49 protein-coding genes (1 of these 49 only partly in view) are annotated in these 57,671 nt (G+C 58.7%); 27 read left to right on the forward strand and 22 right to left on the reverse strand.

The window, feature by feature from the left end; genetic code table 11:
* The 3 genes from AB5Y84_RS15945 to rnd all read left to right on the forward strand — a co-directional run.
* Positions 1-531, forward strand: the 3' portion of a protein-coding gene (locus AB5Y84_RS15945) for an alpha/beta fold hydrolase (protein WP_368177353.1). Its footprint begins 348 nt before the window's first position; only the last 531 of its 879 coding nucleotides appear in the window; its start codon lies off the left edge, out of view; it ends in the stop codon at positions 529-531.
* A 198-nt stretch (positions 532-729) separates the two neighbouring features.
* Positions 730-2,406: a long-chain-fatty-acid--CoA ligase FadD gene (gene fadD / locus AB5Y84_RS15950; protein ID WP_085942148.1), complete on the forward strand. Its 1,677-nt coding sequence runs from the start codon at positions 730-732 to the stop codon at positions 2,404-2,406.
* Between the two features lie 108 nt (positions 2,407-2,514).
* Complete coding sequence (gene rnd / locus AB5Y84_RS15955) at positions 2,515-3,627, forward strand: ribonuclease D (protein ID WP_019446433.1); 1,113 nt, start codon at positions 2,515-2,517, stop codon at positions 3,625-3,627.
* An 810-nt stretch (positions 3,628-4,437) separates the two neighbouring features.
* On the opposite strand, the gene AB5Y84_RS15960 is transcribed toward rnd, so the two are convergent.
* The 4 genes from AB5Y84_RS15960 to selD are packed head-to-tail and all read right to left on the reverse strand — an operon-like array spanning position 4,438 to position 7,621.
* Entirely contained in the window at positions 4,438-5,082 is a 645-nt protein-coding gene (locus AB5Y84_RS15960; protein ID WP_368177354.1) for an MBL fold metallo-hydrolase, read from the reverse strand.
* A 19-nt stretch (positions 5,083-5,101) separates the two neighbouring features.
* Complete coding sequence (locus AB5Y84_RS15965) at positions 5,102-5,428, reverse strand: hypothetical protein (protein ID WP_265775117.1); 327 nt, start codon at positions 5,426-5,428, stop codon at positions 5,102-5,104.
* Between the two features lie 52 nt (positions 5,429-5,480).
* The gene (gene mnmH / locus AB5Y84_RS15970; protein WP_368177355.1) at positions 5,481-6,587 is read right to left on the reverse strand and encodes a tRNA 2-selenouridine(34) synthase MnmH; all 1,107 of its coding nucleotides are present in this window, start codon (positions 6,585-6,587) and stop codon (positions 5,481-5,483) included.
* Positions 6,584-7,621, reverse strand: coding sequence for a selenide, water dikinase SelD (gene selD, locus AB5Y84_RS15975; protein WP_088868923.1), 1,038 nt, complete (start codon positions 7,619-7,621; stop codon positions 6,584-6,586). The genes mnmH and selD overlap by 4 nt, the downstream gene beginning before the upstream one ends.
* 404 nt (positions 7,622-8,025) lie before the next feature.
* Here selD and AB5Y84_RS15980 point away from each other — a divergent pair, with 404 nt between their 5' ends.
* Positions 8,026-8,454, forward strand: a complete 429-nt coding sequence (locus tag AB5Y84_RS15980; RefSeq protein ID WP_368177356.1) for a GNAT family N-acetyltransferase — start codon at positions 8,026-8,028, stop codon at positions 8,452-8,454.
* Positions 8,455-8,488: 34 nt separating this feature from the next.
* On the opposite strand, the gene AB5Y84_RS15985 is transcribed toward AB5Y84_RS15980, so the two are convergent.
* The 3 genes from AB5Y84_RS15985 to AB5Y84_RS15995 form a co-directional block, all read right to left on the reverse strand.
* Positions 8,489-9,673, reverse strand: a complete 1,185-nt coding sequence (locus AB5Y84_RS15985; RefSeq protein WP_368177357.1) for an acyltransferase family protein — start codon at positions 9,671-9,673, stop codon at positions 8,489-8,491.
* A gap of 344 nt (positions 9,674-10,017) precedes the next feature.
* Positions 10,018-11,211: a class I SAM-dependent methyltransferase gene (locus tag AB5Y84_RS15990; RefSeq protein WP_005336736.1), complete on the reverse strand. Its 1,194-nt coding sequence runs from the start codon at positions 11,209-11,211 to the stop codon at positions 10,018-10,020.
* Between the two features lie 113 nt (positions 11,212-11,324).
* A complete protein-coding gene (locus AB5Y84_RS15995) occupies positions 11,325-12,755 on the reverse strand; it encodes a methyl-accepting chemotaxis protein (RefSeq protein WP_368177358.1) in 1,431 nt (476 codons plus the stop codon).
* An 82-nt stretch (positions 12,756-12,837) separates the two neighbouring features.
* On the opposite strand from AB5Y84_RS15995, the gene AB5Y84_RS16000 reads away from it, so the two are divergent.
* Both AB5Y84_RS16000 and AB5Y84_RS16005 read left to right on the forward strand, forming a co-directional pair.
* The gene (locus AB5Y84_RS16000) at positions 12,838-13,110 is read left to right on the forward strand and encodes an acylphosphatase (RefSeq protein WP_005345583.1); all 273 of its coding nucleotides are present in this window, start codon (positions 12,838-12,840) and stop codon (positions 13,108-13,110) included.
* Between the two features lie 15 nt (positions 13,111-13,125).
* Positions 13,126-13,992, forward strand: a complete 867-nt coding sequence (locus tag AB5Y84_RS16005; protein WP_139742063.1) for a CHAD domain-containing protein — start codon at positions 13,126-13,128, stop codon at positions 13,990-13,992.
* 136 nt (positions 13,993-14,128) lie between these two features.
* On the opposite strand, the gene metG is transcribed toward AB5Y84_RS16005, so the two are convergent.
* A complete protein-coding gene (gene metG / locus AB5Y84_RS16010; protein ID WP_368177359.1) occupies positions 14,129-16,162 on the reverse strand; it encodes a methionine--tRNA ligase in 2,034 nt (677 codons plus the stop codon).
* Positions 16,163-16,348: 186 nt separating this feature from the next.
* On the opposite strand from metG, the gene apbC reads away from it, so the two are divergent.
* From apbC to AB5Y84_RS16030, 4 genes are all read left to right on the forward strand, one after another.
* The gene (gene apbC / locus AB5Y84_RS16015) at positions 16,349-17,431 is read left to right on the forward strand and encodes an iron-sulfur cluster carrier protein ApbC (RefSeq protein ID WP_368177360.1); all 1,083 of its coding nucleotides are present in this window, start codon (positions 16,349-16,351) and stop codon (positions 17,429-17,431) included.
* A gap of 110 nt (positions 17,432-17,541) precedes the next feature.
* A complete protein-coding gene (udk, locus tag AB5Y84_RS16020) occupies positions 17,542-18,186 on the forward strand; it encodes a uridine kinase (protein WP_005345570.1) in 645 nt (214 codons plus the stop codon).
* A 63-nt stretch (positions 18,187-18,249) separates the two neighbouring features.
* Positions 18,250-18,831 (forward strand): dCTP deaminase, encoded by a 582-nt coding sequence (dcd, locus tag AB5Y84_RS16025; protein WP_005336719.1) that lies wholly within the window; start codon positions 18,250-18,252, stop codon positions 18,829-18,831.
* 377 nt (positions 18,832-19,208) lie between these two features.
* Complete coding sequence (locus tag AB5Y84_RS16030) at positions 19,209-20,678, forward strand: inorganic phosphate transporter (RefSeq protein WP_021230067.1); 1,470 nt, start codon at positions 19,209-19,211, stop codon at positions 20,676-20,678.
* Between the two features lie 132 nt (positions 20,679-20,810).
* Here the strand turns inward: AB5Y84_RS16030 and AB5Y84_RS16035 are convergent, their stop codons facing one another.
* Positions 20,811-21,062: a DUF1289 domain-containing protein gene (locus AB5Y84_RS16035; protein WP_069554816.1), complete on the reverse strand. Its 252-nt coding sequence runs from the start codon at positions 21,060-21,062 to the stop codon at positions 20,811-20,813.
* A 150-nt stretch (positions 21,063-21,212) separates the two neighbouring features.
* On the opposite strand from AB5Y84_RS16035, the gene mltA reads away from it, so the two are divergent.
* Complete coding sequence (gene mltA, locus AB5Y84_RS16040; protein ID WP_136501726.1) at positions 21,213-22,364, forward strand: murein transglycosylase A; 1,152 nt, start codon at positions 21,213-21,215, stop codon at positions 22,362-22,364.
* A gap of 118 nt (positions 22,365-22,482) precedes the next feature.
* Here the strand turns inward: mltA and yfaE are convergent, their stop codons facing one another.
* The 5 genes from yfaE to ubiG all read right to left on the reverse strand — a co-directional run bounded on the left by yfaE (position 22,483) and on the right by ubiG (position 28,311).
* A complete protein-coding gene (gene yfaE, locus AB5Y84_RS16045; protein WP_368177361.1) occupies positions 22,483-22,806 on the reverse strand; it encodes a class I ribonucleotide reductase maintenance protein YfaE in 324 nt (107 codons plus the stop codon).
* Positions 22,803-23,936: a class Ia ribonucleoside-diphosphate reductase subunit beta gene (gene nrdB / locus AB5Y84_RS16050; RefSeq protein WP_005336708.1), complete on the reverse strand. Its 1,134-nt coding sequence runs from the start codon at positions 23,934-23,936 to the stop codon at positions 22,803-22,805. Before nrdB ends, yfaE begins: the two co-directional genes overlap by 4 nt.
* Positions 23,937-24,016: 80 nt before the next feature.
* Positions 24,017-26,284 (reverse strand): class 1a ribonucleoside-diphosphate reductase subunit alpha, encoded by a 2,268-nt coding sequence (gene nrdA, locus AB5Y84_RS16055; protein WP_368177362.1) that lies wholly within the window; start codon positions 26,282-26,284, stop codon positions 24,017-24,019.
* A gap of 615 nt (positions 26,285-26,899) precedes the next feature.
* Positions 26,900-27,595, reverse strand: a complete 696-nt coding sequence (locus tag AB5Y84_RS16060) for an HAD family hydrolase (RefSeq protein ID WP_368177363.1) — start codon at positions 27,593-27,595, stop codon at positions 26,900-26,902.
* A complete protein-coding gene (gene ubiG, locus AB5Y84_RS16065; RefSeq protein ID WP_005352120.1) occupies positions 27,595-28,311 on the reverse strand; it encodes a bifunctional 2-polyprenyl-6-hydroxyphenol methylase/3-demethylubiquinol 3-O-methyltransferase UbiG in 717 nt (238 codons plus the stop codon). Before ubiG ends, AB5Y84_RS16060 begins: the two co-directional genes overlap by 1 nt.
* 198 nt (positions 28,312-28,509) lie before the next feature.
* Between ubiG and gyrA the strand changes: the two genes are divergently transcribed.
* Positions 28,510-31,257: a DNA topoisomerase (ATP-hydrolyzing) subunit A gene (gene gyrA, locus AB5Y84_RS16070; protein WP_257691590.1), complete on the forward strand. Its 2,748-nt coding sequence runs from the start codon at positions 28,510-28,512 to the stop codon at positions 31,255-31,257.
* 107 nt (positions 31,258-31,364) lie between these two features.
* Here the strand turns inward: gyrA and AB5Y84_RS16075 are convergent, their stop codons facing one another.
* On the reverse strand, positions 31,365-32,762 hold the full coding sequence (locus AB5Y84_RS16075; RefSeq protein ID WP_368177364.1) for an alpha-amylase family protein: 1,398 nt from the start codon (positions 32,760-32,762) through the stop codon (positions 31,365-31,367).
* 262 nt (positions 32,763-33,024) lie between these two features.
* Between AB5Y84_RS16075 and AB5Y84_RS16080 the strand changes: the two genes are divergently transcribed.
* Positions 33,025-33,180 (forward strand): hypothetical protein, encoded by a 156-nt coding sequence (locus AB5Y84_RS16080; RefSeq protein ID WP_005336695.1) that lies wholly within the window; start codon positions 33,025-33,027, stop codon positions 33,178-33,180.
* Between the two features lie 158 nt (positions 33,181-33,338).
* Here AB5Y84_RS16080 and AB5Y84_RS16085 read toward each other — a convergent pair whose 3' ends face one another.
* Positions 33,339-34,394: a PA0069 family radical SAM protein gene (locus tag AB5Y84_RS16085; protein WP_368177365.1), complete on the reverse strand. Its 1,056-nt coding sequence runs from the start codon at positions 34,392-34,394 to the stop codon at positions 33,339-33,341.
* 173 nt (positions 34,395-34,567) lie between these two features.
* Between AB5Y84_RS16085 and AB5Y84_RS16090 the strand changes: the two genes are divergently transcribed.
* From AB5Y84_RS16090 to AB5Y84_RS16155, 14 genes are all read left to right on the forward strand, one after another.
* On the forward strand, positions 34,568-35,155 hold the full coding sequence (locus AB5Y84_RS16090) for a tetratricopeptide repeat protein (protein WP_368177366.1): 588 nt from the start codon (positions 34,568-34,570) through the stop codon (positions 35,153-35,155).
* Positions 35,156-35,387: 232 nt separating this feature from the next.
* Positions 35,388-37,316 (forward strand): threonine--tRNA ligase, encoded by a 1,929-nt coding sequence (thrS, locus tag AB5Y84_RS16095; RefSeq protein WP_005336690.1) that lies wholly within the window; start codon positions 35,388-35,390, stop codon positions 37,314-37,316.
* Between the two features lie 21 nt (positions 37,317-37,337).
* Positions 37,338-37,868, forward strand: coding sequence for a translation initiation factor IF-3 (gene infC, locus AB5Y84_RS16100; RefSeq protein ID WP_196783562.1), 531 nt, complete (start codon positions 37,338-37,340; stop codon positions 37,866-37,868).
* Positions 37,869-37,954: 86 nt separating this feature from the next.
* Complete coding sequence (gene rpmI, locus AB5Y84_RS16105; RefSeq protein ID WP_005336688.1) at positions 37,955-38,152, forward strand: 50S ribosomal protein L35; 198 nt, start codon at positions 37,955-37,957, stop codon at positions 38,150-38,152.
* A 15-nt stretch (positions 38,153-38,167) separates the two neighbouring features.
* Positions 38,168-38,524: a 50S ribosomal protein L20 gene (gene rplT, locus AB5Y84_RS16110; protein ID WP_005336687.1), complete on the forward strand. Its 357-nt coding sequence runs from the start codon at positions 38,168-38,170 to the stop codon at positions 38,522-38,524.
* A 379-nt stretch (positions 38,525-38,903) separates the two neighbouring features.
* Positions 38,904-39,887, forward strand: a complete 984-nt coding sequence (gene pheS / locus AB5Y84_RS16115; protein ID WP_005336686.1) for a phenylalanine--tRNA ligase subunit alpha — start codon at positions 38,904-38,906, stop codon at positions 39,885-39,887.
* Positions 39,888-39,899: 12 nt separating this feature from the next.
* Positions 39,900-42,287: a phenylalanine--tRNA ligase subunit beta gene (pheT, locus tag AB5Y84_RS16120; RefSeq protein ID WP_368177367.1), complete on the forward strand. Its 2,388-nt coding sequence runs from the start codon at positions 39,900-39,902 to the stop codon at positions 42,285-42,287.
* 3 nt (positions 42,288-42,290) lie between these two features.
* Positions 42,291-42,587 (forward strand): integration host factor subunit alpha, encoded by a 297-nt coding sequence (gene ihfA, locus AB5Y84_RS16125; protein ID WP_005300715.1) that lies wholly within the window; start codon positions 42,291-42,293, stop codon positions 42,585-42,587.
* A gap of 15 nt (positions 42,588-42,602) precedes the next feature.
* Positions 42,603-46,592 carry a transporter substrate-binding domain-containing protein gene (locus tag AB5Y84_RS16130; protein ID WP_368177368.1) on the forward strand — a complete coding sequence of 1,330 codons (3,990 nt, stop codon included), beginning with the start codon at positions 42,603-42,605 and terminating at the stop codon, positions 46,590-46,592.
* Positions 46,579-47,823, forward strand: a complete 1,245-nt coding sequence (locus AB5Y84_RS16135; RefSeq protein ID WP_368177369.1) for a response regulator — start codon at positions 46,579-46,581, stop codon at positions 47,821-47,823. The genes AB5Y84_RS16130 and AB5Y84_RS16135 overlap by 14 nt, the downstream gene beginning before the upstream one ends.
* Before the next feature lie 3 nt (positions 47,824-47,826).
* The gene (locus AB5Y84_RS16140; RefSeq protein ID WP_368177370.1) at positions 47,827-48,468 is read left to right on the forward strand and encodes a GNAT family N-acetyltransferase; all 642 of its coding nucleotides are present in this window, start codon (positions 47,827-47,829) and stop codon (positions 48,466-48,468) included.
* Between the two features lie 60 nt (positions 48,469-48,528).
* A complete protein-coding gene (gene cobB, locus AB5Y84_RS16145; RefSeq protein ID WP_005336680.1) occupies positions 48,529-49,302 on the forward strand; it encodes a Sir2 family NAD+-dependent deacetylase in 774 nt (257 codons plus the stop codon).
* A gap of 91 nt (positions 49,303-49,393) precedes the next feature.
* Positions 49,394-49,870, forward strand: a complete 477-nt coding sequence (locus AB5Y84_RS16150; protein WP_368177371.1) for a hypothetical protein — start codon at positions 49,394-49,396, stop codon at positions 49,868-49,870.
* A complete protein-coding gene (locus AB5Y84_RS16155) occupies positions 49,870-51,519 on the forward strand; it encodes a diguanylate cyclase (protein ID WP_368177372.1) in 1,650 nt (549 codons plus the stop codon). The genes AB5Y84_RS16150 and AB5Y84_RS16155 overlap by 1 nt, the downstream gene beginning before the upstream one ends.
* Positions 51,520-51,602: 83 nt before the next feature.
* Here AB5Y84_RS16155 and AB5Y84_RS16160 read toward each other — a convergent pair whose 3' ends face one another.
* The 6 genes from AB5Y84_RS16160 to rbsD form a co-directional block, all read right to left on the reverse strand.
* Positions 51,603-52,607 carry a substrate-binding domain-containing protein gene (locus tag AB5Y84_RS16160; RefSeq protein ID WP_005360590.1) on the reverse strand — a complete coding sequence of 335 codons (1,005 nt, stop codon included), beginning with the start codon at positions 52,605-52,607 and terminating at the stop codon, positions 51,603-51,605.
* A complete protein-coding gene (gene rbsK / locus AB5Y84_RS16165; protein WP_368177373.1) occupies positions 52,607-53,539 on the reverse strand; it encodes a ribokinase in 933 nt (310 codons plus the stop codon). The genes AB5Y84_RS16160 and rbsK overlap by 1 nt, the downstream gene beginning before the upstream one ends.
* Positions 53,540-53,647: 108 nt before the next feature.
* A complete protein-coding gene (gene rbsB, locus AB5Y84_RS16170) occupies positions 53,648-54,523 on the reverse strand; it encodes a ribose ABC transporter substrate-binding protein RbsB (protein WP_368177374.1) in 876 nt (291 codons plus the stop codon).
* Between the two features lie 30 nt (positions 54,524-54,553).
* Positions 54,554-55,522: a ribose ABC transporter permease gene (rbsC, locus tag AB5Y84_RS16175; RefSeq protein ID WP_005336670.1), complete on the reverse strand. Its 969-nt coding sequence runs from the start codon at positions 55,520-55,522 to the stop codon at positions 54,554-54,556.
* Entirely contained in the window at positions 55,519-57,048 is a 1,530-nt protein-coding gene (rbsA, locus tag AB5Y84_RS16180; protein WP_005336668.1) for a ribose ABC transporter ATP-binding protein RbsA, read from the reverse strand. The genes rbsC and rbsA overlap by 4 nt, the downstream gene beginning before the upstream one ends.
* 36 nt (positions 57,049-57,084) lie before the next feature.
* Complete coding sequence (gene rbsD, locus AB5Y84_RS16185) at positions 57,085-57,504, reverse strand: D-ribose pyranase (protein ID WP_338774879.1); 420 nt, start codon at positions 57,502-57,504, stop codon at positions 57,085-57,087.
* Positions 57,505-57,671 lie beyond the last annotated feature (167 nt).

A 57,671-nucleotide genomic window follows, 5' to 3' on the forward strand; every position in this document is an offset into this window, starting at 1 on the left:
TCGGCCTATGCCGGAGTATTTCCCGAGCAGGTGGAGCGGTTGATCATGCTGGAGGGGCTGGGGCCGCTGAGCCAACCCGATGAGGAGGTACCTGCCCAGCTGCGACGTGCGATTTTAAACCGCAGTCGCACCCGGGAGCGCAGTGCCAACGGCTTTGCCTCCATCGATGAGGCTGTCGCCGCCCGTTGCAAAGTGGCGGATATCACGCCGCAGTCGGCGCGTCTTATCTGTGAACGGCAGCTTGAAGAGCGGGCAGGGCGCTGGCACTGGCGCAGCGACCCCCGTTTGCGGGATCTGTCGCCCCTGAGAATGAGCGAAGGACAGGCTCGCGCATTGATGGCGGCTATCTGCTGTCCGGTGCTGTTGATTCAGGGGGAGCAGGGCTTTGCTGCGCTTGAAGCCCAATGGCAGGCCCGTCAGGATGCCTTCCAGCAGATCGAGCGGGTCATATTGGGTGGAAACCACCATTTTCATATGGAAAATTCGGTTGATACGGCCGTTTGTATCGTAAAGTTTTGTCAAGTTCGGTAGAATCGCCAGCTTTCAATAATTCCAGGTTTGTTTTCTCCCTCACATTTTTCTGTTGTTAATTTGCTGTTAATTGATGTTGCGCTGTGTAAATATGGGCGGCATTAGAGCATCAGCTTAAAACAACCGATTAAAATGGATGTGAACCGGGACGGAGGCAACACAGTGAGCGCACAGGTGCTAGTTATGCAGGAGAAGTTTGTGGAAAAAGTCTGGCTGAAACGTTATCCGGAAGGGGTCCCCGCCGAGATCAATCCAGACCAATACAGCTCCCTGGTCGAGATGTTCGAATCCTCGGTGACCCAGTTTGCCGATCAGCCCGCCTTCGTCAACATGGGCCAAACCATCACCTACCGCCGGCTGGAAGAGCAGTCCCGCGCCTTTGCTGCCTACCTGCAAAACGAGCTGAAGCTGGAGAAAGGGGATCGGGTTGCGGTGATGATGCCTAACCTGTTGCAATATCCCATCGCCGTGTTTGGCATCCTGCGCGCCGGCATGATTGTGGTCAACGTCAACCCGCTCTATACCCCGCGCGAGCTGGAGCATCAGCTCAAAGATTCCGGTGCCAAGGCCATCGTCATCGTCTCCAACTTCGCCCATACCCTGGAAAAAGTGGTCTACGACACCCCGATCAAGCACGTAATCCTGACCCGGATGGGGGATAACCTGGGGCTGGCCAAGGGCACCCTGGTCAACTTCGTGGTCAAGTACGTCAAGAAGCTGGTGCCGAAATACAATCTGCCCCACGCCACCACCATGCGTCAGGCCCTCTCCAAGGGGCGTTTCCTGCAGTACATCAAGCCGGAGATCACCAACGACGATCTCGCCTTCCTGCAGTACACCGGTGGCACCACCGGCCTCTCCAAAGGGGCCATGCTGACTCATCGCAACATGATTGCCAACGTCGAGCAGTGCCTCGGCGTCTATGGCCCCATGCTGGAGCGTGGCAAGGAGTTCGTGGTCACCGCATTGCCGCTCTATCACGTCTTCGCCCTGACCGTGAACTGCCTGCTGTTTATGCGTATCGGCGGTTACAACCTGCTGATCAGTAACCCGCGCGACATCCCGGGGTTTGTCAAAGAGATCAAGAAGTACCCCTTCACCTGCATTACCGGGGTCAACACCCTGTTCAATGCGCTGGTCAACAACGAAGAGTTTCAGGGGATCGCCTTTGACAAGCTCAAGCTGACCATCGGTGGCGGCATGGCGGTGCAGCGCGCGGTCGCGGAGAAGTGGAAGACGCTGACCGATACCCCGCTGCTGGAAGGCTATGGCCTGACTGAGTGTTCGCCACTGGTGAGCGTCTGCCCCTACGATCTGACTGATTACAACGGTTCCATCGGTCTGCCGGTCTGCTCTACCGAGATCCGGCTGGTGGATGACAACGGTCAGGTGATCCACGCCCTCGGCACCCCGGGCGAGATGCAGGTGCGCGGCCCGCAGGTGATGGTGGGCTACTGGCAGCGCCCCGAGGCGACTGCTGAAGTGATGCAGGATGGCTGGCTCTGTACCGGTGATATCGCGGTGTGCGACGAGCAGGGCTTCTTCAAGATCGTTGACCGCAAGAAGGACATGATCCTGGTCTCCGGTTTCAACGTCTATCCGAACGAGATCGAAGATGTCGTTGCCCTGCACCCGAAAGTGTTGGAAGTGGCCGCCGTGGGTGTGCCGCACAAGGTCTCCGGCGAGTTGGTGAAGATCTTTGTGGTCAAGAAAGATGCAAAATTGCAGGAGGACGAGATTATTGCCCACTGCCGCAAACATCTGACTGCCTATAAGGTGCCGAAACTGGTAGAATTTCGTGACGAACTTCCCAAGACCAATGTGGGCAAGATCCTGCGCCGCGTACTGCGCGACGAGGAGATTGCCAAGCAATAACCGGACTGCGGCTGCAGAATCTTCTGCAAACCAGCACCGTCGTTATGCAAAACCGTGGGTCATCCCACGGTTTTTTCTTTTTGGCCCTGATCAACCGCGCAGGCACAGATGCACTATCAACTTATCACTCAGCAAGACGAACTTGAGCAGTATCTCGCTTCTCTGGCCGACGTTCCCCTGGCTATCGATACTGAATTCGTTCGCACCCGTACCTACTACCCCCAGCTTGGCCTGTTCCAGATCTATGACGGCGAGCATCTGGCGCTGCTGGATCCGCTGACCCTGGATCTCTCCGCCCTCTGGCAGCGACTGGGCCGGGAAGGGCAGATCGCCATCCTGCACGCCTCTGGCGAAGATCTGGAGCTTATCCAGCATCAGGCGGGCCACCTGCCCAACCAGATGCATGATACCCAGCTGGCTACCGCCTTTCTCGGTTACGGCGTCTCGGTCGGCTTTGGTGCGCTGGTGAATGAATTCCTCGGGGTCGAGCTGGAAAAAGATCAGGCGCGCACCGACTGGCTGGCCCGCCCGCTTACGCCACGTCAGCTCGAATACGCGGCGGCGGATGTCTTCTACCTGATGCCGCTCTACGAGAAGGTGATGGCCAAACTGCGGGAAAGCGGCAAGTTTGCCTGGTTCGAGCAGGAGTGTCAGAACCACTCCGCCCGCAAGACCCAGGGTAGCGATCCCCGTCAGGCATATCTTGAAATCGTCAACGCCTGGCAACTGGGTCGCCGCGAGCTCGCCATCCTGCGTGAACTGGCAGCCTGGCGCCAGCAAGAGGCGGTGCGCCGCGATTTGGCTCTGAACTTCGTGGTCAAAGAGCTGCACCTGTTCAAGGTGGCAGAGCGTCGTCCTGCCTCCCTGCGGGATCTCAACGAGCTCGGCCTCTCGCCCATCGAGATCAAGATCCACGGCAAGCGGATGCTCGATATCGTCGCCAAGGCGCAGCAGAGCGATCCTGACAGCTGGCCCGAGCCCATTCGCCGGCTGGTGGACTTCCCCCAGTACAAGGCCGAGCTCAAGCGCATCAAGGCCATGGTGGAAGAGAAGGCCAAGGCGAGCAATATTCCGCCCGAGCTGATTGCCAGCAAGAAGATCATTCACCAGTACTTCACCTGGAGCTGGCGGATGAACGACGAAGAGCGGGCTCGCAGCGACAAACCGATGTTGCTGCAAGGGTGGCGTCATGAGCTGGTCGGTCACCTGCTGGCACAATAAGCCACCAGACGGTTGCACCTATAAATAAATCCTCACCCCAGGGTGGGGATTTATTATTTTCAGGGGAAATTTATGATTTAAAATGTCAGAATATCTTGCGGTCGCTTATCAAATAATTGTGGCTCAAGAACAAGAGTTCGAAATAAACGAGCTTATTTTTCGTGACTGTGTTGGCAATAAAAGTTATATATCATTAATTGTCTTGTTAAACTTGATAGTGAAAATTCTTACAAGATAAATAGAGGTAAGTCCGCTACCAATAAGACAGCAAACATGTAGATAGGGTGATGCTTCAATAATTCCATTTCGTATGGCAGATGGGCATACTATAAAAATAGTCAACAAGAAGCACATGGGGATATTGATTGTATGCTGTCTATTTATTGCATTTCTATCATCTGGCCATATGAAGAAACCATATCTATATGCCATAACTAAAAAAATGGTGATCAACAATAGGTAGTATATAACTTGAGGCAGTACATAGGTTAGTAAGCTGCTGTAACTGGCCTGAATGGGGACAAACTCAGCTCTATATATTATCTCAAATACGATATTAACGAGTAGTATTATTATCCCATGAATGATTGTTGGGCGTTTGTAATCTCTGATTCTATATCTGGCTCGTGACTTCTTCAGGAAAAAAATAAATAACAATATGGCAATAGCTAAAGCAAGATACATTTTTGTTCCCAAGTTTTGATGGTCAGAGACAAATCATGGTGAATAATAAAGACTCGCTTGTACCTATAGCAATGAGCACTTCAGAAAAAAGGAAAAGGCAGCGGCTAATACCGCTGCCTTTTTTGATTACCAGATAGGCTGGGTCAGGTAGGGGTTGCTCACCTTCTCGCGACCTAAGGTGGAGCTGGGGCCGTGGCCCGGGATAAAGACGATTTCGTCCCCCAGCGGCAGCAGGGTCTCGGTGATCGACTTGATCAGCGTACCGTGATCGCCACGGGGGAAGTCGGTGCGGCCGATGCTGCCGGCAAACAGCACGTCACCAACCCAGGCGAGTTTTTCGGCCTGGTTCAGCAGCACGATATGACCCGGGGTGTGGCCTGGGCAGAAGTAGACATCCAGCTCGCACTGGCCAACCAGCACCTTGTCACCCTGCTCCAGCCAGCGATCCGGCGTGAAGGCGGGGGTATGGGCGAAGCCGAACATCTGGCTCTGCTGGGGCAGCATGTCGAGCCAGAAGGCGTCCTCCTTGTGGGGACCGGTAATGGCGACGCCGGTTTTTTCCCGCAGCTCGGCGGCAGCACCGACGTGATCCAGATGACCGTGGGTCAGCAGGATGTGGGTCAGGGTCAGGCCGCGTTTGGCGATGGCTGCCAGCAGTTTGTCCGCTTCGCCGCCCGGATCGATCAGGGCCGCCTGATGGGTCTCGTCACACCAGATGAGGGAGCAGTTCTGGGCGAACTGGGTGACCGGGATCACCTCGAATTTCAACATGTGAGGTCCTATAGATGAGTTAGTTGTGATCGCTAGGTAAGGAAAGAAAAACTCCAGCAGCTATAACGGCACAAAAAGCAACTTTAATCAGAAAAATGAAACTTACAGTAGGACAGAAAAGCCATATCGTGAGTGGTAATGTAGCAATGACAATGAGCACAAATGCTCTTACACCATCAGTGATAAAAGGCAATCTTAGTACGGCCTGCATTATTCCTGCTGAGCATACAGAGGCCATGCCAAGAACAATCAGAGTTAGAAAACCTAATTCAGGGAAAATGATTAGCATGGCAAGAGGAAATATTGCATGGAGAATTAAAAGGCATAGCTGAACGCTCTTTGTCATACAAGCATTTCTCCTCAATCTACATTCTGCATGCTATTCATCTTCCGAATCTTTAGGTTTTACTCTGCTGCTCGGCGAAATAGTCGAGACAGGCCTGCTTGTCACCGCGAAACACGATGCGCTCCTGCTTGTTGCCAAGCTGATAGAGATACATGGGGTCGTAGTAGCGGGTCAGCAGCAACGTGATCCAGGCCAGATGCAGCGCGGTATCGCCGCTCTTTTCCTGCTCGGTGAGGGCGGTCTGCATCAGGGCATCCAGCTCACGGTGGGCCTGATCGCCGAGGCGGCGCTTTAGACGGGCCAACGCATCGGTGAGATAGGCAGCAAACAGCGGCCAACCGGCTTCCTGGCCATACATGGCTTGATAGCGCAGCCAGAGATCGTGCACGTAATCTTCACGGATCTGCTCGGCGCGATCGATCTGCGGTACATCTACCACCACCAGCGGTGCCTGACTCATGGCCTCATGGAGGGAGAGGGGCAGGCAGCAGCGGCCAATCAGGCGGCTCTCGTCCTCGACCACGAAGGCATGCTCGCCCTGATGGCGGCGCTTGAGCAGTTCGATGGCCATGTTGTTTTCAAAGTTGATGTTGCTGGGCTGGCCGCCGGGCAGCTGACCAAACGACGAGCCCCTGTGATGGGCGTGTCCTTCCAGATCGAGCGCTTGGGCCACGTGGTCCAGCATATGGGTCTTGCCGGAGCCGGTCATGCCGGTCAGCACAGTCCAGCGGCACTCGGCAGAGGCCTTGTCCTGGGTGTCGATCAGGAAACGGCGCAGCTCCTTGTAGCCACCGGCGACGCGGGGGCGAGTCACCCCCGCTTCAGCCAGCCACTGTTGTACGGTTTGCGAGCGCAGGCCGCCGCGAAAGCAGTAGAGCAGGGCATCGGGCTGCTTGCGCAACTGCGCCAGCCAGCCTTCGATACGTTCGGCACGCACTGCTCCCCCCACCAGCTTGTGTCCAAGCTCAATGGCGGCGGCCTGACCCTGCTTCTTGAAGCAGGTCCCCACCTGGGCGCGCTCATCGTCTGTCATCAAGGGCAGGCTGGTCGAGCAGGGGAAGGCCCCCTCCTTGAACTCGATGGGGGCGCGCACATCAATCAACGGCACATCGCCTAAAAAAATCTGGGCGTAGTCCGTGGCCAGTGGCAATTCACTCATTGGACAATCTCGATAAAGCGGGAGCCCTCAAGGGGCTTGATCTGACCGATGGGCGAGAGTTCTAGCCCAGCTTCGCGCGCGATGGCGAGCAGCTCGGCTTCGCTCTCTTTACCCACGGCAACCAGCAGGCCGCCGCTGGTTTGCGGATCGCACATGATGTTGCGGGTGCGATCGTCCATGGCATCCAGCTTGTGGCCGTAGGAGTCGTGGTTGCGCAGGGTACCGCCCGGTACGCAGCCCTCGGCGAGGTAGTAATCCACCTCATCCAGCAGCGGCAGCGCCTTGAAGTCGAGGCGGGCGCTGACATTGGATCCTTCGCACATCTCCAGCAGATGGCCAGCCAGACCAAAACCGGTGACGTCGGTCATGGCGTGCACACCCGGCAGCTCGGCAAAGCGTTGACCAATCTTGTTGAGGGTGCACATGGCGTTGGGGGCCAGCTGCTCGTGTTCGGGCTTGAGCTTGCCCTTCTTCTGGGCGGTGGTGAGGATACCGATACCAAGGGGCTTGGTCAGATAGAGGGTGTCACCCACCTTGGCGGTGTCGTTCTGCTTGATGGCGTCAAGTGGCACGATACCGGTGACCGCGAGGCCGAAGATGGGCTCGGGGGCATCGATACTATGGCCACCGGCCAGCGAAATCCCCGCTTCATGGCACACCTGACGGCCGCCGTCGATCACCTGCTGGGCCACTTCGGCGGGCAGGGTATTGATGGGCCAGCCGAGGATGGCGATGGCGACGATGGGCTTGCCGCCCATGGCGTAGATATCGCTGATGGCGTTGGTGGCGGCAATGCGGCCAAAGGTGAAGGGGTCATCGACGATGGGCATGAAGAAGTCGGTGGTGGAGACAATGCCCTGACCGTTGCCGATATCGACCACGGCCGCGTCATCCTTGCTGCTGTTGCCAACGATCAGGGTCGGGTCGTTGAAGCCCGGGATCTGGCTCTTGAGGATGGTGTCGAGTACCTTGGGAGAAATTTTGCAGCCGCAGCCAGCGCCGTGGCTGTATTGGGTCAGACGAATGGAAGACATACTTACCCCTTTTATTTGCAAACAGAGCAGAGGCTCTGTGGAGCCGTCTTGGTCAATGGGCGGCCTTGTAGAAAGGAAGACAAGAAGCCGCAAATATGGGTGGCCTCGGTGCCAACAGGGGCAGCGATGACTGGCAGTTATGAAAGACCGCCAGGCCGGACGGGGAAGAAAAGGGCGACAAGGTGCGCCAGCGCAGCCCCGCCAAGGGCCACAGGACGGGGCATTATGCCACATTTGCCCCTTGGGGTTCGAACAGGAATTCACATAAACAGCAGGGAATTGCCCGCACTTGCCTGTCATCGGTCTGGATCCGGCGCTGGCTGATTGATTGCAGTACAGATGCAACAAAGAGAACGTCAAAGTGCAACAGCGCGTGCAACCACAACCCCGCGGAGGAGAGCTTAGTGACCACCACATTTTTGGTTAACCACCCCATCACCACGGCACAGTTTGCGGAGTTGTTGGCGCAGACCTCGCTGGGGGCGAGACGGCCGCTGGACCATCCGGCCACCCTGCAGGGCATGCTGGATAACGCCAATTTGCTGATCACCGCCTGGCAGGGCGAGACCCTGGTCGGGGTGGCCCGCTCGGTGACCGATTTTCATTTTTGCTGCTACCTCTCGGATTTGGCGGTGGCCGAGTCGGTGCAGGGGCAGGGGATTGGCAAAGCCCTTATTCGCGAGACGTTTTTGCAATTGCAGCCCGGCTGCAAGCTGATCCTGCTGGCCGCACCGCAGGCGGTGGCGTACTACCCCAAGCTCGGATTTAGCCAGCACCCGAGCGCCTGGGTGATGAGCAGTCTGGATGAACTGGTACTGGATGAGTTGGCATAAAACCGTCAACTCATCCAGATAGGGCGAGATTAGCTTATCCGGCCCGCTCCAGCGCCGGTTGCCGTGACTTGCCCCAGCGGCGCAGGCGCCGTTGTAGTGGCCGCTCCAGCAGGTTGTAGCTCAGCGCCGAGAGCCCGATCAGCACCGCCAGCATCAGCAAGGTTGCCACAGCCCAAAGCAGCGGGTTGGTCTGGCTATACCACCACTCGGTGAGCCCCGGCGCCAGATAATGAATGAGCTCGCAGCCGGTGAGCAGTACCAGCGCGTGGAGCAGGTAGATGGAGTAGGAGAGATCCCCCAGCCAGTTGGTGAAGCGGTTATCCAAAAGGTGCAGCAGCGGGCTCTGGCGCTCCCCCTGGGCGGCGGCAATCCAGATCAGCAGCACGTAGGAGCTGAGCAGCAGCAGGGTCAGCTGGGGCGTCATGGCGAACTGCATCAACGCGAAGGGCAGCACAAAGGCGATCAAGAGCGGCAGATCATGCTTCATCATGGGCGAGCCTTTCGCGGCCTTCACCCTCGGCAGCAGCCAGAGGCCGAGCACAAATTCACTCACCCCGCGCCCCACTGCAAGCGCGCCGCTGGTGACATCCAGGGTGCCGCGACTGTGCACGATAAAGGCCAGCACCGTCAGCGCCAGCAGGGGGGCGAGATGGCTCCAGCGACTGCGGGTCACCGCCAGCGGAATCAACAGCGGGAATAGCAGGTAGCTAATCCACTCTACGCTCAGGGACCAGGCGGCGAAGTTCCAGGTCAACCCGTGATCGGTTACCACCTGCAGCAGCAGTAAGGCGCTTGGCAGCGCCTCGGCCGGGGTGAAGGGGGAACCGAAAGGCGGCATCCCTTCCCACTCCCACATTTTGAACAAGGGGCCGGCGTAGAAGCCCACCCCGTGTTGCGCCTTGTAAAGCTCCCAACCAACCAGCAATAGCAGGGTTACAAGATAGAGGGGGTAGACGCGGGTCAGCCGTAGCCAGAGAAAGCGGCCATAGCTCACGGTGCGGGGCGTGCGGGTGAAGGCCTCCCCATAGACATGTGCCAGCACCACGCCGCTCAAAATAAAGAACAGATCGACCCAGAGGTAGCCGTTCTCGATGAGTTGGGTGTGGCCTGCGATCGGCTCCATCCACTGGGGAAAGAGCAATAATCGGGCATGGAACAGCACCACCATCAGGGCAGCGATGCCCCGCAGCGGCGTTAACAGCGGCAATGATTGATTCATATCGGGATCCCTTGTGATGTTCAGCTTGGCCTGACATCTATTTTGTTGTTGTACCGCCCATCAATCCTGACGGGACGGTTGCCCCGGCTCGGCTGCCGCAGGCGGGATCACACTACGGAAAAGAGAGTCATACGGGTGTGATTTGAATCATAAATGCGCAGTTATTGTGCAAAAAAATTTAAACAGATAAAGACGTGGGACGCAGGCAGGGAAAGAGGAGGAGAGAGAACACCCATAAAGCAGAGAGGGGGAATCGGAGCGAGCGTCAGGCTCAGGCACCATACGATGCAAAGCAATCAGGCCCACAAGGGGCCTGATTGATCACAAGGGGAGGGGGTAGCCGATCAGCGGGCGCGTACCACCAGTCCCTTGAGGTAGAAGCCTTCCGGATAGGCGGTACCGATGGGGTGATCAGACGCCTGGGAGAGCAGCTCCAGGATCTGGGCATCGCGACCGGCATCGAGCGCCGCATCGGCGACGATCTTCTGGAACAGGCTCTGCTCCATCAGGCCGGAGCAGGAGTAGGTCAATAGCACGCCACCCGGCGCCAGCAGCTGGAACGCCAGCATGTTGATGTCCTTGTAGCCGCGGCAGGCACCCAGCAGCTGGGCCTTGCTCTCGGCAAACTTGGGCGGATCCAGCACGATGACATCGAACTTCTCGCCCTTCTCGCGATATTCACGCAGCAGCTTGAAGACGTCGTGACGGACAAACTGGGTGTTGCTGGTATCCAGCCCGTTCAGCTCGGCATTCTGGCGGGCGATATCCAGCGCATTCTGGGATAGATCGACGTTGACCACTTCCTTGGCGCCGCCCTTGAGGGCATAAACGCCAAAACCGCCGGTGTAGCAGAAGCAGTTGAGCACCCGCTTGCCTTCGGTGTACTTGGCGGCAGCCTGACGGTTATCCCGCTGATCCAGATAGAAGCCGGTTTTATGGCCGTTGCGAATATCCACCAGGATCTTGACGCCACCGTTCTCCTCGATGACCACCGGCTCGTTCGGGGTCTCGCCATAGATAACGCCGGTGCGCTCTTTTAGCCCTTCCTTCTTGCGCACTGCCACGTCGGAGCGCTCATAGATGCTGCATTCTGGGTAGAGGGTACGCAGTGCTTGCGTTATCAGCTCACGCTGGAATTCGGCACCGGCAGAGAGGATCTGGCACACCAGAAAATCGGCATAACGGTCGATGGTCAGACCCGGCAGGCCATCGGATTCGGCGGCGCAGAGGCGATAGCCGGTGAGCCCCTGACGTTTGATCAGCGGATCGCGGGACTCCTGCGCATATTTGAGGCGACGGATAAAGAAGTCGAGGTCAACGGTCTCATCCTTGTCGAAGGTCCAGACTCGGGCACGGATCTGGGAGCTGCCTGACCAGGCGCCACGGGCGAGCCACTTGCCATCGTTGGCATAGATCTCGACGGTATCGCCGTCAATGGGGTTGCCCTGAACCCGCTCAATCCCCTTGGAGAAGATCCAGGGGTGGCGACGCAGCAGGGATTTTTCGCGGCCTTTGACGAGATAGATGGAAGCGCTCATGGATGTTTGCCGATGGTAGAAAGAAAAGGGGCCACATTCTATGTGGCCCGCAGGTAAAACTCAAACAACCCTGTGTAATGGATGGGGTTGCCCTGATCTGACACCTCATATGGTCATAGCTTAATCCCCTTGAGTGCCTGGGTCAGCTCGCTGGCGGTGGCTTTAAGTCCCTGCGTACCGGCTACCGAGGCGCTGGCAGACTCTTCCACCTGGGCCGCTTCATGGCGTACCTGATCCAGATTGTGGGTGATCTCGGCGGCGACCGAGCTCTGCTCCTCGCTGGAGGTGGCGATCTGGGTGCTCATCTCCAGCACCGCATCGCTGTGGTTGCTCAGTTTTTCGATATCTAGCCCCACTTCGCTGATGAGCTGCTGGCTGCTGGCGGCACGCCCCACGGTTTTCTCCATGATCTCGTTCAGTGCGCCGGTACCGGTCTGCAGCTCTTCGATCATCTGCTGGATCTCCACCGTAGCCTGCTGGGTACGGCTGGCGAGAGTACGCACTTCATCCGCCACCACTGCAAAGCCGCGACCCTGCTCACCGGCACGGGCCGCTTCGATGGCGGCGTTGAGGGCCAGCAGATTGGTCTGCTGGGAGATGGCGTTGATGACGTTGACCACTTCGTTGATCCGGTTGGCGTTGTGGGTGAGCCGCTCGACCGCGCCGGAGGCGTTGCCAATCTCGTCGGCCAGGGTACGGATCGCCTCTATGGTACGAGCTACCCGGTTGGCGCCATTGGCCGCCTCTTCGCTCGACTGGCGGGTCTGCTGCAGGGTGTCGTTGGCATTGCGCGCTACTTCGCGAATGGCGGCTGACATCTGCTCCATGGCGGTGGCCAGCGAATCCATGTGCTGGCGCTGGGAACGCGCCATGCTCTCGCCTTCGCGGGCATGGTCACGAAACTCGTCGGCGGCCATGGTCAGCGCTTCGGCAGACTCCTCCACCAGTTTGACGATCTGGTGCTGGCGGTCGGTAAAGCGGTCGATGCTGCCCGCCAGGGTTGAGAACTCATCCCGCACCGGGATGAAGTTGAGTCGGAAGGTGAGATCCCCATCCGCCACGGTTTGCAACGCCTTGTTGGTGGAGTAGAGCGCACCGGAGACAAAGGTCATCATGTAGTGGATCACCAGCGCCATCAGGGCGGCCAGCGCGCCGATGAGGAGCAGGGTCGAGCCCTGACCCTCCCACATGGAGAGGTTGCCGGTGTCGAGATCACCGGTGACATAGCCCGCCTGACCCGCTGGCGCGGTAAAGAGGTAGTGCTCTCCTTGTTGCTGCAACCCGCTGCTGCCTTGCCGGGTCAGACGCAGATCAGCAGGCAACACCAGAGTGGGCTGCTGGCTGACCAGCTGCGCTGTGGTCTCAACCCGTTGCTGCAACTGCGCTACCCGCAGGGAGATCTCCTGCTGATGGCTGGCCGCCAGCATATACCAGCTGAGAAAGGCGATGATGAAGAGAGGTAACCAGAACGCGATATGGAATTTTTCACTGATGGTGAGGTGAATGAGATAGCGGTCAACCCACCGGAATTTAACTTCTTTCATAATGGAGCTGCATCCTGCAGAGATAGAGTGTCGGGCACATTATCGTCTCGGGAATTTTTTTCTTAAGCGGAAGGTGTGAGAAATGGGAGAGCAATCGTTTGTCATTCGGGTGTGGGGGCAGGTGCAGGGGGTGGGATTTCGCTATTTCACCCGCGAGCGGGCGCTGCAATTGGGTTTGCGGGGCCATGCCTACAACCTGGAGGATGGCTCGGTGGAGATCCTCATCAGTGGCCCCGCACAGGGGGTGCAGATGATGTTGGGGTGGCTGGAGCATGGCCCGCGCACCGCCCGGGTGACCCGGATGGAGTATGAAGAGGCGCTGCCGCCCACCGGCCAGGGCTTTCACACCAACTGAAGGGGCGGGGACGAGATGGACGCTGACAAGGAAAGTCTGTTGCTGACTCAGGCAACAAGCTGGGTCGCCCGTTATCAGGAGGCGGCACGGGCGGTGCGCAAAGAGGCCAGCGAACCGGCCGTACATGGCTACCGTATCGCGGCGCGCCGCTTGCTGGCGCTGCTCGCCCTGTGGCGGCCACTCACCTATCATCCCGAGCTGGAGCGGCGTCTGCTGCGCTCGGTCGGGCGGCTCTCGGCACTGCGGGATGCTCAGGTCTATGCCGAGCGTTTTGGCAAGCCGCCTGCCAGCACGGGTAATACCCACAAATCGGCCTGTCGCGTGCCCCTGTTGCCGCGGCGACTGGCCCGCTGGCTTGCGGCGGTGGCGCAGGTGCAGGATGCGCGGGCATTGGCGTTCCTCTATCAGCAGCATCTGGCCCTGCGCCTTGATGAGGCGCAGAGCGCTCTCGATGAACCTATACCCTGCGTTGGGAAATCAGTCAGCTTCTGTCAGCAACGGTTGCGCCGCTGGCATCGGCTGCGCCTCGAGATCAAACAGGCCCGTTATGGCGTGGAACTGTTGCTGGATCTGGGGAGTGGAGATCCCGGCTGGTTGAGCACCCTGACTCACTGGCAGGAGCGACTCGGCCAGTTGCAGGATTGGCGACAATGGCGGCGGAGGTTGCGAGCAGAGCAGGGGAACACCCAGAAGCAGACGAAACTGCGGCAGCAGTTGAAGGGGAAGATCACCACCCGTTTGCGTCAACTGGACTGCCAGCAGGCGGAGCTGGTGGCGCTCAAACTGGCGATGCAGGCAGGCCACAACATGAATGACATGCCAAGTCGGCTGGTCAGGTATTCAGAACAAAATGTATCGCCCGCGAATCCCTGTTGTGGATAGCTCCGAGACCGCAATCTGCGAAAGTCATCCGCGACCAGCATCTACAAAAACTATCCAGGTCAAACAGGTGAGACAAAAAAGAGAGGCCGTTTGGCCTCTCTTCTCTATCTGGTTGTGGTCGCAGTCAGCGATACGCTTACTTGACGCGCATACCCGGCTGGGCGCCTTCCTGCGGCTCCAGGATCCAGAGATCCTTGCCGCCCGGGCCTGCAGCCAGCACCATGCCTTCGGACATGCCGAAACGCATCTTGCGCGGCGCCAGGTTGGCCACCATCACGGTCAGCTTGCCTTCCAGATCTTCCGGGTTGTAGGCGGACTTGATACCGGCAAACACCTGACGGGTTTCGCCGCCGATATCCAGTTGCAGCTTGAGCAGCTTCTCGGCTTCCGGTACCGCTTCGGCCTTCTTGATCAGCGCTACGCGCAGGTCAATCTTGGCAAAGTCGTCATAGGTGATGGTTTCGCTGATGGGGTCATCAGCCAGCGGACCGGTCACTTTCGGTGCCTGCTCCTTGGCCAGGTCTTCCTTGGATGCCTCGATCATGGCTTCAATCTTCGCAGGTTCGATGCGGGAGAAGAGGGCCTTGAACGGCTCAACGGTGTGATCGACCAGCGGCATTTCGATGCCATCCCAGCTGAGGGTTTCAGCCAGGAAGGCTTCGGCACGCTCGGCCAGCAGCGGCATGACGGGCTTGAGGTAGGCCATCAGCACACGGAACAGGTTGATGCCGACGGAGCAAACAGCTTGCAGCTCGGCATCAGCGCCTTCCTGCTTGGCGATAACCCAGGGCGCCTTGTCGTCCACGTAGCGGTTGGCCTTGTCGGCCAGCGCCATGATTTCGCGGATGGCGCGGCTGAACTCGCGGCTCTCATAGGCTTCCGCAATAGCGGTACGGGCGTTGGCGAATTCGGCGTAGAGTTCGGGCTCGGCGCAAGTGGCAGCCAGCTTGCCGCCAAAACGCTTGGCAATAAAACCGGCGTTGCGGGAGGCGAGGTTGACCAGCTTGTTGACCACGTCGGCGTTGACGCGCTGCACGAAATCTTCGAGGTTCAGGTCCAGATCATCGATGCGGCTGTTGAGCTTGGCGGCGTAGTAGTAACGCAGGCATTCCGGATCCAAGTGGTTCAGGTAGGTAGATGCCTTGATAAAGGTGCCCTTGGATTTGGACATCTTGGCGCCGTTGACGGTCACATAGCCGTGTACGTTGACCTTGGTCGGCTTGCGGAAGTTGGCACCTTCCAGCATGGACGGCCAGAACAGGCAGTGGAAGTAGGCGATGTCCTTGCCGATGAAGTGGTAGAGCTCGGCGTCGGAGTCCGCTTTCCAGTAGCTGTCAAAGTCGATGTCGCCACGTTTGTTGCACAGGTTCTTGAAAGAGGCCATGTAACCGATGGGAGCATCCAGCCAGACGTAGAAATACTTGCCCGGGGCGCCGGGGATTTCGAACCCGAAGTAGGGGGCATCACGGGTGATGTCCCACTGCTGCAAGCCGCTTTCGAACCACTCCTGCATCTTGTTGGCCATCTCTTCCTGAATGGCGCCGGAGCCGCGCACCCACTCAGAGAGCCATTTTTCAAACTGCGGCAGGTCGAAGAAGAAGTGCTCGGAGTCCTTCATCACCGGAGTGGCACCGGAGACGGCAGATTTCGGATCGATCAGCTCGGTCGGGCTGTAGGTGGCGCCGCAGCTGTCGCAGTTGTCGCCATACTGCTCCGGAGACTTGCACTTGGGGCAGGTTCCCTTGACGAAACGGTCCGGCAGGAACATCGATTTTTCCGGATCGAACAGCTGGGAGATGGTGCGGCTCTTGATAAAACCACCATTTTTCAGGCGGCCATAGATCAGCTCCGCCAGCTCGCGGTTCTCGTCGCTGTGGGTAGAGTGATAGTTGTCAAAGCTGATGTTGAACCCGGCGAAATCGGCTTGGTGCTCCTTGGAGACAGCGGCAATCATCTCTTCCGGGGTGATCCCCATCTGCTGTGCCTTGAGCATGATCGGGGTGCCGTGGGCATCATCGGCACAGATGAAGTGCACCTGATGACCGCGCATTCGCTGATAACGAACCCAGATATCGGCCTGGATATGTTCCAGCATGTGGCCAAGATGGATGGAGCCATTGGCATAGGGGAGGGCGCAGGTTACCAGCATTTTACGAGGATCAGTTGCCATATTACGTTCTTGATGTGCTTGTTGGGATGATAGAGTGCCGTGCATGTTACCCGAATTGGGGGTAGCCTGCCTAGGGTTGTGGCTGTGCCAACCTTGGCAGCACCTGCTGTTACGATGGCAGGCAAGCCACTGATTTGTGTGCGGTAACCGTTCACCTCAAGATAATGACAAGATAATGAGGAGTTAATGGTGATTGATTCAGTAAAACAGATCCTCGCCGAATTTAAGCCAGCAGGCTGGTACAAGGATCTGGTGGATGCCGGATTCGTTCGCGAGATCATCAATCAGGGTCAGGGGCTTACTATCCGGCTGGTCTTGCCGTTTGCCGGTCTCTCGCTGCTCGATCAGCTCAAAGAGAACTACGATGCCAGACTGCGTAGCGCCACCGGTGCCTCCCGTATCGACTGGGCACTGGAGATTGACGTCGCCAGCATGCCAAGGGCGCAGGGCCTCAATGCCGTGCAGGGCATTCGCAACATCATCGTGGTTGCTTCCGGCAAGGGGGGGGTGGGCAAATCCACCACCGCGGTCAATCTTGCGCTGGCGCTGCAAAAAGAGGGGGCGCGGGTCGCCATTCTCGATGCCGATATCTATGGCCCTTCCATTCCCACCATGATGGGCACCCTCAAAGAGCGCCCGGTCAGCCATGACGGCAAGCTGATGGAGCCGGTGATGGCCTGTGGCCTCAAGAGCAACAGCATCGGCTATCTGGTCTCCGAGCAGGATGCCACCATCTGGCGAGGCCCGATGGCGAGCAAGGCGTTGGCGCAGATCCTCCATGAGACACGCTGGGGCGAGGTGGATTATCTGGTGGTGGACATGCCGCCGGGCACTGGCGATATCCAGCTCACTATGGCTCAGCAGGTGCCCACCTCGGCGGCGGTGATCGTCACAACCCCGCAGGATGTGGCGCTGGCCGATGCCCGCAAGGGGATCGCCATGTTCAACAAGGTCAATGTGCCGGTGCTCGGTATTATCGAGAACATGAGCTACCACGTCTGCAGCGCCTGTGGTCATCATGAGCCGCTGTTTGGTACCGGTGGCGGCCAGAAGATGGCAGAGCAGTATCAAGTGGCACTGCTTGGCCAGTTGCCGCTGCACATCGACATCCGCCAGCACATGGATGATGGCTGCCCGACGGTGTTCGGCGCACCGGAAGGGAGCCTGGCTCAGGCCTATTTGAAGCTGGCGCGTAGGGTAGGGGCTGAACTCTTTTTCAGCGCAAAACCGATTGCGACCCCCCTCTATGCCATGGCGCTGGATGAATAATCGGCGGTCGGTCACTTGAAAGGGAATTGAGGGTGGGCATGACCCACCCTTTTTTATATAATGGATCGGTTTAAACCATCCCCACTGCTCTTCTCTTTTAGGTATTTGTCATGTCTGATACTCAACATTCGTGTGTGATCATCGGTATTGCGGGCGCATCTGCGTCTGGCAAAAGTCTTATAGCCCAGACCATTTATGAAGAGCTGGTGGCCGAACTGGGCGCAGGTCAGATTGGTGTGATCACCGAAGATTGCTACTACCGTGATCAGACCCACCTGACCATGGAAGAGCGGGTAAAAACCAACTATGACCACCCTAACGCGCTGGATCACGACCTGCTGGTACAGCACCTGAGCCAGCTGGTCAAAGGTGACGCGGTTGCCATTCCCCAGTACTCCTACACCGAACACACCCGGATGAGCGAAGTGACCCCGTTTGCGCCGCGCCGGGTGATCATTCTGGAAGGGATCCTGTTGCTGACCGACAGCCGTCTGCGGGATCTGATGGATGCCTCCATCTTTATGGATACCCCGCTCGACATCTGCCTGCTTCGCCGTCTGGTGCGTGATGTGCAGGAGCGTGGCCGTACCATGGACTCCGTGCTCAAGCAGTATCAGAAGACGGTACGTCCGATGTTCCTGCAGTTTATCGAGCCGTCCAAACAGTATGCCGATGTGATCGTGCCCCGTGGTGGCAAGAACCGCATCGCCATCGACATGCTCAAGGCGCGTATTCGCCACATGTTGATTGGTTAAGATGAAACAAGCCGGGTGATGCCCGGCTTTTTTAAAAGCACAATTTGTCAGGAGAGTCGCCCAATGCGTCTGTGTGATACCGATATTGAACGCCATCTGGATGAAGGCAAGATCGTCATTGAGCCACGGCCCGGGGTAGAGCGGATCAGTGGTGTCAGTGTCGATGTGCTGCTGGGTAACGAGTTTCGGGTGTTTCGCGATCATACCGCTCCCTATATCGACCTGAGTGGCCCGAGCAGCGAGATGGCCGATGCCATCGATCGGGTGATGAGTGACGAGATCCATATCCCCGATGGCGAAGCCTTCTATCTGCACCCGGGTCAGTTGGCGCTGGCGGTGACCTACGAATCCGTTACTCTGCCTGCCGATATCGTTGGCTGGCTGGATGGCCGCTCTTCACTGGCGCGCCTGGGTTTGATGGTGCACGTGACGGCGCACCGCATCGATCCGGGTTGGTCCGGTCGCATCGTGCTGGAGTTCTACAACGGCGGCAAACTGCCGCTGGCACTGCGCCCCAAGATGAAGATCGGCGCCTTGAACTTCGAGATGCTCTCCGGCGTCGCGGCCCGCCCCTACAACAAGCGGGAAAATGCCAAGTACAAGAGCCAACAGGGCGCCGTTGCCAGTCGCATCAATCAGGACTGATAACTGGCAACACGGCAACGATTCAAGGGAGCACAAGGTGCTCCTTTTTTGCATCTGGAATCAAACGGATATGGGATTGATGGTGCTGGTCGGATGAGATTGGCGGGGCAGGGATGTTTTATCACCACTTTTGCCCGTTTTTCTGTCATAAAAACGTCATAAAAATGAAATTATTGGCTTAATTGTCAGCTATTTTTGCCCTTTCCCGCAATCATTAGCGGCTTTAATTAATCGATGGCAAGCCGCATGAAGACTGGCTCTAGGATATTTTTTTCCAAAAAGCTCTTTTTTTTTATGGCTGAAATATTTCAATGGTGGCTATGGTGTTGGCCGCCATCTGGCATAATCCGCCGCAACTCATAAACAGGCTTTTTTTTATGTTTGAAATGTTTAGTGGTTTGGGTTTGTGGTGGTCAATCGGTTTGGTATTGGCCGTTTTTTTTGTGCTTGCCTATGAATTTATCAACGGCTTTCACGATACCGCCAACGCGGTAGCAACGGTTATCTATACCAAGGCGATGCCAGCTCACCTGGCGGTCGTTGCATCGGGGATCTTCAACTTTTTTGGCGTCATGTTCGGCGGTCTGGGTGTGGCCTATGCCATTGTCCATCTGCTGCCCATCGACCTGCTGCTTGGGATGGACTCCACCCAAGGGTTGATCATGGTCTTCTCCTTGCTGTTTTCCGCCATCGTGTGGAACCTGGGCACCTGGTTCTTCGGGATCCCGGCCTCCAGTTCACATACCTTGATCGGTTCCATTCTGGGGGTCGGCGGCGCCTATGCCTGGATCACCCATAAACCGGTGACAGAAGGGATTAACGTGGGCAAAGCAATCGACATCATGCTTTCCCTCATCATCTCTCCCACCATCGGCTTCATCATCGCGGCGCTGCTGCTGCTGGCGATGAAGCGCATCTGGACCAGCAACAAGATCCACAAAACGCCGGAAGAGCGTCAGCTGGTGGATGGCAAGAAGCACCCGCCATTCTGGGCGCGTCTGACCCTGGTGGCCTCGGCCATGGGCGTCAGCTTCGTACACGGCTCCAACGATGGCCAGAAGGGCATCGGTCTGGTGATGCTGGTGCTGATCTGTATGGCACCCGCCTATTTCGCACTGGACATGAACAGCCGCGCCTATGATCTGGACCGGACCCAGGATGCCAACCAGCGCATCATGGAGATCTACCAGCGCAACCAGTCCGCCCTCTCTGGTGTCATCAACTTCTCTGCACCGGCAACGGCTCAGGAAGAGCTGATGACCCACTGCTCCGCAGATGGCGTGCTGCAGGCGATGGCCACCCTGGATGCCCGTCTGGGTGCCGTGCGTACTTATGATCAGATGAGCCTGACCGACCGCCGCGAAGTGCGTCGTCTGCTGCTCTGTATCGATGACACCGCCCGCAAGGCTGCCAAGCTGCCGCTGCCAGCCAAGGAGCTGACCGATCTGGCCAAATGGCGCAAGGATCTGACCGCGACCGCTGAATACGCACCGACCTGGGTGATCGTCTCCATCGCGCTGGCGCTCGGTTGCGGCACCATGGTGGGTTGGCGTCGTATCGTCCATACCGTGGGCGAGAAGATCGGCACCACCGGCATGACCTACAGCCAGGGCATTGCGGCCCAGATCACTGCTGCTACCTCCATCGGGGTTGCCAGTTTGACCGGTATGCCGGTGTCCACCACCCACATCCTCTCTTCTGCGGTGGCGGGTACCATGATTGCCAACAAATCCGGCCTGCAGAGCCAGACCATCAAGACCATCCTGATGGCCTGGGTGCTGACCCTGCCGCTGACCATGCTGCTCTCCGGCGGCCTGTTTATCGTCAGCCACCATCTGTTTGGTTGATCTGCCGCGCTCATAACGCGCATCGCAATGTCAATGCCGCCCGGTCGAAAGATCGGGCGGCATTTTTTATATGCTGGATAGGTCGTGTCTCGTGAGCGCAGGAGTATGGTTTGCAGGGATGTTAGGAGCGGGTCAGAAATCCCAGCCAGATTGCGGCATCGGTTCAGGTTGATCGCCTTCATGAGCCTTGCGGCGGGCAGCCTCGACCCGGCGTTTGCGATCCCGGCACAGGCGCATCACCTCTTGTTGCTGGGCAGGGGTCATGGTGAGCCAGTTGAAACGCTCTTCGCGATTGCGCAGGCACCCCTTGCAGTATCCCTTGTTGTTCACTTCGCAGACCCCGATGCAGGGGCTCTGCAGCGGGAAGATTTCGAGCTGTTCCATCCATCACCTCGCACATCCTGTCACCTTGTTATAACCCAGCGGATCCCCTTTGGAGAAATCCTGCTTCAAGTGATTGATGTCGTTTGCTTTCCCCCTGCAAATTTGGCATCTTCCCCGCCGAGCATGGCTCTTGGTGTTATATGAGGACATATGAACAAACACGTGTACTGGCTGACCGCCGCAGTGCTGGGACTGGCCGGTTGTGCGGGCAACTCTGACAAAGCAGAAGTGCCCAAAAAACAGACCGACAACAGATGCTTTCTTAACTGCGAGGTGCCGGAAAATCTGGGCAAGCAGTATCTGGACGGAACCTTGCCAGAGGATCTGGTGAGGGTGGAGCGGGTCAATAGCCGTGCGCGTGCCGACTACAGTAAATTTGGCCCGCAAAGCAGACTGGTATTGGAGCGCTCCGGCAAGATGACCCGCCGTTATGGCGAGCTCTATCACCAGCTCTCCCGCTGGGTGGCGGGCGGTGGCAATCCTGCCGACATCACCCGTTACGGTATCAGCCTGGCCCAGTTGGGCGGTGCCGATCGCATGGGCAACGTGCTCTTTACCGGTTACTACTCGCCGGTGCTGGAGGTGCGCCACCGCCCGGATGCCAAGTACAAATACCCCATCTATGCCATGCCCAAATGTGGCGGTCGTTGTCCGACCCGGGCCGAGATCCATCAGGGGGCCTTGGCCAACCGCGGGCTGGAGCTGGGTTACAGCAAATCCCTTATCGACAACTTCCTGATGGATGTGCAGGGCTCGGGCTTTGTCCACTACGGGGATGACGACCGGCTGCAATATCTGGGCTACAGCGGCAAGAACGGCCATGGTTACGTGAGTATCGGTCGGGTACTGATCGACCGCGGTGAAGTGCCCAAAGAGCAGATGTCGATGAAGGCCATCAAGGAGTGGGCCAACCGACAGCCGGAGGAGAGCGTCAAGGAGCTGGTGGAGCAGAACCCCTCCTATGTCTTCTTCGAGCGTCGCCCCACCAATGATGTGATCGGCGCCGCCGGTATCCCGCTGCTGCCACTGGCGGCTGTCGCTGCCGACAAGACCCTGCTGCCGATGGGGACCCCGATCCTCGCTGAAGTCCCTTTGCTAGACAAAGAGGGCAACTGGACCGGCAAGCACCAGCTGCGGCTGTTGATTGCGCTGGATGTGGGCGGGGCGGTGAAGAAGGGCCACCTCGATCTATACCACGGCATGGGCGAGAAGGCTGGCGTCGCAGCCGGTCACTACAAGCACTTTGGCCGGGTCTGGAAGCTGGGTCTGCACCACGGGCCGACTGCCGCCCCCTGGTTGTAATCCTCTGAGGGTTCGCGCGTCTGTCATCGGGCGCCCGAGCAATGTGAAGAGACAAAAAAAGCCGCCGGATTGCTCCGGCGGCTTTCTATTTTGCGCGAGTTGCCAGCCTGTGGCGGTGTCAGCTCTTCTGGATATCCAGCCGGATGGCGCCGACCGGTTTGCAGCAGCAGGGGAGACACTCCCCTTGGGCGACAAATGCCAGCGGCACCGCAGGATAGTGCACCTTGCCAGCCATCAGCGGAGTGCGGCAGGCGCCGCAATAGCCGCTGCGACACTGGAATTCCACATGATGACCATGGCGCTCTAGGGTCTCCAACACGCTTTCGCCGGGATGGGCGTGTAGCACGGCACCATTCCGGGTATGTACCCGTGGTGCCACGTCCGCATGCTGTTCAGCAGGCGCGTGCGGGGCGGGGGTCAGCGTGTTGGTGGCGTCACTCACAGCTCGAAATCACCCAGGTCGTCGGCATTGACTTCGCTGTCGATCTGACCAACCAGATAGGAGCTGACCTCTACCTCTTGCGGGGCAACCTGTACGTTGTCGGATGACAGCCAGGTGTTGATCCAGGGGATCGGGTTTTGCTTGGTGCCGGCAAAGGCTGGCTGCAGGCCGACCGCACTCATGCGCAGGTTGGTGATGTACTCCACGTACTGGCAGAGGATGTCCTTGTTCAGGCCGATCATGGAGCCGTCCTGGAACAGGTACTCGGCCCACTCTTTCTCCTGAATGGCCGCTTCCTTGAAGATCTCGAAGCAGGCCTGTTCGCATTCGGCAGCGATCTCGGCCATCTCCGGGTCATCCTGGCCGGTGCGCATCAGGTTCAGCATGTGCTGGGTGCCGGTGAGGTGCAGCGCTTCGTCGCGGGCGATCATCTTGATGATCTTGGCGTTGCCTTCCATCAGTTCGCGCTCGGCGAAGGCAAAGGAGCAGGCGAAGCTGACGTAGAAGCGAATTGCTTCCAGCGCGTTGACACTCATCAGGCACAGATAAAGTTTCTTCTTGAGCTCGCGCAATGTAATGGTCACTTCGCGGCCAGCGACGGTGTGGGTCCCTTCACCGTGCAGGTTGTAGAGGGCGGTTGCTTCGATCAGGTCGTCGTAGAAGTGGCTGATGGAGCCGGCGCGCTTCAAGATCTGCTCGTTGGTCACGATGTCGTCAAACACCTGGGCGGGGGTGTTGACGATATTGCGTATGATATGGGTGTAGGAGCGAGAGTGGATGGTCTCGGAGAAGGCCCAGGTCTCAATCCAGGTTTCCAGCTCCGGAATGGAGACCAGCGGCAGCAGGGCCACGTTGGGGCTGCGACCCTGAATGGAGTCCAGCAGGGTCTGGTACTTCAGGTTGGAGATGAAGATGTGCTGCTCGTGGGGCGGCAGGGCCTGATAGTCGATGCGATCACGGGAGACATCCACCTCTTCCGGGCGCCAGAAGAAGGAGAGCTGCTTCTCGATCAGCCGCTCGAACACTTCGTGCTTTTGTTGATCATAACGGGCTACGTTGACCGATTGGCCAAAAAACATCGGCTCTTTGAGCTGGTCGTTTTGGGTTTGGCAGAAAGTTGAATAGGCCATGGTTACCAGAATATGTGAATAGAGAAAACAGGAGAGCGGGAGCTTCATGCTCCCGCCCGGTTATCAGTTCTTGCCGTGACTTAGATTTTGCAAGCCCCGCCAGCGCAACCGTCATCTTGCAGATCGGTCTGGGCATCGTCTGCACCATCACGGGTGTTGTGATAGTACAGGGTCTTGAGGCCGTATTTGTAGGCGGTCAGCAAGTCCTTCAGCAGCTGCTTCATCGGCACCTTGTTGCCTTCGAAACGGGCCGGGTCGTAGTTGGTGTTGGCGGAGATCGCCTGATCCACAAACTTCTGCATGATACCGACCAGCTGCAGGTAGCCGTCAACGCTCGGTTGCTTCCAGAGCAATTCGTATTGATCTTTCAGGCGATCATACTCGGGCACCACCTGTTTGAGAATGCCGTCTTTGGAGGCCTTGACCGACACCAGCCCGCGCGGCGGCTCGATGCCGTTGGTAGCGTTGGAGATCTGGCTGGAGGTCTCGCTCGGCATCAGGGCGGTCAGGGTGGAGTTACGCAAGCCCACGGACTTGATCTCTTCACGCAGACTTTCCCAATCCAGATGCAGAGGCTCGTTGCACAGCGCATCCAGATCCTTCTTGTAGGTGTCGATGGGCAGGATGCCCTGGGCATAAGTGGTCTCGCCAAACAGCGGGCAGGGGCCGAACTCGCGGGCCAGCTGCACGGAGGCTTTCAGCAGGTAGTACTGGATGGCCTCGAAGGTGCGGTGAGTCAGCGCTAGACCGGAGCCGTCAGAGTAGCGGGCACCGTTTTTGGCCAGGTAGTAGGCGTAGTTGATGACGCCGATCCCCAGGGTGCGACGACCCATGCTGCCCTTCTTGGCGGCGGCAATCGGGTAATCCTGATAGTCGAGAAGGGCATCGAGGGCTCGCACGGCCAGATCGGCCATCTCTTCCAGATCTTCCAGCTTCTCGATGGCACCGAGGTTGAAGGCGGAGAGGGTGCACAGGGCGATTTCGCCACTCTCGTCGTCGATGTTGTTGAGCGGCTTGGTCGGCAGCGCAATCTCGAGGCAGAGGTTGGACTGGCGTACCGGCGCGATGCTCGGGTCGAACGGGCTGTGGGTGTTGCAGTGATCCACGTTCTGGATGTAGATGCGACCGGTACCGGCACGCTCCTGCATCATCAGGGAGAAAAGGTCTACCGCTTTCAGAGTCTTCTTGCGAATGGCCGGATCCTGCTCGTACTTGACGTAGAGCTCTTCGAACTTGTCCTGATCGGCGAAGAAGGCATCGTACAGACCCGGCGCATCGGACGGGGAGAACAGTGTGATGTCACCGCCCTTGATGAGGCGCTGGTACATCAGCTTGTTGATCTGCACGCCGTAGTCCATGTGACGAACACGGTTCTCTTCCACGCCGCGGTTGTTCTTCAGCACCAGCAGGCTTTCTACTTCGGTGTGCCACAGCGGGTAGAACAGGGTAGCCGCACCGCCGCGCACGCCGCCCTGGGAGCAGCACTTCACGGCAGTCTGGAAGTATTTGTAGAAGGGGATGCAACCGGTGTGAAACGCTTCGCCGCCACGGATGGGGCTGCCCAGACCGCGGATGCGACCCGCGTTGATGCCGATACCGGCGCGCTGGGAAACGTAACGCACGATGGAGCTGGCTGTGGCGTTGATGGAGTCCAGGCTGTCATCGCACTCGATCAGTACGCAGGAGCTGAACTGACGGGTCGGGGTGCGCACGCCGCTCATGATCGGGGTCGGCAGGGAGATCTTGAAGGTCGAGACCGCATCATAGAAGCGCTTGATGTAGCCCAGACGGGTATCTTTCGGATACTTGGAGAAGAGGCAGGCCGCAACCAGCATATAGAGGAACTGCGGGCTCTCGTAGATCTCGCCGGTGACGCGGTTCTGGACCAGATATTTGCCCTCCAACTGTTTGACTGCCGCGTAGGAGAAATCCATGTCGCGCCAGTGATCCAGATGGGCGTTCAGCTCTTCGAATTCGGCCTGGGTGTAGTCTTCCAGCAGGTGCTTGTCGTACTTGCCCATGTCCACCAGACGAGCCACGTGCTGGTAGAGGTGGGGCGGTTCGAACTGGCCGTAGGCCTTCTTGCGCAGGTGGAAGATGGCCAGACGGGCTGCCATGTACTGGTAGTCCGGGGTCTGCTCGGAGATGAGGTCAGCCGTCGCCTTGATGATGGTTTCGTGAATGTCGGCGGTACGGATACCGTCATAGAACTGGATGTGGGATTTGAGCTCTACCTGGGAGACCGACACGTTGTCGAGCCCTTCGGCGGCCCAGTCCAGCACGCGGTGAATTTTATCCAGATCGATGGGTTCTTTGTGTCCGTTACGCTTCGTCACAAACAAGTTCATTGGCTGATGACCTTCAGTTGATTCCCGAAAAACCATCGCACAATGGCGCCACCCAGGCTCCGGCGGTGTGCGGGAGTTGGGTAGAGATTGTGCGATGAATCACAAGATGTAGTGTTATTTTAAGTTCGAGCTACAAGATAGTGAGGTCAGCCCGCTATTGCAATGTGTGGATAAGTGACGAGCTGTGGATAAATTGTGAGTCTTGCCCCATCAGTTAGTGACCGCTCACAGTGAGCGGGTTTTCATTCGTCCGCTCCGCTAAATGCAAGTCTCCCGATCGAAGATGGAAAATTTAAATAACTTTTTTTGCTTGCGAAACGGGGGGCTTTTTACTAGCAAACGGCGGCTGATTATCCCTTATGCAACAAGGGTCAAAAGCTGTCCAGTTGTCGCAGCCGCGGGCTCAGCGTGGCAAGGGCTTTGCATCAGATGACGGTGGTTTATGGCCGCTTTGTGACGGCTGCGAGCTTGTCAAATGGGTATCCAACAGGCAGAAAGCTGCCTTTATTATCCATGAATAGACGAGTGATGGTGGCGCAGGAGCGTAAAGGAAGAGATGCAAGGGCGAAGAGTCTCTTCGCCCCGTTATCGCATGTCAGCCGTTAAGGCTGCGCCTTACACCTTGACGGTCAACTCATAGCGCAGCCAGTGGTGCAGGGCCTGCACGGTGTCGAATTGCAGATCGGCGCCCCACTGGGCGGGATCTTCCTCATCATTGAGATAGCCCCAGCCAGCGACCGCGGTGCGCATGCCAGCATTGCGGCCCGCTTCGATGTCCCGCACATGATCCCCCACATAGAGGCAGTGAGCCGCCTCGACCCCCAGCTTCTCACAAGCAAAGAACATGGGGGCGGGGTCGGGCTTGCGTACCGGCAGGGTATCGGCACTGACAGTGACGCCGCAGCTGGCAAGCTCTGGCAGGGTTGCCAGCAGTGGCTCGGTGAGAAAGCCCGGCTTGTTGGTGACTATGCCCCAGGGGAGCTGTTTCTCGTCGAGCCACTCGATAAGATCCACCATTCCCTCATAGGTGCGGGTACCGACGCAGAGATTGGCCGCGTAGTAGTCGAGCAGGGCATTGCGCAGGCGCGTGGCCCCCAGCTCTTCAAGCAGTTCATCGCCGAGGCCCGCTTTCAGCAGCCCGAGCGCTCCGTGGGAGGTGGTCTGACGAATGATGTCGTCAGAGAGCGGCGCAAAGCCTTCGCTGATCAGCACGTGGTTGACGGCGGCACCCAGATCCGGGGCTGTGTCGAGCAGGGTGCCATCCAGATCGAACAGCACACCGCGCAGGGGAAGAGGGCGAGAGGCGCTCATCAGCCGTGCTCCGGGCGGACAAACTCCACCATATAGTTGACGTCGACATTTTTGCCGAGCTTGAACTGGTTGGTGAGCGGGGCGTAGTGGACGCCGCTCATATCCCGCACCAGCAGGCCAGCTGCTTCACCCATGCGACACAGTTCGGCCGGGGTGATGAATTTTTTGTGATCGTGGGTACCCTTGGGCACCATCTTCATCAGGTATTCGGCCCCGATGATCATCATCAGATAGGATTTGGGGTTGCGGTTGATGGTGGAGACGAACACCCGGCCGCCCGGGCGCACCAAGGTGGCGATGGCGCGCAGCACGGAGGCGGGGTCCGGCACATGCTCCAGCATCTCCATGCAGGTGACCACGTCATACTGGCCCGGCACTTCGGCAGCATGGGCTTCGGCGGTGATCTGGCGGTACTCGAGCTCGACACCCTGCTCCAGGGCGTGCAAGCGGGCGACGCCGAGGGGCTCCTTGCCCATGTCGATGCCGGTGACCTTGGCGCCACGGCGGGCCATGCTCTCGGAGAGAATGCCGCCACCACATCCGATATCGAGAATGCGCTTGCCAAACAGACCGCCACTTTTGTCGGTGATCCAGTCAAGGCGTACCGGATTGATTTGATGCAGGGGTTTGAATTCACCTTCCATGTCCCACCAGCGGGAGGCGATGGCTTCAAACTTGGCGATTTCTGTCAGATCGACATTGGCATCACTGTTCATTTTTCGAAGATCCTGTGGCAGGGCGCCCGCTTCTGAGTCATGGGCGCAATCTATTGTCCTGGCGGGCATTATAACGGACGGACTTTGTCACACCAGCCCGATCTGATACCCGATTTGTGGCTTAAGGTATTTGGCTCAGTGTGTTACCATGTCGCGCTGTTTAAGCCAAAGAACAACTAATTAGGGATAAGGCTTTCTATGAGCGATCTGGCCAGAGAGATCACGCCGGTCAACATCGAAGAAGAGCTCAAGAGTTCCTATCTTGATTACGCCATGAGCGTGATCGTAGGACGAGCTCTGCCGGATGTGCGTGATGGCTTGAAACCGGTTCACCGCCGCGTTCTGTTTGCTATGAACGAGTTGGGGAACGACTGGAACAAGCCCTATAAAAAATCGGCCCGTGTGGTCGGTGACGTAATCGGTAAATATCACCCGCACGGCGATATCGCTGTGTATGACACCATTGTCCGGATGGCGCAGGATTTCTCCATGCGTTACATGCTGGTCGATGGTCAGGGCAACTTCGGTTCAGTCGACGGCGACAGCGCCGCGGCGATGCGTTATACCGAAGTGCGGATGGCCCGCATCTCCCACGAGCTGCTGGCTGATCTGGACAAAGAGACCGTGGACTGGGTGCCGAACTATGACGGCACCGAGATGATCCCGGCGGTCATGCCTACCAAGGTTCCCAACCTGCTGGTCAACGGCTCCTCCGGTATTGCGGTGGGCATGGCGACCAACATTCCGCCTCACAACCTCACCGAGATTGTCAATGGCTGTCTGGCGCTGATCGAAAACGGCGACCTCACCATTGACGAGCTGATGACCTACATCACCGGCCCGGATTTCCCCACCGGCGGCATTATCAACGGTCGTTCCGGCATCGTGCAGGCGTACCGTACCGGTCGTGGCTCCATCTATGTGCGGGCCAAAGCTGAAGTGGAAGTGGACGAGAAGACCAGTCGCGAGACCATCATCGTTCACGAGATCCCCTATCAGGTGAACAAGGCTCGACTGATCGAGAAGATCGCCGAGCTGGTCAAAGAGAAGAAGATCGAGGGCATCAGTGCCCTGCGCGATGAGTCTGACAAAGACGGCATGCGCATTGTTATCGAGATCAAGCGCGGCGAGTCCGGCGAGATTGTGCTGAACAATCTCTACAAGCACACCCAGATGCAGACCACGTTCGGCATCAACATGGTGGCGCTCGATAACAACCAGCCCAAGGTGATGAACCTTAAAGAGATCCTGGATGCGTTCCTGCTGCACCGCCGTGAAGTGGTGACTCGCCGGACCGTGTTCGAACTGCGCAAGGCGCGGGATCGGGCACACATTTTGGAAGGTCTGGCGGTTGCGCTGGCCAACATCGATCCCATCATCGAGCTGATCCGCCACAGCGCGACCCCGGCCGACGCGAAAGCGGGCCTGGTTGCCAAGGGCTGGGAACTCGGCAACGTGGCCGCCATGCTGGAAAAAGCGGGCGACGACGCGGCACGGCCCGAGTGGCTGGAGCCCGAGTTCGGTATCCGTGAAGGCCAATACTTCCTGACCGAACAACAAGCCCAGGCCATCCTTGACCTGCGTCTGCACAAGCTGACCGGCCTCGAGCACGAGAAGATCCTGGAAGAGTACCAATCTCTGCTGGATCTCATCGCCGAGCTGCTGCACATCCTGGCGAGCCCGGCTCGTCTGATGGAAGTGATCCGCGATGAACTGCTGGCCGTGCGTGAGCAGTATGGCGACGAGCGTCGCACCGAGATCAGCATGTCCAGTGCCGAGATCAACATCGAAGATCTGATCACCCCGGAAGACGTGGTGGTTACCCTGTCTCACCAGGGCTATGTGAAGTATCAGCCGCTCTCCGACTACGAGGCCCAGCGCCGCGGCGGTCGTGGCAAGTCGGCCACACGGATCAAGGAAGAGGACTTTGTGGAGCGTCTGCTGGTGGCCAACACCCACGACACCATTCTGTGCTTCTCCACCCGTGGCAAGGTCTACTGGCTCAAGGTTTACCAGCTGCCGGAAGCGTCCCGTGGCGCCCGTGGTCGTCCGATCATCAACCTGCTGCCGCTGGAAGAGGGTGAGCGTATCACCGCTATCCTGCCGGTGAAGGAGTATGATGCCGAGAAGTATGTGTTCTTCGCCACCGCCAACGGTACCGTGAAGAAGACCAGCCTCTCAGACTTCAGCCGTCCGCTCTCCTCCGGTATTCGTGCCATCAACCTCAAAGAGGGTGATGAGCTGATTGGGGTGGATATCACCGACGGCAGCAACGAGATCATGCTCTTCTCCGACGCGGGCAAAGTTGTTCGCTTCGCCGAAGGCAGCGGTCGCGCCGATGCCGATGTCAGCGATGACGTTGAAACCGACGACGATGCCGGCAATGACGATGATGGCAGCGACAACGGCGAAGGCACCGAAAGCAAGGGCACCTTCAAGGGCGTGCGTCCCATGGGTCGTACCGCCGCCGGTGTGCGCGGCATCAAGCTGGGCGCCGGCGACAAGGTGGTTTCCCTCATCGTTCCGCGCGGCGAAGGTGCCATCCTCACCGCCACCGAGAACGGTTACGGCAAGCGGACTGCGTTGGCCGAATACCCGACCAAGAGTCGTGGTACCCAGGGCGTTATCTCCATCAAGGTGGATGAGCGCAACGGCAAGGTGATCGATGCGATCCAGGTCGAAGATACTGACCAGATCATGCTGATCACCAACGGCGGCACCCTGGTGCGTACCCGTGTTGCCGAGGTGAGCGTTATTGGCCGTAACACCGGCGGTGTCCGTCTGATCCGTACCGGTGAAGACGAGACCGTGGTTGGCCTGCAGCGTATCGCCGAGAGCGACGAAGACGAAAACGACGCTTTGGCCGTTGGCGGTGAGGTATCTGAAGGTACCGATACCGCGACCGGCACTGATGCGGTCGATGCTGGGGAAGCGGGCGACGAGTAATCGTCACCTGTTACCCGAGCAACGTCTCTGAGCAAAAAGAGCGACCCTGGTGGTCGCTCTTTTTATTTGTCTGCTTTTTATGACTCTCCGCTGATCTTACGGCTGGATCACTCCTGCAGCCACATTCTGGCGCTGCGGGCGGGAATGGCGACCCGTACCCACTGGCTCTGCACGTTGACCACGGCGCCTTGGTCGAGCACGTCACGATAGTTGCGATACCAGTTCATCTCGAATTTGGCGGTATCGAGCCAATACTCCTGCTCATAGTCGCACTTGTTGATGCCGACCAGCCCCTGTTTGCCCCGTTTGAACAGCACGAAGCAGTCACCGCTGCCGATCAACAGCATGGGTTGACCCTGCACAGCATTGTGGAAGCGGATCATCCCCTTGAGATCGGCGCGCTGGTAGTAATCCTGCCAGCGCAGTCCATCCTTGGCCTGGGTCTCGCCGTGATCGGAGTAGACCAGCGGCGAGCCACCATCGCGGCCGAGCAGGTAGGCATAGGCCAGCTTCTCGTCAGTCTGGCTTAAGATCTGATAGCGGAAGCCGTCGTTGGTGGGGATGTCGTGGGTCACGGCAAAGGTGACGGCGCGACTGCCCGGTAGCACCTGACCGTAGGCGCCCGGATCCGCCAGCAGGTTCATGCTGCCGCCATACCCCAGCGCGCCACGCAGGGAGGCAAACAGCGGAAAGTCATAGGCTCCCTGGCCGCTGCTGTCGAGGTAGGGTTTGAGGAAGCGCTCGTAATCAGTGCTGCCAGCCCCCCCTGTGGTGATCACCTCGCCAAACACGTGCATCCCCTGTTTGATTTCGGGGGTGAACACGGCATTGATCTGGTAATCGCTCATGTGCTTGACCGCATCGACCCGAAAACCCTTGATCCCCATCCCCTTGAGTGCCTTGAGATAGGCCTGTTGCTGGCTGACCACCCAGTTATTGGGATCCAGATCCGGCAGCCCCTTGTCACCGGCACCGCCACAGAGTCGCCAATACTGGACATGACCCGGATCGCTCCAGTCGCTGATGCACCCTTCGGGATGAAAATCCTGACCGGAGAGGAAGTTTTGTCCCAGATCGCCAAACAGTTTCTGGCGCTCGAAATAGGCCGGGTTGCTGGCGTAGCTTTGCAGCAGCTCGTTGCCGGGATAGTTGAGGTCTTGGCGTTTCCAGCTTTCGTTGGCCATGTGGTTGAGCACCACATCGGCATAGACGGCGATACCCCGCGCCTTCATGGCGGCGATCAGCTGCTCGAGATCCTGTTTGTTGCCAAGAGGGGAGTCGACAAGGCGCAGATCCTGCGGCTGGTAACGAGCCCACCACTCGTTGCCTGATGACTTGAGAGGTGGTGAGATGAGTACCTGTTTGTAACCAGCTGATTTGATAAGGTCGGCTTTGGCGGTCACTTCACTGTACTTCCAGTTGAAGGCGTGCAGTATGACGTCGGCGTGCGCCAAGGGGGCGATCAGCATGCCTGCGATCGCCCATATTCCCGCTGTGTGTTTCATTATTGTGTCCCTGTTTTTATAGATGCCTGAATGGGCAACCCAGCTTTGGCGGGAACAGAATGTGCTGCAATCCACAACCTGCAGATTTGTGACCGCTTTCAGGATGATTTCGCCGATTATGTGAGCTATTTCGGCTTTTCCTTGTCACGGCCAGTTGCCTTTTTACAAGTGATTTTTTTGTCATTTCCCTGTCATTCCCAGCCGCTATCCTGCCGGGCGAGTGGTGCGTTGTTGCCATCACCTTCACCGTCAGGAGCTGCATATGACCAGTTGGATCACGTGGGAAATTTGGTGGAGCCGGGTATGGGGCGAATCAGAGGTGCCGCAGTATGAAGAGGATGAGCACGAAGTGGCTCATGAACCCTCGCGACTGCCGGTTGAAATGGTGCAACAGGGTCGGGATCAGCGCGCAGGCTAAGGCGTTAGCCCTCTCTTTACCGGATAGCGCGATCCTGACGTGACATGGCTACTCCGTTGGAAAATTCTGAAAAGCGGGGTTTCCACAGGATGTGTTGCGGCAGGCCTTCCTCTCAACCTCTTGGCACGCCTGATGTGTGAAGGGAGTGAGCAGGGGGATTAGAAGAGCGACAGCTGCTCCCCGGGGCGGATAAACCCATCCAGCCTGAGCTGAATATGGCGTTTGCCCAGATCAAGGCGCTTGCTGATAAGGCGAAAGCGCTGGGCCAGCAGATCGGCAAAGAGCCCCTCACCGCGCATGCGGGTGCCGAAGGCGGTACTGTTGAGCCCGCCACCGCGGCTGGCTCGCAACTGATTTAAAATAGCTTCCTTCTGGCCCGGGTAGTGGGTATCGAGCCAGTCCCCAAATAGCGGCGCCAGTTCGTGGGGTAACCGCAGCAGGATGTAATCGGCGCAGCTGGCGCCTGCCTCGGCAGACGATTTGATGATCTGCTCCAGCTCCGGTTCATTGAGCCGCGGGATCATGGGGGCGGCCAATACCCCCACCTGTACACCAGCGTTGGCCAGCTTCTCGATCACTTTCAAGCGGCCGGTGCCCGTGCTGGCGCGGGGTTCAAGCTGTCGGCGCAGGGTTTCGTTCAAGGTCGTCACCGACACCATCACCTGACACAGTCCCTCTCTGGCCAGCTCGGTCAACAGATCGAGGTCGCGCAAGATCATGGCGCTCTTGGTAATGAGCCCGACCGGATGGCGGTGGGCCAGCATCACTTCCAGCAACTGCCGGGTGAGGCGATAGCGCTGCTCGATGGGTTGATAGGGGTCGGTATTGGCGCCAATGAAGATGGTCTGTGGCTGATAGGCAGGTTTGGCAAACTCCCGGCGCAACAGGTCGGCTGCATTGCGTTTGGCAAACAGCTTGCTCTCGAAATCGAGACCGGGGGAGAGCTCCAGATAGGCATGGCTGGGTCTGGCATAGCAGTAGATGCAGCCGTGTTCGCACCCCTGATAGGGGTTGATGGAGCGACCAAAGGGGACATCCGGCGAGCTGTTGTAGCTGATGATGCTGCGTGCATCAATCTCCCGCACCTCGGTGCCAGGCACAGAAGGAGTGAAGATGGCATCCCAATCGGACGATTGCCAGCCGTCATCGACCGCTTCGACAAGGGGGCCGCTAAAACGGTGATCGATATTGTGGGGGCTGCCTCGTCCTGCCATGGTGTGCACCTATACTGTTTATACATACAGTTATTTTGCAGGTGCCCCGGATAAATGACAACAACTGCTGATCGACCGGGTGCAAAAAGGGTTGTCGCAGGGATCTCTTGCTTGATCGCAACGCTACATTTCGTTTACATAGACGAAATGAGAACTGGATCACGGAAATCATCATGAGACCCACCACTTCCCGCTGGCTATTTATCGGTCTGCTTGCGCTGGTTATCTGGCGTCTGCTTCCGCTCTCCACCGAGCTGGAGATGGCTGCTGCCAACCGTGCTTGGCGTACCGGTCACTTTGATGAGGCGACCCGGATCTGGTTGCCACTGGCCGAGCAAGGCCAACCTCGGGCGCAGGCGCTGATGGGCTGGAGCCATGAAGTGGGGCAGGGGAGTGAGCAGGATATCAATCGGGCCATAACACTCTATCGTCAGTCGGCGCAGGCGGGCGATCCCTTTGGCCAGTACCGGTTGGCGGATGCCTATTTGCGTGGCTCCGGGGTGAAGCGTGATCTGCGCGAAGCCTTTCACTGGATGGATCTTGCCGCCCGCAATGGCGATGTGCCGGCGATGCTGAAAGTCGGGGTGCTCCATCTGATGGGGGCGAGCGGGCGTGTCGATCTCTCGCAGGGGAAACTGTGGCTCTATCAGGCGGCGCAAAAGGGCAACAAACTGGCGCTTCAGGTGCTGCAAGAGCTGGCGCTGGCAGAGGAGGGGAGCAGTGACTTTGACTTCAGCTGGCAATCCCTGCTTGGCGAATAGTCGGCAGGCGACTCATTTGACTGTAGAAAATATCTGCAAATCCGATACAGCACGCCCGACTTCTGGTAGCATGGGGCCGTTTTGGCTTGGTTTGTCACGTTAGACACGCTGTTTGCGTGTCAGGCCGTCTTCGCAAAGTGCTGTGGAGAACCAGAACATCACCTTTTTGAATCTCTTTTCCATCCCGCATGTGACCTTTGGTAGGGGTCACCACTGTATAAGGAAACACATAATGCCAATCATTACTCTGCCTGACGGCAGCCAACGTCAATTTGCCCACTCTGTTTCCGTCATGGATGTGGCTGCGGACATCGGTCCCGGTCTCGCCAAGGCGTGCATTGCCGGTCGGGTAAACGGTGAACTGGTGGATGCGTGCGAGCTGATCGAAGCCGATGCTGCGCTGGCCATCATCACAGCCAAAGACGAAGAAGGTCTGGACATCCTGCGCCACTCCTGCGCCCACTTGCTGGGTCATGCTATCAAGCAACTCTGGCCCCAGACCAAGATGGCCATCGGTCCTGTCATCGACAACGGCTTCTACTATGACGTTGATCTTGACCGTACCCTGACCGATGAAGATCTGGCTGCCCTGGAAGAGCGCATGCTGGCGCTGGTAGCCAAGGATTACGACGTCATCAAGAAGAAAGTCTCCTGGCAAGAAGCGCGCGATGTATTCGAGGCGCGCGGCGAGTCTTACAAAGTCGAAATCCTGGATCAGAACATTGCCCGTGATGACCAGCCAGGTCTCTATCATCACGAAGAGTATATCGACATGTGTCGTGGCCCGCACGTGCCCAACATGCGTCACTGCCACCACTTCAAGTTGCTGAAGATGTCCGGCGCCTACTGGCGTGGCGACTCCAACAACAAGATGCTGCAGCGTATCTACGGTACCGCCTGGGCTGACAAGAAGCAGCTCAAGGCCTATCTGCAGCGCCTGGAAGAGGCCGCCAAGCGCGACCACCGCAAGATCGGCAAGCAGCTCGACCTGTATCACATGCAGGAAGAAGCACCCGGTATGGTGTTCTGGCACAACGATGGCTGGACCATCTTCCGTGAGCTGGAAACCTTTATCCGCGGCAAGCTCAAAGAGTACGACTATCAGGAAGTGAAAGGTCCGTTCATGATGGACCGCGTCCTGTGGGAGCGTTCAGGTCACTGGGAGAAATATGCCCAGGCCATGTTCACCACCCAGTCCGAAAACCGCGAGTACGCCATCAAGCCGATGAATTGCCCGGGTCACGTCCAGATCTTCAACCAGGGTCTGAAGTCCTACCGCGATCTGCCGCTTCGTATGGCCGAGTTTGGTTCCTGCCACCGCAACGAGCCGTCCGGTTCCCTGCACGGTCTGATGCGGGTGCGCGGCTTCACTCAGGATGACGCTCACATCTTCTGTACCGAAGAGCAGATCATGGAAGAGGTCTCCGGCTGTATTCGTATGGTCTATGACGTCTACGGTACCTTTGGCTTCGAGAACATCGTGGTCAAGCTCTCCACTCGTCCCGAGCAGCGTATCGGCTCTGACGAGATGTGGGATCGCGCCGAGAAAGCGCTGGCCGAAGCGCTGGAGCTCAACGGTCTGAAGTACGATCTGCAGCCGGGTGAAGGGGCGTTCTACGGTCCCAAAATTGAATTTACCCTGCACGATTGCCTTGATCGTGCGTGGCAATGTGGTACCGTGCAGCTCGACTTTGCCCTGCCTGGTCGTCTGGGTGCCACTTATGTGGGCGAAAACAACGATCGCCATGTACCTGTGATGATCCACCGGGCCATCCTGGGTTCTATCGAGCGCTTCATCGGTATTCTGACTGAAGAGTACGCCGGTCTGTTCCCGACCTGGTTGGCACCGACTCAGGCTGTGGTCATGAATATCACGGACAATCAGGCCGATTATGCGGTGAAAGTAGCCAAAGCATTGAATGATGCGGGCCTTCGCGCAAAAGCGGACTTGAGAAATGAGAAGATTGGCTTTAAAATCCGCGAGCATACTTTGAAGCGAGTACCTTTCATGCTGGTCTGCGGCGATAAAGAAGTTGAAGCCGGTAAGATTGCAGTACGGACTCGTAAAGGGGCTGACCTGGGCACTTATCCTGTTGAAGAGTTCATCGCTCTGTTGACCCAGGAAGTTCAGACCCGCGGACAAAAGAAAGTGGAGGAATAAGCTATAAAAGGCGGAAAAAAACTGGGCAAGCAACCGCAAGCCCGCGCTCACCGGATCAATGAAGAGATCCGTCTGAAAGAAGTTCGTCTGACTGGTCTGGATGGTGAAGCCATTGGCATCACCTCCATTCAGGATGCTCTGAACTTGGCCGCAGAGGCCGGAGTTGATCTGGTAGAGATCAGTCCAAATGCTGAGCCGCCCGTTTGCCGGATCATGGATTACGGCAAATTCCTCTACGAAAAGAGCAAAACAACCAAAGAACAGAAGAAAAAGCAGAAAGTCGTCCAGGTTAAGGAAATCAAATTCCGTCCTGGCACTGACGAAGGCGACTATCAGGTAAAACTACGCAACCTGGTTCGCTTTCTGGAAGACGGGGACAAGGCTAAGGTCACCCTGCGCTTCCGTGGTCGTGAAATGGCCCACCAGGATCTTGGTATCAAGGTTCTGGAGCGCGTCAAGAACGATCTGGAAGAGTTGGCCGTAGTCGAGTCGTTCCCGAAAGTCGAAGGCCGTCAAGCTGTGATGGTCCTCGCACCTAAGAAGAAATCTTAAGGCCCACAAGAAATTGACTCATGGGGCTCGCCCCATGAGTTGGTTCGCCTTGCGATTTTGTTGTCACTCACAATGCGGAGTATGAAATGCCGAAGATGAAAACCAACCGGGGTGCTGCAAAGCGCTTCAAAAAGACTGGCTCGGGTCGCTTCAAGTGCAAGCACAACCACCTGCGTCACATCCTGACCAAGAAGAGCAGCAAGCGTAAGCGTCAGCTGGGACCGAAATTCATGGTTTCTGCTGCCGACCACAAACGTGTTGTCGCTTGTCTGCCGTACGCATAAGGGGGGATGTGAAAAATGCCAAGAGTTAAACGTGGTGTGACTGCTCGAGCTCGTCACAAGAAAGTAATGAAAGCCGCCAAAGGTTACTACGGCGCCCGTTCCCGTGTTTACCGCGTAGCGGTACAAGCGGTAACCAAAGCTGGTCAGTATGCCTACCGTGACCGTCGCCAGAAAAAGCGTCAGTTCCGTCAGCTGTGGATTGCGCGTATCAACGCTGCAGCCCGTCAGAACGGTCTGTCCTACAGCCGTCTGATCAACGGTCTGAAGAAGGCTTCTATCGAGATCGATCGCAAGATCCTGTCCGATATCGCCGTTCACGACAAAATGGCTTTCACCGCCCTGGTTGAAAAAGCTAAAGCAGCTCTGGTTTAATCCAGTTCTGTTATAAACGCTAAAAGGAGGCTCAGGCCTCCTTTTTTGTATCTATAACTCTCTGTTTTACATTACTTTTTCCTTTCTCCCGCCCATATTATGTCCACTGTTTTACACGAGCTGCATATTTCTCCACACAAGGTGATATGTGCGAGATGACCTGTTCTACAAATAGTTTATATGCCAACAAACTAGATGTTTGTTCCATTATTTCAGGAGTTAGGGTGAACCGATAAGACTCGCTTGATATAACAAAATGATTTGTAGGGAGAAAAGCCCACCTTAGCTATGGTCAGCGAAGGGGCTTTTTTTGTATTATTCCCCTCTTGACCTTATTTAGCCTAAAGGCTCCTGTACCGGGAGTGGTGACGAGGAAGACATGCAACAGCTTGAAGAAGTAGTCGGCCAAGCCAGAGCCGAAATTGAGGGCGTGAGTGATATCGCGACCCTCGACGAAATCCGGGTCAAATATCTGGGTAAAAAGGGCTTTTTTACCGAGCAGATGAAGGGCCTGGGTGCCTTGTCTGCCGAAGAGCGTCCCGCCGCGGGCGCCGTGATCAACCAGGCCAAACAGCAGGTTCAGGATGCGCTGAACGAGCGTCGTGAAGCGCTCGAAGTCGCCGTGCTGAACCAGAAGCTGGCTGCCGAGACAATCGACGTCAGCCTGCCGGGTCGCCGTATCGAGAATGGCGGTCTGCACCCGGTAACCCGCACCATAGAGCGCATCGAACGCCTGTTTGGCGAGATGGGCTTCAAGGTTGCCCGTGGTCCCGAGATTGAAGATGGCTTCCACAACTTCGATGCGCTGAACATTCCTGCTCATCACCCGGCGCGTACCGATCACGATACCTTCTACTTCAATCCTGATCTGATGCTGCGTACCCACACCTCGGGCGTGCAGATCCGCACCATGGAACATCAGCAGCCGCCGATCCGCATCATTGCACCGGGCCGCGTCTATCGTAACGACTACGACATGACCCACACACCGATGTTCCATCAGGTTGAAGGTCTGCTGGTTGACGAGCATGCCAGCTTTACCGAGCTGAAGGGCATTCTGCACGACTTCCTGCGTAACTACTTCGAGGAAGACCTGACCATTCGCTTCCGTCCTTCCTACTTCCCGTTCACCGAGCCGAGCGCCGAAGTCGACGTGATGGGTAAGAACGGCAAGTGGCTTGAAGTGCTGGGCTGCGGCATGGTGCACCCGAACGTACTGCGTTCGGTTGGTATCGATCCGGAAAAATACTCGGGCTTTGCCTTCGGCATGGGCGTTGAGCGCCTGACCATGCTGCGTTACGGGGTCAACGACCTGCGTGCCTTCTTCGAAAACGACCTGCGCTTCCTCAAGCAGTTCAAGTAAGGGCGAGAGAACATGAAATTCAGTAAATCCTGGGTGATGGAGTGGGTCCGCACCGAGTTGAGTGACAATGCACTGGCCGAGCAGATCACCATGGCCGGTCTGGAAGTGGACGCCGTGGAAGCGGTGGCTGGCCAGTTCAACAATGTGGTCGTGGGTGAAGTGGTCGAGTGCGCCCAGCATCCGGACGCCGACAAGCTGCGGGTGACCAAGATCAACGTGGGTGAAGCCGAGCTGCTGGACATCGTCTGTGGCGCGCCGAACTGCCGCCAGGGCCTCAAAGTGTGTGTGGCCAAAGTAGGGGCGACCCTGCCGGGTGATTTCACCATCAAGAAAGCCAAGCTGCGTGGCCAGCCGTCTCACGGCATGCTTTGCTCTTTCAGCGAGCTGGGTATCGACGTTGAAGCCGATGGCATCATCGAGCTGCCGGCCGATGCCCCCATCGGTACCGATATTCGCGACTACCTCAATCTGAACGACGTATCCATCGATGTGGATCTGACTCCGAACCGTGCTGATTGCCTCGGTATCGCCGGTCTGGCTCGTGAAATTGGCGTGCTCAACAGCGTGGACGTGGTCGAGCCGACCTGGGCACCTGCAGTTGCCACCATTGACGCAACTTTTCCGATCCGGGTTGAAGCAACCGCCGATTGCCCTCGTTATCTGGGGCGCGTCATCAAGGGGCTTAACTTGCAGGCCCAGAGCCCGCTCTGGATGCAAGAGAAGCTGCGTCGGGGCGGCATTCGCTCCATCGACGCCATTGTCGACATCACCAACTACCTGCTGCTGGAATACGGTCAGCCGATGCACGCCTTCGATCTGGCTACCCTGGAAGGGGAGCTGGTGGTACGTCGCGCCCACGCTGACGAGCCGATGACCCTGCTCGACGGCAACGAAGTGAAGCTCAAAGAGACCACCCTGGTGATTGCCGATGCCAAAGGTCCTGCCTGTATGGCCGGTATCTTCGGTGGCAACCGCACCGGTGTATCCGAGACCACAACCGACATCCTGCTGGAGTGCGCCTTCTTCGCGCCGCTCTCCATCACCGGCCGTGCCCGTGCCTACGGTCTGCACACCGACTCCTCCCACCGCTTCGAGCGCGGGGTGGATCCCGAGCTGCAGGCCAAGGTGATGGACCGTGCAACTCGTCTGCTGCTGGATATCTGCGGCGGTGAAGCGGGTCCGGTCATCGAGGTCAAATCCGATGCCCATCTGCCCAAGGCTGCCCCCATCAAGCTGCGTCGCGCCAAGCTCGACAAGGTGATCGGTATCAGCGTGGCTGACGCTCAGGTGGTCGAGATCCTGACCCGCCTTGGCATGCAGGTGACTGTGGATGCTGACGGTTGGACTGCGCTGGCACCCTCCTGGCGTTTCGATATCGCCATCGAGGAAGACCTCATCGAGGAAGTGGCCCGCATCTACGGCTACAACAACATCCCGAACCTGAAACCGGCCGCCTCTCTGGCGATGGTTGAGCAGGCAGAAGGGCAGGTGACCTTGAAGCGCGTACGCGACCTGCTGGTTGACCGCGGTTTCCAGGAAGCGATCACCTACAGCTTCGTCGATCCCAAGACCCAGCAAACCCTGTTCCCGCAGAGCGATGCCATCGTGCTGCCGAACCCGATCTCGGTCGAGATGTCCGCCATGCGTGTCTCTCTGTTCCCGGGGCTGGTGCAAGCCGTTGTTTACAACCAGAACCGTCAGCAGCCGCGCGTGCGTCTGTTCGAGCAGGGTCTGCGTTTCATAAAGGATGAAAGCGCCGAGAACGGCATCCGTCAGGAGCCGATGCTGGCCGGTATCATCACTGGCAACCAGAGCGACGAGCACTGGGATATCAAAACCCGCGCAGCCGACTTCTTTGATTTGAAAGGGGATCTGGAAGCGGTGCTGGACTTGACCGCCGAAGGGGCCACCTTTACCTTCGAGCGTACCGAGCACAGCGCCCTGCACCCGGGCCAGAGCGCAGCCATCCTGCGCAATGGCGAGATCATCGGCCACATCGGCGTGATCCACCCGAGCCTCGAGAAGAAGCTGGGCCTCAAGAGCCGCGCGGTGATGTTTGAGCTGGAGCTGGACAAGCTGACCCCGGCCAAGGTGCCTGTGGCAGCCGAAGTTTCCAAGTTCCCGGCGAACCGTCGCGACATCGCCGTCGTGGTCGATCGTCAGGTTCTGGCAGGTGATGTGCTTGCGGTAATTAAAAAAGTTGGCGGAAATCAGGTAGTTGGAATAAACTTGTTTGACGTATACCAGGGTGCTGGTATGGCAGAGGACAAGAAGAGCCTGGCCATCAGTCTTGTATTGCAAGACACCCAGCGCACCCTGGAGGAGAAAGAGATTGCCGAGACCGTAGACAATGTCGTGCGGGCCCTTGGTGAAGAGTTGAATGCATCCTTGAGGGATTGATCTATGGCGCTTACCAAAGCCGACATTGCAGAGCACCTGTTCACCCAGCTCGGGATGAGCAAGCGTGAAGCCAAAGATATGGTGGAAGCCTTCTTTGAGGAAATCCGACAGGCGCTTGAGCGTGGTGAACAAGTCAAGATTTCAGGCTTCGGTAACTTTGACCTTCGTGAGAAGAATCAGCGTCCCGGACGCAACCCCAAGACGGGCGAGGATATTCCTATCAGCGCCCGCCGCGTGGTGACCTTCCGGCCTGGCCAGAAGCTCAAGGCCAGGGTAGAAAATGTTGAACCCAACGAGTGATAAAAAGCCAGGCAGATGCCTGGCTTTTGTTTTCAGATGACCAAATTCCCCATTTTTCTTCTGGGTGCCGTGCTGGCACTGCCGTTGTACGCCAAGCCTTTGCAGACCACAGTGCTGCCGTTGGCGCCGGCGACCCAGGCTTATGTAAATTCACTGAGTCAGCTTTCGCTCTGCTATCCTGCGACGCTTCCTCCACCATACCTGATGGCCGAGGGGGGACTGCTCAAGGATCGTCTCGCCCGGTTGCAGGAGCTGTTCCCGGTTCCCCTCGTGCTCAAAGAGTTGCCCGATTGGCAGACATTGCGCAACGGGCTCACAGAGGGTGACTGTGACATCATTCCCTATGTCGGAACCCGCAAGAAGGCCGTGGAGGGCATGCGGTTAAGTCGTCCGATGATGGAGACCGATGCCGCCATCCTCTACAAGGGTGAAAATCTCAAACAGGCCCGCTTTCTGGTCTACTCGGTGGCAGACTCTGCCCGCCTGCTGCACGAGCTCTATCCCCAGGCACGCATTATTTCCCTAAAAAGCGGAGAGAAGGTCTACGACGCGCTGCAGAGTGGCAAGGGTGATGCCTATCTGGGGGACTATCTGCAACTGCGCTATCTGATGCGCGAGTTTCCTGCCGATGGTTTGCGCCTGCGCCGCCTGTTTGGTGAGGATCGGATCATCAGCTATCGCCTGATGATGCGCGATCAGCCGGAGTTGGCCAATCTGGTGGACACCCTGATCCGTCATATGCCCGCCGGTACTATCTATACCGATCTGGCTCGTTATCTCGATCAGGGGTCGCTCTATGTCAACCAGCCCCACTTCAGCGATACCGAGCAGGCCTGGTTATCCGGCCGCGGGCGCACCATTCGCCTGGTGGTCAATCCCGAGTTGATGCCCTATAGCGGCGTCAATGATCTGGGGGAGGCGAAAGGGTGGAGCGCGGATGTGCTGCGCTGGGTCACCCAGGAGACCGGCCTGAAATACAAGCTGGTGCCTGCCGCCAGCAAGGCGGAGGCCGTAGAAAAGCTGCGCCGTGGTGAGGCGGATATGATGGCCGGCTTGCCGGAATCTCCGGCATTGACGGATCAGTTCATTTTCAGTCGGACGATCTCCACCAACCGGTTTGCCTTGATCAGCAAGAGCAAGCTGGCTGCCGATCGCATGGCGCAGCTCAAGCGGCAGCGTATTCTGGTGCCGGAATCCCTCTACGATCCCTCCTTGCTCGCCCTGCTCGGTGATCAGGAGTGGGTTCGCACCGACGGCCTCGAGCAGGGGCTTGCCGCGATCAAACAGGGCAAGGCTGACGCCATGCTGAGCGAGCTATATCAGCTGCAATATCCCCAGCGTACCAACTTGCTGGAAGGGCTCGATATCGAGGAGCTGGAAGATCGCTTCAGTCTTGGCTTTGCCATCAACAAGAGTCAGACCGAACTGGCCGGGGTGATGGATCGCAACCTGATGGCGCTGACCAGCACCCAGATTGACGAACTTAACCAGCGCTGGCGCCGCTTGCTCGTCGTGCAGCAGCCGGGCGTGAGCTACGCCGCCTGGTTTGGCTCCATCGCCATGGCACTGCTGATCAGCAGCATTGTCATCGGCGGGATCTGGCGTTCCCGCCAGCAACTGGCACGGGAAGTGGCCCAGCGTCACGCCGCCGAGAAGGCGCTGGCCATCGAGAGCGAGCTGCGGGAAACCATGTTTCAGGCGTTGCCGGTGCCCGTCTATCTGCGCAATAGCCAGGGCAAGGTGATCAAATCCAACAAGCAGGGGCGACGTCTGGCCCTGCGCTATTCACAACAGTTGATGCTGCCGCCGGTACAGCCCCAGAAGAGTGAAGGAGAGCTGGTGCTGGGGGAGCAGGTTTTCGCCTATGCCCAACATCCGCTGCGACTGGACAAGCAGGCACCTGCCACCGATCTTATCGCCCTGTCGGATATCAGTGTGCTGCGTGAGCAGGCCCGTTTTCTGCGTCAGGCAGAGCGCCGCCTGCGCGCCCTGACCAATACCGTTCCCGGCGTGGTGCTGCAGTTTATGTTCGAGCGGGGGCGGGTAGGGGGCATCGAGTTTATCAGCCGGGGCTGTTACGAGCTGCTGGGGCTGGCGAGCCAGCAGATCCGTCGTGAGCCCAAACGGGTGCTCACTATGCTGGAGCGCGAGGATCGCCGCCAGGTACGCCGTGAGATGTTCGCCATGTTGCAGGCTGGCAAACCCTTCGCATTCACCATGCGCTATCACCATCCGACCAAGGGTGTGCGCTGGTTGCAGCTCTATGGCCGTGGCCGCAGTCAGCCGCAGGGTTGGCGGATCTATGCGGTGATGCAGGATGCCACTGCCCGGGTCGAGCAGGATCAGGCATTGCAGCACTCCCATGAGCAGGCGCAACAGGCAGTTCTGGCCAAGGGGCGCTTTCTGGCCGCCATCAGCCACGAGATCCGCACGCCGATGAACGCCATGCTCGGCTTGCTGGAGTGGCTGGCCAGCACTCCTTTGTCGAGAGAGCAGGATTCGGCGCTGGCGCGGGTGCGTCAGGCGGGGGATGAGCTGCTCGGCCTGCTCAACGATGTGCTCGACTTTAGCCGCAACGAAAACAGCAAACTCTCCCTCTCGCCCCAGCCCACCGATTTTGCCGAGCTGTGCGAGCACGTGGCGGCAGTGCACTGGACCAAGGCGCGGGCCAAGGGATTGCAACTGCGCCTTAAGTTGGACCCGGCTCTGCCAGCCCTGCAGACCCTCGACCCTCACCGGGTACGGCAAGTGCTCCACAACCTGCTCTCCAATGCCATCAAGTTCAGCCTGCGTGGGGAAGTGGTGCTGTGGGCCGAGGTGGTCGCATCGACCTTGCGCTTTGGTGTGGATGATCAGGGACCGGGGATCACCGCCAAGATGCGCACCACGCTCTTTATGCCGTTCGAGCAGTTTGCCGTTGAAGGGCAGTTGCGGGCGCCGGGCACCGGTCTTGGTCTGGCCATCTGCAAGCAGCTGATCGAGCAGATGGGTGGTCTTATCGATGTCGAGGGGCGCGTCGGTGGCGGTAGCCGCTTCTATTGCGAGTTGCCCCTGAAGCGGGTACAGCAGGAGCCGGACTGGCAGCCCAATGTGCGGCAGCTGGCACTCTCTTTACCCCACGATGAGGCGCAAGCGCTGTCGCCCTGGCTCAGCCGATTGGGGATCGCCACCGTCAGCAACGCCGTTGATACGCTGCAAGCGGAGGTGGACGAGAAGGGGCTCTACTATTGGGCCTGGCAAGGGGAGTCCTGGGTGCCCGGGACCATCATCACCCTACTGCAGCCACGGCTGACTCCGGATCAACCGGTCGCAGGCACCCAGCCAGGGCTTGGCATGCGGGTACTGCTGGTTGAAGATCACGATGTCAATCGCGAGCTGATCAGCCTGCAACTGGGGCAACTTGGTGCCAGCGTTATCACTGCCGCCAATGGGCAGCTGGCGCTGGAGATGCTGGCGCAGCAGGAGGTGGATTTTGTGCTGACCGATCTGCAGATGCCGGTGATGAACGGGGCCGAGCTGTGCAGGCAATTGCGCCAATCAGCCCGTTGGGCCCGTCTGCCGGTCTATGTGATCACCGCAGATCTCAGTGATCAGGCGGCAAGGGAGCTGCAATCCTGCGGTTGCGATGGCCATCTGGACAAGCCGGTCGCCCTCAAGGAGCTGGCGACCTTGCTGCGCCATATTGCCAAAGAGGGGAGCAATGCTGTCGTCCCGACACCGGTTGCCTCGCTGCTGACCGATGAACTGGCCGCCCTTTATCTGAAGGCTACCCGTGATGATTTGGCCGAACTTGAGCGCTGCAGCACAGAAGAAGATGAAGTTGGCGTGAATGCTGCTTTACACAAGTTGAAGGGGGCCGCCAGAATGGTAGGGGCGACTGCGTTGGTTGCGGTCATTGAAGAGTGGCAACAGGCGCCCCATCCGATGCTGCAAGCCAGATTGAACCGGGTACTGGATGAGTTCAGCCAGCAGTTTTCAAAGAGGGCTCAAGATGATCATCACTGATGAAGAATTACTGGCGTTGCTCGATTCGGAAGAGCATGAGGCGGCAGGATTTTGCCCCATTGTGCTCTATGCCCTCGACAGCACCGCCCATGAGTTGGCCAGCACCATGACATTGCCCTCCTATGTCACGCTGCACCGTACCCGACCGGATGCCTGCTGGCAGTGGGAAGGGTTGTTTGCGGCAGGTGCCATTGCCCTTTACGACCCCGCCGCTCATCAGCAGGCGGACTATTTCCCCCAGTTGCAGCAGCATGAGGGGATCTACGCTATCGGCGAGGATTGGCTGGGGGGGCTTGCCGCCAGTTACCGTAAATGGTGCAACTGGCTGGCCGCTAACAAGGTGCTGCTGCTCGAGGATCACCCGTTTCAGGGGATGCAACTGCAACAGACCATCGCCGGGTTGGGGCTCTCCTGTCAGTGGGTACAGGATGAATCGGCCTGCCTTGCGGCATTGTCGGCGGGCGACATCAGCCTGCTGGTGTGCGATCTCAGTCTGGTGGAGCAAGATGCCATCAGTCTGCTGATGAACCAGCCCCAGTTGCAGGAGGCCGGGCTGCCCATTGTGCTGCTTTCGGCCCATGAGCAGACGCTGATCGACGGTGCCCGCCGCCTGCTGCACGATGCCGGTTTCAATATTCTGGCGGCGCTGGCCAAGCCGCTTGATTGCGACGAGCTGCTCAGGTTGCTGCGTAGACTCTATCTGGGCCCGCTGCGTCAGCAGCGCTTGAGCGGCCAGCGCCGCTCCATCCGCCGGTGGCAGGGGGAGGTGCAGGGTCAGCTTGGGCTGCTCTCCAGTCCCGCGACCCCTCATCCGGTCTGGCTGGCGGTGACGGGTTTGCCCAGCCGCTGGGAGGCGCTCAAGGATTGGCTGACGGAGCAGTCGCGCACCCCAGCCGAACTGACTCTGCTGATCCACCGTCGTGACCACCTGCTCGGCAATGCCGATCGCTTCGCGCTGGTGCTGCAAGCCAGTCTGGCAGGGAGCAAGCTGGCGCTGCTGCTCGATAACAGCCAGCATCTGCCATTCGATCTGCTGGAACGTTTGCCGCTGCACGCCTTGCTGCTGGGGCAGGGGATCTTGCCGGAGATGGAGTCCTTGACCTGTGACTCCCTGCTGGGACGCTTTATGGCCCGGGTTCGGGAGCTGGGGATCGCCGTCTATCTGGATGATCCTTACAACCTGCTCGACGTCGAGGTGTGGCGAGAGCGCGGTATGACGGGGCGCTGGTAAGCCATGCCGCGCTACCTCTGCTGGCCCATGCACCGGGAGCGCCTTGGCAAAGGGCTGGAGGGCTGGCCTCATCCGGTTTCCCGGACCGCGCTGCCACTGGCGATGCAGGTCTCCGAGGTGCCTTGCTTGCTGCGCGAGCTGCATGGTGTGGCGCCTGCCCGCATGCTGGCCGCTTACGATGCATTGAGTGAAGAGAGCATCTATCTGCGTTTTATGCGCCCGAAACGAACGCCGCCACCGGAACAGGTGGCCCAATTTCTCAATTACCATGCTGAACAACAGATTTCGCTGTTGCTGACCGATCTGGCTGGTGAGCCGCTGGCTCAGGCGCAATCAATCCGCCGCCGCCTTCATCCCGATCGGGCGGAGTTCTCCTGCATCGTAGCGGATCACTTCCAGCACAAGGGGGCGGGGAGGCGTATTCTGCTGGCGCTGGCACTGCTGGCCAGGGCGGACGGGATCCGGGAGTGGACGGCGGAAGTGCTGGCCCAGAACCGGCCCATGCTGACCCTGCTCAAGCGCCTTGGCTTGCCGCTGACCCTGGTGACCGGGCGGGAGATGGTCTTTGTCAGGCTGGATCTGTCGGTACTGGATGCCTGGTTACCCGCACCGCCAGCGGCGCCGCTTAAGACCAAGGGCGAATAGTGAGACTTTTTTCCCTGTGCTAAGGTCACATTTATTGTGCGGGGATAGACGGAGCAGCTTATGGCGCAGTCATATAAACATATCGTGATCCTGACCGGAGCGGGGATCTCTGCCGAATCCGGCATCAAGACTTTTCGTGCCTGCGACGGTTTGTGGGAAGAGCACAAGGTCGAGGACGTGGCGACCCCCGAGGGGTATGCCCGGGATCCCGAACTGGTGCTGCGCTTTTACAACTCCCGCCGCAAACAGCTGCAACAGCCCCAGGTTCACCCCAATCCGGCCCACTATGCGCTGGCCCGCCTCGAACGACTGCTGCCCGGTTCGGTGACGCTGGTCACCCAGAACATCGACAATCTGCACGAGAGCGCTGGCAGCAAGAACCTTATCCATATGCACGGCGAGCTGCTCAAGGCCCGCTGCCCCGAGTCCGGTCAGGTGATCGAATGGCGTGGCGATCTCCATCAGGACGAGCTCTGCTCCTGCTGCCAGTTCCCCCAGCCGATGCGTCCCCATGTGGTCTGGTTTGGCGAAATGCCGCTCGGGCTGGATCGCATCTACAGCGCGCTTGCCCAGTGCGATCTCTTTATCTCCATCGGCACCTCTGGCGCTGTCTATCCGGCCGCCGGGTTTGTCCATGAAGCGGGATTGAACGGGGCGCACACCATCGAGCTCAATCTCGAGCCGAGCGAAGTGGGCAGCCAGTTTGACGAGAAACGTTATGGCCCAGCCTCCCTGCTGGTGCCCGCCTATGTCGATGAGTTGCTGGAGGCGTGCGGCATTCATCAACCGAGGCAAGTCGAGGGGCACAACTGGATGGAGATGCGCGGTCCCTGAGCTACTGTGTGACGTGACAGTTGCAATGGTTCGGTGAAATCGCCACACTGGCAACCATTTAAAAAATGGGACGCAGTTGGCGCAATTTACCATGACCGCAGTAAAGCAATGGATCGCTTTTTTTCTCCTGATGCTGGCCAGTGCCAGTGCATCGGCCTCCATCCCCCTGATGACCCTGGTACTGCCAGATGGCCAGCAGGTGAGCCTCGATGAGGCGGCCCTCTCCGCCTTGCCACAGACCGAATTCACCACCACTACCCCCTGGACTCAGGGCGCCCACCACTATCGCGGGCCGACCCTGTCAGCCGTGCTGGCGGCGCAAGGGATCCCGGATGCTCGCAAGATCGCCGTTTCGGCCCTCAACGGCTATCAGCAGGTGGTGGATCTGGCCCTGTTCGACGGCGTGCCGCTGACCCTGGTGCGTCAGGAGGACGGCAAACCGCTGACCCGGCGCAACAAGGGGCCGCTCTGGCTGCTCATCCCGTTCACCACCTATCCCAAGCTGGACGTGCCAGCCATTCACAACTGCATGGTGTGGCTGGTGACCCGCATCGAGATCGTCGATTGATGGGGCTATCCCGCCAAAATCTGCTGTTGGTTGCGGTGTCGCTGCTGTTTCTGCTCTCGTCGGGCAGCAGCCTCTATCTGCAGTATCGGCAGGAGCAGCTGGTCGATACCTTCTACCGCAATGTCCACTGGAACATCAGCCAGGTGATGCTCGAATCCCAGCGTTTCCTCTACGACCTGCAGCTCTATCGGGCTGGCAGACTGTCGATGGAGACCCTGAGCCTCGATTACGATCTGCTGTGGAACCGGCTCGACATCTTCCTCATCAGCAGTGAAACCGCCGAGATGCGCCAGCGGCATGGGCTCGGCAAAGTGCTGGCCACCCTGTTCGAGCAGATCAAGCAGCTCGAACCCCAGATGGAGGCCGGTGCGCTGCGCGAGGGGGCTGAGCTTGCCCGCTTGCAGGAGGCGATCGCCAGCCAGACCCGTCTCATCGAACAGATAGGGGATCAGATCCTCTCCGGCCAGGAGCGGGAGCATTCGGTCAGCCAAATCCGCAACAGCCTGTTCTGGCTGCAGATCTGGCAACTGATCCTGTTACTGACCGGTGGCGCTCTGGTCGCTGCCCTCATTCGCGCCAATCTGGCGAACCGTCGGCTTGCCCTGCTCGATCCCCTGACCCAGCTGGGCAACCGCCGTGCCCTGCAGGAGCAGCTCTCTCGCGCTCTGCATGCTGGCGAGGTGAGCGCTTTGGTGGTGCTCGATCTCAAGCGCTTCAAGCAGGTCAATGATCTGCTGGGTTATCAGGTCGGTGATCGGCTGTTGCAGATGGTGGCCGACAAGTTGCAGCAGGCCCATGGCAGCCACGCTTACCGGCTCGGCGGAGATGAATTTGCCGTGGTGCTGACCAAGGCGAATGATGCGCTGGAAACCGCCATTCATGAGCTGGTGGATCTGCTCCATTTCGAGTTCGTGACCCGGGAGTGCAGCTTCGATCTGGCCTGTCGGCTCGGGGTTGCCAAGGCGCAGCAACAGGATGCCGCCCGGTTGCTGGATCAGGCCATCCTGGCCCTTAACCAGGCCAAGCGTAGCCAGGAGGGGGCGATCAGCTGGTTTGAGCCTGCCATGCTGCAGCAGCTGCAGTTGAGTCAGCAGCAACTTCATCAGCTGCGAGAGTGGCTGGCGGGGCGCGAGCCTGCACCGCTGCGAGTGGCATTGCAGGAGCTGACGAACGGACAGGGCAACGAGATGTGGCAATTGGCGCTTGAGTGGCGTGAGCAGGGAGTGCCTTGCCACATGCGCTGGCTGCAGGAGTGCGGTGTGCTGGGGCCCGTGTTGGCCCGTGTGCTGCAAGCGCACGAGGCGCAGTATGCCGATGGTCGGGCACTGCTGGTCCCGCTCGACAACCAGGCCCAGCTGACTCATCTACTGGCCTATCTGCCGGGGGCTTCCTGCACGCCGCTGGTGTTGCTGGTACCGACGCTGCAGCAGGATGGTGCCCTGCTGGCGGGATTGCGGCAGCAGGGTTGTACTCTGGCACTCAGAGAGATTGGCAGCACCACCTCGGCGCAGCTGGCAGCCGGCTGGCCTGTCCGCTACTGGCTGCCGCAGGGTGATGAAGATGGCGAGTTGTTGCAGCCTCTGGCCCGACGATTGGGATTGGTGCCACTGCAAGTGCTGGCAACCAGGGAAACGAGGTCGCTGGCCTGAGGGCAAAAGCGGTATTGCACGGCAGAGATAAAACGAAACAAGGCGACCTCTGGGTCGCCTTGTTCTTTTGTTGTCCCTGAAAATCAGGGGCGGGGCGCGCAAGATTGTCTGATCACCAGGTCTGGGTCGACGGTGATCAGGTGATTCTCCACCGCTTCGCCGTTGATCCGCGCCAGCAGGCGGGTGACGGCGAGGCGTCCCAGCTCTTCTTTGGGCTGGTTGACGGTGGTGAGCGGCGGCGACATAAATTCTGCCAGTGCCACATTGTCATAGCCAACGATGGAGATATCCCGCGGGATCACCAGCCCCGCCTGATGGGCGGCACTGATGGCTCCCATCGCCATCATGTCGTTGCAGACAAAGAGGGCGGTGGGGCGCTCGGGCAATGCCAGCAGACGAGTCATCGCCTGATGGCCGCTGGCGCAGTCAAAGTCCCCCTCCTGGATCCACTCTTGATTGATCGTGAGACCTGCCTCCTGCAACGCCTGTTCAAAGCCAGCCTGGCGCTGGTTGGCGGGCGCGCGGCTGTGGGGGCCTGTGATACAGCCGATGGCGGTATGGCCCAGCTCAATCAGATGGCGGGTCGCGAGATAACCACCGTGGAAGGAGTTGTCGGCGATAAGATCCACATCCTCGCTGACCAGCCCCCAATCCATCACCACCACCGGCAGGCTCTTGAGCCAGTCGAGCTGGTTGAAGACCTCTTGCTGTCCTTCGCTACACATGATCAGCAGGCCATCGACCCGCTTACGCAGCATCATCTTGAGGTAGGAGAGGGCCGTCTCGGCTTGACCCTCGGTGTTGCCCAGCATCAGGTTGTAGCCCTGCTCGAAGCAGTAGCGCTCCACCCCGCGCACCACCTCGGCAAAGAAGGGGTTGCTGGAGGTGGTGACCAGCATGCCGATACTGTTGGTCTCCTTCACCTTGAGGCTGCGGGCCACCAGACTTGGGGCATAGTTGAGGTCGCGCATGGCCGCAAAGACCCGCTCGCGGGTCTCCTCGGCCACAAAACGGGTCTCGTTGATGACATGGGAGACGGTGGTGGTGGAGACCCCCGCCAGCGCCGCCACCTCCTTGATATTGGCCATCAGTGCCCCTGTGCAGTCTGCTCAAGCAGGAAGGTGTCGACCTCCTGCTTGCTTGGGATGGAGCTCTGGGCGCCGAACCGGGTGACGGAGAGTGCCGCTGCCCCATGGGCAAAGCGCACCGCGCTGTGGAAATCGGCACCCGCCAGTTCTGCCGCCAGCAGGGCGCCGTTGAAGGTATCGCCTGCGGCAGTGGTATCCACCGCCTTGACCCGAAAGCCCGGGATCAGCTGTTGCTGCTGGGCGTTGCTGCAATAGACCCCCTGCGACCCTAGGGTGATCATCACATCCGCAATGCCCATCTGGTGGAAGCGGGCGGCCGCCTCGCGGGCACTCGCTTCGTCGGTGACTTTGACGCCGGTCAACAGCTCGGCTTCAGTCTGGTTGGGGGTGATAAGATCCACCAGCGCCAACAGCTCAGCGGAGAGCAGACGGGCGGGGGCGGGGTTGAGTACCACCCGGGTGCCGTTGGCGCGAGCCAGCCGTGCAGCTTCATGGACGCTCTCCAGCGGCACTTCCAGCTGCAACAGCAGGGTGTGGGCGTCGGCGATCATCGCTTCGTGGTTTTTCACCACGGCAGGGGTGATGGCACCGTTCGCCTCGGCGGAGATACCTATGCTGTTCTCCCCCTCATCGCTCACATAGATGATGGCGATACCGGTCGGGAGCTTGGGATCGAGCTCGACGGCGCTGACGTCGATGCCATCTTTGGCAAAACCGCTCTTCATCTGGTGGCCGATGGCGTCATCACCGATGCGGGCGATAAAGGAGACGGGGGCGCCGAGGCGGGCTGCCGCAACCGCCTGATTGGCCCCCTTGCCACCGGGCACCACCTGATAGCTGTGACCGGTCAGGGTTTCACCCGGGCGAGGAAAGTGGGGAACGCGCAGCACATGGTCTGCATTGACACTGCCCAAAACGACGAGACGATTCATGTTGACTACTCCTGATGCATCTTGGCTTGAACACAATGACTGAGTGAGCTCAAGCCGGGAGGCACCGTAATTGAGGGGAAAAGGGGAGGCGAACCTCCCCTCGAGCACTTACTTGCTGACCACTTGCAGCGGTACCGGAATGGATTTCTCGACCGGTTGACCTTTCAGCACCTTGTCGGCAGTCTCGACGCCGATGGCACCGATCAGGGCGGGTTGCTGGGCCACGGTGGCGGCCAGTTTACCCTTGGCAACGGCGGCTTTGCCATCGTCAGTGCCATCGAAGCCGACGATCATCACCTCTTTACCGGCAGCCTGCACGGCGCGGATGGCACCCAGCGCCATCTCGTCGTTCTGGGCAAAGACGGCTTGAACGGTCGGGTGGGCAGCCAGCAGGTTTTCCATGACGTTCAGACCCTTGGTGCGGTCAAAGTCGGCAGGCTGGGAAGCCAGCACCTGCAGTTTGTTGGCTGCCACGGCCAAGGCAAAGCCTTCACCACGGTCGCGGGCGGCGGAGGTACCGGCAATCCCTTCCAGCTGAATGACCTTGGCGCCGGTACCCAGTTTTTCGGTGATAAAGTCACCGGCCAGCTTGCCGCCTGCCACGTTGTCGGAGGCAATATGGGCCTTGACCTCACCCTGCGCAGCACCACGGTCCAGAGTCAGTACCGGAATGCTGGCGCGGTTGGCCAGACGGATAGCGTTGCCGACCGCTTCGGAGTCGGTGGGGTTGATCAGGATGGCGCCGACCTTGCGTATGGTGAGATCTTCCATGTTGGAGAGCTCTTTGGCCGGGTCATTCTGGGAGTCCAGTACCACCAGCTCGTAGCCAAGCTCTTTGGCTTTGGCTTCGGCACCCTCTTTCATGGTGACGAAGAAGGGGTTATTGAGGGTGGAAACCACCATGGCCAGGGTTTGATCGGCGGCATGGGCGGTGCCCAGCACGGACATGATGGCGGCAGCGAGCAGGGTATTGAGCTTTTTCATCATTTCATTCCTTGTGTGTGGCTTGTCTTATCAACGATTGCTTTTGTTATCGATCATCACGGCAAGCAAGATCACGCTGGCCTTGGCGATCATCTGGTAATAGGAGGATACGTCGAGCAGGTTGAGGGCGTTGTTCAGGAAGCCGATGATCAGCGCCCCTATCAGGGTACCCATGATACGGCCCTTGCCGCCCATCAGGCTGGTACCACCCAGCACCACGGCGGCGATGGCATCCAGCTCGTAACCCATGCCCGCTGTCGGCTGGGCAGAGGAGAGACGAGAGGTAACGATAAGCCCTGCCAGTGCCGAGAGCGCGCCGCACAGACCATACACCGCCAGCTTCACCCGATCCACATTGATACCGGAGAGGCGGGTAGCCGATTCGTTGCCACCCAGCGCGTAGATGTAGCGACCGAGACGGGTGTGGTTGAGCATGAACCAGGCGAGCAGGAAGACGATGGCCATCAGCCAGATGGGTACCGGCAGACCGAACAGGTAACCGGTACCGAGCCAAGCAAAGTGATCGGCGCCGTCACTGAAACCGGTGGAGATGGGGCGACCCTCGGTATAGACCATGGTGATGCCGCGCAGGGCGGTCATGGTGACCAGAGTGGCGATAAATGCCTGTACCTTGCCCTTGGCAATGATGAGGCCGCTGACGCCGCCCAGCAGAGCACCGGCACCCAGAGTGAGGGGCACCACCAGCCAGATCGGCAGCTCCATGGCGACCATGGTGGCGGCCAGTGCACCGCACAGGGCCAGTACCGAGCCGACCGACAGATCAATACCGGCGGTAAGGATAACCAGCGTCATACCGACCGCCATGATGGCGTTGACCGAGGTCTGGCGCAGGATGTTGAGCAGGTTGTCGGCGGTGAAGAAGTTGGGGCTCAGAAAGGAGACCACACCAATCAGGACCAGCAGCGCGACCAGGGATTTGTTCTCGATCCACCACGCCTTGCTCATGACGCCGCGGCGGGAAAGGGTTTGGGTTGTCATTGGGATGCCTCTTGCTCTGCTTGCCACTGTTTACCGACTGCCGCCGCCATCAGCTTCTCCTGATTGGCATCGCGGGTGTTGAACTCTGCGCTGATGCGCCCTTCATGCATCACCATGATGCGATCGCTCATGCCGAGCACTTCCGGCATCTCGGAGGAGACCAGAATGATGCTCATCCCCTCCTTCTTGAACTGGTTGATCAGCTGATAAATTTCCTTTTTCGCCCCCACGTCGACGCCGCGGGTCGGCTCGTCGAGGATCAGCACCTTGGGCCGGGTCAGCAGCCCCTTGGCGATGGCTACCTTCTGCTGGTTGCCGCCAGAGAGCAGCTTTATCAGCTGATCCTGACTCGGGGTCTTGATGTTGAACAGGCGCACATAGTCGCTCACCGCCTGCCGTTCGGCCTTGCCGTCAATCTTGCCGTTGCTGATGAACTCGTCGAGGGCGCACAGACTCATGTTTTCTCGCACCGACAGCTCCAGCACCAGCCCATCCCCCTTGCGATCTTCGGAGATATAGGCGATGCCTGCGGCCAGACCATCGGCCGGGCTTTTGGGCACCAGCGCATGACCGTCCACTGCCACTTCACCGGCGCTGATGGGGCTGGCGCCATAGATTAGCTTCATCAGTTCGGTACGGCCGGAGCCCATCAGGCCGCTAAAGCCCAGAATTTCCCCCTGACGCAGGGAGAAACTCACCCCGCGCACGCCGGGACCGGCCAGATCCTTAACCTGCAGGCTGACGGGGCCAAGCTCGCGCTCAAGACGCGGATACTGCTCTTCCAGTCGGCGGCCCACCATCATCTCGATGATCTTGTCTTCATCCAGATCGCTCACCGCCTTCTCGCCGATCCACTTGCCATCGCGCAGCACAGTGACCCGATCGCAGATCTCGAAGATCTCCTTGAGGCGGTGGGAGATATAGACGATGCCGCAGCCTTGTTCGCGCAGCTCGCGGATAACCTTGAACAGCTGCTCGGTCTCGGTATCGGTCAGCGCATCGGTCGGCTCGTCCATGATGATGACGCTGGCATCGAACGACAGCGCCTTGGCAATCTCCACCATCTGCTGTTCGCCGATGGAGAGATCCCCGAGCCGGGTATCCGGCCCGTGCTTGACGCCAAGTCGTGCCAGCAGGCCGCTTGCCCGCTCGCGCAGCTGTTTGTGGTCGATGCTGCCAAAACGGGTACGGGGTTCACGCCCGAGGAAGATATTGGCGGCAATCGACAACTCCGGCAGCAGGTTCAGCTCCTGATGGATGATGCTGATCCCCTGATCCTGAGAGTCGCGCGGTCCCTTGAAGTGAACCGGCTGACCGCGGTAGCTGACGCTGCCCGCATCGGCCTGATAGATACCGGTCAGCACCTTCATCAGGGTGGATTTGCCGGCGCCATTTTCACCGAGCAGGGCCATCACCTGGCCCGGATAGACCCGCAGACCCGCTTCGTCGAGGGCGCGCACACCGGGAAAGGTCTTGACGATCCCGGTCAGCTCCAGAATGGGTGAGAGGGGGGAGGTTGTGCTCATTTGCAGTTTCCTTGAAGAGGCCTTCTTTGAAGAAGGTCAGAACGCCACACCGGCGCAGAGGATCAGGTTGGTGTAGGGAGTCACCTCGCCGCTGCGTACGATCGCCTTGCTCTGGCGGGAGCGGGTTTTGAACTCCTCGTGCAGACAGTATTCGATGGCGATGGGCTTGCCCTGGGCGGCGGCGTGCGCCTCAAGCTGATCGACCAGCGCCTGATGGGCGGCGGGGCTGATCTGCTTGATCTCGCTTGCCATGATCACCTTCTCCACCACCAGATCGGTGAGCAGGGCGGTCAGTACGGTTGCAAGGCTGGGTGTCCCCGCCATCAGCGCCAGATCGATCCGCTCCGGACCTGCCGGAATGGGCAAGCCTGCATCGCAGACGGTGATCTCGTCGGTGTGGCCCATCTGTGCCACCAGAGCACTCAGGGGAGCATTGAGCAGTACGCCTCGTTTCATACAGCACCTCATCAGGCCTTGGCCCGTCAATCTGTGAACCGCTAGGCAACCGGTTACGCAACCGGTTGCGTCATGGCGCAAAGATAGGCTTTTTACCGGGGAAGGGCCACGGCAAAACCACGGAAATGTGAAAACGATCTCAAAGGCGGGAGAAGAAGTGCAGGGGA

Source organism: Aeromonas sp. s11 (assembly GCF_040907945.1).
Classification (GTDB): Bacteria; Pseudomonadota; Gammaproteobacteria; order Enterobacterales; family Aeromonadaceae; genus Aeromonas; species Aeromonas veronii.

Excerpts from the sequence above, each read along its gene's own strand:
- apbC (WP_368177360.1), top strand. The coding sequence starts at position 16,349 with ATGGTGATTGATTCAGTAAAACAGATCCTCGCCGAATTTAAGCCAGCA.
- AB5Y84_RS15995 (WP_368177358.1), bottom strand. The coding sequence starts at position 12,755 with ATGAAAGAAGTTAAATTCCGGTGGGTTGACCGCTATCTCATTCACCTC.
- rbsA (WP_005336668.1), bottom strand. The coding sequence starts at position 57,048 with ATGAGCACAACCTCCCCCCTCTCACCCATTCTGGAGCTGACCGGGATC.
- mnmH (WP_368177355.1), bottom strand. The coding sequence starts at position 6,587 with ATGAGTGAATTGCCACTGGCCACGGACTACGCCCAGATTTTTTTAGGC.
- ubiG (WP_005352120.1), bottom strand. The coding sequence starts at position 28,311 with ATGAACAGTGATGCCAATGTCGATCTGACAGAAATCGCCAAGTTTGAA.
- AB5Y84_RS16150 (WP_368177371.1), top strand. The coding sequence starts at position 49,394 with ATGACCGCAGTAAAGCAATGGATCGCTTTTTTTCTCCTGATGCTGGCC.
- rnd (WP_019446433.1), top strand. The coding sequence starts at position 2,515 with ATGCACTATCAACTTATCACTCAGCAAGACGAACTTGAGCAGTATCTC.
- AB5Y84_RS16135 (WP_368177369.1), top strand. The coding sequence starts at position 46,579 with ATGATCATCACTGATGAAGAATTACTGGCGTTGCTCGATTCGGAAGAG.
- AB5Y84_RS16085 (WP_368177365.1), bottom strand. The coding sequence starts at position 34,394 with ATGGCAGGACGAGGCAGCCCCCACAATATCGATCACCGTTTTAGCGGC.
- nrdA (WP_368177362.1), bottom strand. The coding sequence starts at position 26,284 with ATGAACTTGTTTGTGACGAAGCGTAACGGACACAAAGAACCCATCGAT.
- rpmI (WP_005336688.1), top strand. The coding sequence starts at position 37,955 with ATGCCGAAGATGAAAACCAACCGGGGTGCTGCAAAGCGCTTCAAAAAG.
- AB5Y84_RS16000 (WP_005345583.1), top strand. The coding sequence starts at position 12,838 with ATGGGAGAGCAATCGTTTGTCATTCGGGTGTGGGGGCAGGTGCAGGGG.
- AB5Y84_RS16035 (WP_069554816.1), bottom strand. The coding sequence starts at position 21,062 with ATGGAACAGCTCGAAATCTTCCCGCTGCAGAGCCCCTGCATCGGGGTC.
- pheS (WP_005336686.1), top strand. The coding sequence starts at position 38,904 with ATGCAACAGCTTGAAGAAGTAGTCGGCCAAGCCAGAGCCGAAATTGAG.
- AB5Y84_RS16075 (WP_368177364.1), bottom strand. The coding sequence starts at position 32,762 with ATGAAACACACAGCGGGAATATGGGCGATCGCAGGCATGCTGATCGCC.
- nrdB (WP_005336708.1), bottom strand. The coding sequence starts at position 23,936 with ATGGCCTATTCAACTTTCTGCCAAACCCAAAACGACCAGCTCAAAGAG.
- AB5Y84_RS16130 (WP_368177368.1), top strand. The coding sequence starts at position 42,603 with ATGCCTGGCTTTTGTTTTCAGATGACCAAATTCCCCATTTTTCTTCTG.
- gyrA (WP_257691590.1), top strand. The coding sequence starts at position 28,510 with ATGAGCGATCTGGCCAGAGAGATCACGCCGGTCAACATCGAAGAAGAG.
- AB5Y84_RS16090 (WP_368177366.1), top strand. The coding sequence starts at position 34,568 with ATGAGACCCACCACTTCCCGCTGGCTATTTATCGGTCTGCTTGCGCTG.
- AB5Y84_RS16005 (WP_139742063.1), top strand. The coding sequence starts at position 13,126 with ATGGACGCTGACAAGGAAAGTCTGTTGCTGACTCAGGCAACAAGCTGG.
- AB5Y84_RS16030 (WP_021230067.1), top strand. The coding sequence starts at position 19,209 with ATGTTTGAAATGTTTAGTGGTTTGGGTTTGTGGTGGTCAATCGGTTTG.
- dcd (WP_005336719.1), top strand. The coding sequence starts at position 18,250 with ATGCGTCTGTGTGATACCGATATTGAACGCCATCTGGATGAAGGCAAG.
- rbsK (WP_368177373.1), bottom strand. The coding sequence starts at position 53,539 with ATGAATCGTCTCGTCGTTTTGGGCAGTGTCAATGCAGACCATGTGCTG.
- rbsD (WP_338774879.1), bottom strand. The coding sequence starts at position 57,504 with ATGAAACGAGGCGTACTGCTCAATGCTCCCCTGAGTGCTCTGGTGGCA.
- rbsC (WP_005336670.1), bottom strand. The coding sequence starts at position 55,522 with ATGACAACCCAAACCCTTTCCCGCCGCGGCGTCATGAGCAAGGCGTGG.
- AB5Y84_RS16080 (WP_005336695.1), top strand. The coding sequence starts at position 33,025 with ATGACCAGTTGGATCACGTGGGAAATTTGGTGGAGCCGGGTATGGGGC.
- AB5Y84_RS16155 (WP_368177372.1), top strand. The coding sequence starts at position 49,870 with ATGGGGCTATCCCGCCAAAATCTGCTGTTGGTTGCGGTGTCGCTGCTG.
- AB5Y84_RS15990 (WP_005336736.1), bottom strand. The coding sequence starts at position 11,211 with ATGAGCGCTTCCATCTATCTCGTCAAAGGCCGCGAAAAATCCCTGCTG.
- mltA (WP_136501726.1), top strand. The coding sequence starts at position 21,213 with ATGAACAAACACGTGTACTGGCTGACCGCCGCAGTGCTGGGACTGGCC.
- AB5Y84_RS16140 (WP_368177370.1), top strand. The coding sequence starts at position 47,827 with ATGCCGCGCTACCTCTGCTGGCCCATGCACCGGGAGCGCCTTGGCAAA.
- metG (WP_368177359.1), bottom strand. The coding sequence starts at position 16,162 with ATGGCAACTGATCCTCGTAAAATGCTGGTAACCTGCGCCCTCCCCTAT.
- thrS (WP_005336690.1), top strand. The coding sequence starts at position 35,388 with ATGCCAATCATTACTCTGCCTGACGGCAGCCAACGTCAATTTGCCCAC.
- AB5Y84_RS16060 (WP_368177363.1), bottom strand. The coding sequence starts at position 27,595 with ATGAGCGCCTCTCGCCCTCTTCCCCTGCGCGGTGTGCTGTTCGATCTG.
- udk (WP_005345570.1), top strand. The coding sequence starts at position 17,542 with ATGTCTGATACTCAACATTCGTGTGTGATCATCGGTATTGCGGGCGCA.
- pheT (WP_368177367.1), top strand. The coding sequence starts at position 39,900 with ATGAAATTCAGTAAATCCTGGGTGATGGAGTGGGTCCGCACCGAGTTG.
- AB5Y84_RS15985 (WP_368177357.1), bottom strand. The coding sequence starts at position 9,673 with ATGAATCAATCATTGCCGCTGTTAACGCCGCTGCGGGGCATCGCTGCC.
- AB5Y84_RS15965 (WP_265775117.1), bottom strand. The coding sequence starts at position 5,428 with ATGACAAAGAGCGTTCAGCTATGCCTTTTAATTCTCCATGCAATATTT.
- cobB (WP_005336680.1), top strand. The coding sequence starts at position 48,529 with ATGGCGCAGTCATATAAACATATCGTGATCCTGACCGGAGCGGGGATC.
- rplT (WP_005336687.1), top strand. The coding sequence starts at position 38,168 with ATGCCAAGAGTTAAACGTGGTGTGACTGCTCGAGCTCGTCACAAGAAA.
- selD (WP_088868923.1), bottom strand. The coding sequence starts at position 7,621 with ATGTCTTCCATTCGTCTGACCCAATACAGCCACGGCGCTGGCTGCGGC.
- AB5Y84_RS15960 (WP_368177354.1), bottom strand. The coding sequence starts at position 5,082 with ATGTTGAAATTCGAGGTGATCCCGGTCACCCAGTTCGCCCAGAACTGC.
- ihfA (WP_005300715.1), top strand. The coding sequence starts at position 42,291 with ATGGCGCTTACCAAAGCCGACATTGCAGAGCACCTGTTCACCCAGCTC.
- AB5Y84_RS16160 (WP_005360590.1), bottom strand. The coding sequence starts at position 52,607 with ATGGCCAATATCAAGGAGGTGGCGGCGCTGGCGGGGGTCTCCACCACC.
- rbsB (WP_368177374.1), bottom strand. The coding sequence starts at position 54,523 with ATGAAAAAGCTCAATACCCTGCTCGCTGCCGCCATCATGTCCGTGCTG.